The organism is Pedobacter namyangjuensis (assembly GCF_003313325.1).
GTDB classification, from domain to species: Bacteria; Bacteroidota; Bacteroidia; order Sphingobacteriales; family Sphingobacteriaceae; genus Pedobacter; species Pedobacter namyangjuensis.
This window is the reverse complement of record NZ_QMHQ01000001.1, coordinates 1,499,461-1,557,131: the sequence shown is the minus strand read 5'-3', so window position 1 is coordinate 1,557,131 and position 57,671 is coordinate 1,499,461. Positions and strand designations below refer to the sequence as shown.

General features: G+C 36.2%; 49 protein-coding genes (2 of these 49 only partly in view). 17 read left to right on the top strand and 32 right to left on the bottom strand.

What is annotated here, in order from left to right; translation table 11 throughout:
• The 7 genes from DUT69_RS07085 to DUT69_RS07055 form a co-directional block, all read left to right on the top strand.
• A protein-coding gene (locus DUT69_RS07085) for a M56 family metallopeptidase (protein ID WP_113652386.1) crosses the window boundary here: on the top strand, positions 1-468 show its final stretch. The gene continues 1,596 nt to the left of window position 1, outside the view; the window shows 468 of its 2,064 coding nt (coding positions 1,597-2,064); the start codon falls outside the window, past its left edge; the stop codon is at positions 466-468.
• 133 nt (positions 469-601) lie between these two features.
• Positions 602-2,254 (top strand): DNA repair protein RecN, encoded by a 1,653-nt coding sequence (gene recN, locus DUT69_RS07080; protein WP_113652385.1) that lies wholly within the window; start codon positions 602-604, stop codon positions 2,252-2,254.
• Between the two features lie 109 nt (positions 2,255-2,363).
• Positions 2,364-3,593 (top strand): carboxypeptidase-like regulatory domain-containing protein, encoded by a 1,230-nt coding sequence (locus DUT69_RS07075; protein ID WP_113652384.1) that lies wholly within the window; start codon positions 2,364-2,366, stop codon positions 3,591-3,593.
• 57 nt (positions 3,594-3,650) lie between these two features.
• On the top strand, positions 3,651-4,892 hold the full coding sequence (locus DUT69_RS07070; RefSeq protein WP_113652383.1) for a carboxypeptidase-like regulatory domain-containing protein: 1,242 nt from the start codon (positions 3,651-3,653) through the stop codon (positions 4,890-4,892).
• A gap of 71 nt (positions 4,893-4,963) precedes the next feature.
• A complete protein-coding gene (locus DUT69_RS07065) occupies positions 4,964-7,381 on the top strand; it encodes a TonB-dependent receptor (protein ID WP_113652382.1) in 2,418 nt (805 codons plus the stop codon).
• Positions 7,382-7,503: 122 nt separating this feature from the next.
• Positions 7,504-8,577: a PA0069 family radical SAM protein gene (locus tag DUT69_RS07060; RefSeq protein ID WP_113652381.1), complete on the top strand. Its 1,074-nt coding sequence runs from the start codon at positions 7,504-7,506 to the stop codon at positions 8,575-8,577.
• Between the two features lie 127 nt (positions 8,578-8,704).
• Positions 8,705-9,577, top strand: a complete 873-nt coding sequence (locus tag DUT69_RS07055; protein WP_113652380.1) for an ATP-grasp domain-containing protein — start codon at positions 8,705-8,707, stop codon at positions 9,575-9,577.
• 196 nt (positions 9,578-9,773) lie between these two features.
• Here the strand turns inward: DUT69_RS07055 and DUT69_RS07050 are convergent, their stop codons facing one another.
• A complete protein-coding gene (locus tag DUT69_RS07050) occupies positions 9,774-12,308 on the bottom strand; it encodes an ATP-dependent Clp protease ATP-binding subunit (RefSeq protein ID WP_113652379.1) in 2,535 nt (844 codons plus the stop codon).
• A 571-nt stretch (positions 12,309-12,879) separates the two neighbouring features.
• Between DUT69_RS07050 and DUT69_RS07045 the strand changes: the two genes are divergently transcribed.
• Both DUT69_RS07045 and ettA read left to right on the top strand, forming a co-directional pair.
• Entirely contained in the window at positions 12,880-15,249 is a 2,370-nt protein-coding gene (locus DUT69_RS07045; protein ID WP_113652378.1) for a tetratricopeptide repeat protein, read from the top strand.
• A 325-nt stretch (positions 15,250-15,574) separates the two neighbouring features.
• A complete protein-coding gene (gene ettA / locus DUT69_RS07040; RefSeq protein ID WP_113652377.1) occupies positions 15,575-17,254 on the top strand; it encodes an energy-dependent translational throttle protein EttA in 1,680 nt (559 codons plus the stop codon).
• A 276-nt stretch (positions 17,255-17,530) separates the two neighbouring features.
• On the opposite strand, the gene DUT69_RS07035 is transcribed toward ettA, so the two are convergent.
• The 4 genes from DUT69_RS07035 to DUT69_RS07020 form a co-directional block, all read right to left on the bottom strand.
• Positions 17,531-18,418 (bottom strand): TIGR01777 family oxidoreductase, encoded by an 888-nt coding sequence (locus DUT69_RS07035; RefSeq protein ID WP_113652553.1) that lies wholly within the window; start codon positions 18,416-18,418, stop codon positions 17,531-17,533.
• Between the two features lie 273 nt (positions 18,419-18,691).
• Complete coding sequence (locus DUT69_RS07030) at positions 18,692-19,090, bottom strand: hypothetical protein (RefSeq protein WP_113652376.1); 399 nt, start codon at positions 19,088-19,090, stop codon at positions 18,692-18,694.
• 12 nt (positions 19,091-19,102) lie between these two features.
• Positions 19,103-19,456, bottom strand: a complete 354-nt coding sequence (locus DUT69_RS07025) for a hypothetical protein (RefSeq protein ID WP_113652375.1) — start codon at positions 19,454-19,456, stop codon at positions 19,103-19,105.
• A 52-nt stretch (positions 19,457-19,508) separates the two neighbouring features.
• Complete coding sequence (locus DUT69_RS07020; protein ID WP_113652374.1) at positions 19,509-20,012, bottom strand: GbsR/MarR family transcriptional regulator; 504 nt, start codon at positions 20,010-20,012, stop codon at positions 19,509-19,511.
• Between the two features lie 564 nt (positions 20,013-20,576).
• Here DUT69_RS07020 and DUT69_RS07015 point away from each other — a divergent pair.
• The gene (locus tag DUT69_RS07015; RefSeq protein WP_113652373.1) at positions 20,577-20,960 is read left to right on the top strand and encodes a response regulator; all 384 of its coding nucleotides are present in this window, start codon (positions 20,577-20,579) and stop codon (positions 20,958-20,960) included.
• Positions 20,961-21,049: 89 nt separating this feature from the next.
• On the opposite strand, the gene DUT69_RS07010 is transcribed toward DUT69_RS07015, so the two are convergent.
• Together DUT69_RS07010 and DUT69_RS07005 are read right to left on the bottom strand one after the other, a co-directional pair.
• Positions 21,050-21,280 carry a DUF1456 family protein gene (locus tag DUT69_RS07010; RefSeq protein WP_113652372.1) on the bottom strand — a complete coding sequence of 77 codons (231 nt, stop codon included), beginning with the start codon at positions 21,278-21,280 and terminating at the stop codon, positions 21,050-21,052.
• A gap of 71 nt (positions 21,281-21,351) precedes the next feature.
• The gene (locus DUT69_RS07005) at positions 21,352-22,659 is read right to left on the bottom strand and encodes a DEAD/DEAH box helicase (RefSeq protein WP_113652371.1); all 1,308 of its coding nucleotides are present in this window, start codon (positions 22,657-22,659) and stop codon (positions 21,352-21,354) included.
• A 474-nt stretch (positions 22,660-23,133) separates the two neighbouring features.
• Between DUT69_RS07005 and DUT69_RS07000 the strand changes: the two genes are divergently transcribed.
• Positions 23,134-23,607, top strand: coding sequence for a ribonuclease H-like YkuK family protein (locus tag DUT69_RS07000; protein ID WP_113652370.1), 474 nt, complete (start codon positions 23,134-23,136; stop codon positions 23,605-23,607).
• Positions 23,608-23,672: 65 nt separating this feature from the next.
• On the opposite strand, the gene DUT69_RS06995 is transcribed toward DUT69_RS07000, so the two are convergent.
• Positions 23,673-25,031, bottom strand: a complete 1,359-nt coding sequence (locus tag DUT69_RS06995; protein WP_113652369.1) for an ammonium transporter — start codon at positions 25,029-25,031, stop codon at positions 23,673-23,675.
• A gap of 302 nt (positions 25,032-25,333) precedes the next feature.
• On the opposite strand from DUT69_RS06995, the gene DUT69_RS06990 reads away from it, so the two are divergent.
• On the top strand, positions 25,334-25,795 hold the full coding sequence (locus DUT69_RS06990) for an SRPBCC family protein (RefSeq protein WP_113652368.1): 462 nt from the start codon (positions 25,334-25,336) through the stop codon (positions 25,793-25,795).
• A 152-nt stretch (positions 25,796-25,947) separates the two neighbouring features.
• Here DUT69_RS06990 and DUT69_RS06985 read toward each other — a convergent pair whose 3' ends face one another.
• The 4 genes from DUT69_RS06985 to DUT69_RS06970 all read right to left on the bottom strand — a co-directional run bounded on the left by DUT69_RS06985 (position 25,948) and on the right by DUT69_RS06970 (position 30,429).
• The gene (locus DUT69_RS06985; RefSeq protein WP_113652367.1) at positions 25,948-26,898 is read right to left on the bottom strand and encodes a TIGR01212 family radical SAM protein; all 951 of its coding nucleotides are present in this window, start codon (positions 26,896-26,898) and stop codon (positions 25,948-25,950) included.
• Between the two features lie 218 nt (positions 26,899-27,116).
• On the bottom strand, positions 27,117-27,410 hold the full coding sequence (locus DUT69_RS06980; protein WP_162796208.1) for a hypothetical protein: 294 nt from the start codon (positions 27,408-27,410) through the stop codon (positions 27,117-27,119).
• The gene (locus DUT69_RS06975; RefSeq protein ID WP_113652365.1) at positions 27,410-28,438 is read right to left on the bottom strand and encodes a hypothetical protein; all 1,029 of its coding nucleotides are present in this window, start codon (positions 28,436-28,438) and stop codon (positions 27,410-27,412) included. Before DUT69_RS06975 ends, DUT69_RS06980 begins: the two co-directional genes overlap by 1 nt.
• 545 nt (positions 28,439-28,983) lie before the next feature.
• Positions 28,984-30,429 carry an APC family permease gene (locus tag DUT69_RS06970; RefSeq protein WP_113652364.1) on the bottom strand — a complete coding sequence of 482 codons (1,446 nt, stop codon included), beginning with the start codon at positions 30,427-30,429 and terminating at the stop codon, positions 28,984-28,986.
• Between the two features lie 267 nt (positions 30,430-30,696).
• Between DUT69_RS06970 and DUT69_RS06965 the strand changes: the two genes are divergently transcribed.
• From DUT69_RS06965 to DUT69_RS06950, 4 genes are all read left to right on the top strand, one after another.
• Positions 30,697-32,958: a sodium-translocating pyrophosphatase gene (locus tag DUT69_RS06965; RefSeq protein ID WP_113652363.1), complete on the top strand. Its 2,262-nt coding sequence runs from the start codon at positions 30,697-30,699 to the stop codon at positions 32,956-32,958.
• Positions 32,959-33,086: 128 nt separating this feature from the next.
• Complete coding sequence (locus DUT69_RS06960) at positions 33,087-34,544, top strand: amino acid permease (protein WP_113652362.1); 1,458 nt, start codon at positions 33,087-33,089, stop codon at positions 34,542-34,544.
• A gap of 115 nt (positions 34,545-34,659) precedes the next feature.
• Positions 34,660-35,979 (top strand): porin, encoded by a 1,320-nt coding sequence (locus DUT69_RS06955; RefSeq protein WP_113652361.1) that lies wholly within the window; start codon positions 34,660-34,662, stop codon positions 35,977-35,979.
• A gap of 69 nt (positions 35,980-36,048) precedes the next feature.
• A complete protein-coding gene (locus tag DUT69_RS06950; RefSeq protein WP_394341233.1) occupies positions 36,049-36,624 on the top strand; it encodes a MarC family protein in 576 nt (191 codons plus the stop codon).
• Positions 36,625-36,743: 119 nt separating this feature from the next.
• Here DUT69_RS06950 and DUT69_RS06945 read toward each other — a convergent pair whose 3' ends face one another.
• The 5 genes from DUT69_RS06945 to DUT69_RS06925 all read right to left on the bottom strand — a co-directional run bounded on the left by DUT69_RS06945 (position 36,744) and on the right by DUT69_RS06925 (position 43,166).
• Positions 36,744-37,934 (bottom strand): RsmB/NOP family class I SAM-dependent RNA methyltransferase, encoded by a 1,191-nt coding sequence (locus DUT69_RS06945; protein WP_113652360.1) that lies wholly within the window; start codon positions 37,932-37,934, stop codon positions 36,744-36,746.
• Between the two features lie 22 nt (positions 37,935-37,956).
• Positions 37,957-39,165 (bottom strand): ABC transporter substrate-binding protein, encoded by a 1,209-nt coding sequence (locus DUT69_RS06940; protein WP_113652359.1) that lies wholly within the window; start codon positions 39,163-39,165, stop codon positions 37,957-37,959.
• 99 nt (positions 39,166-39,264) lie between these two features.
• Complete coding sequence (gene guaA, locus DUT69_RS06935; RefSeq protein ID WP_113652358.1) at positions 39,265-40,791, bottom strand: glutamine-hydrolyzing GMP synthase; 1,527 nt, start codon at positions 40,789-40,791, stop codon at positions 39,265-39,267.
• Between the two features lie 418 nt (positions 40,792-41,209).
• Complete coding sequence (locus DUT69_RS06930; RefSeq protein ID WP_113652357.1) at positions 41,210-41,671, bottom strand: deoxycytidylate deaminase; 462 nt, start codon at positions 41,669-41,671, stop codon at positions 41,210-41,212.
• A 64-nt stretch (positions 41,672-41,735) separates the two neighbouring features.
• On the bottom strand, positions 41,736-43,166 hold the full coding sequence (locus DUT69_RS06925; RefSeq protein ID WP_113652356.1) for an MFS transporter: 1,431 nt from the start codon (positions 43,164-43,166) through the stop codon (positions 41,736-41,738).
• Positions 43,167-43,387: 221 nt separating this feature from the next.
• Between DUT69_RS06925 and DUT69_RS06920 the strand changes: the two genes are divergently transcribed.
• Positions 43,388-44,011 carry a LysE family translocator gene (locus DUT69_RS06920; RefSeq protein ID WP_113652355.1) on the top strand — a complete coding sequence of 208 codons (624 nt, stop codon included), beginning with the start codon at positions 43,388-43,390 and terminating at the stop codon, positions 44,009-44,011.
• A gap of 1 nt (position 44,012) precedes the next feature.
• Here the strand turns inward: DUT69_RS06920 and DUT69_RS06915 are convergent, their stop codons facing one another.
• The 15 genes from DUT69_RS06915 to porT form a co-directional block, all read right to left on the bottom strand.
• Complete coding sequence (locus tag DUT69_RS06915; protein ID WP_113652354.1) at positions 44,013-44,570, bottom strand: hypothetical protein; 558 nt, start codon at positions 44,568-44,570, stop codon at positions 44,013-44,015.
• Positions 44,571-44,842: 272 nt separating this feature from the next.
• Positions 44,843-46,744 (bottom strand): amidophosphoribosyltransferase, encoded by a 1,902-nt coding sequence (locus tag DUT69_RS06905; RefSeq protein ID WP_113652352.1) that lies wholly within the window; start codon positions 46,742-46,744, stop codon positions 44,843-44,845.
• A 106-nt stretch (positions 46,745-46,850) separates the two neighbouring features.
• Positions 46,851-47,300 (bottom strand): hypothetical protein, encoded by a 450-nt coding sequence (locus DUT69_RS06900; protein ID WP_113652351.1) that lies wholly within the window; start codon positions 47,298-47,300, stop codon positions 46,851-46,853.
• 2 nt (positions 47,301-47,302) lie between these two features.
• Positions 47,303-48,130 carry a glutamate racemase gene (gene murI / locus DUT69_RS06895; protein WP_113652350.1) on the bottom strand — a complete coding sequence of 276 codons (828 nt, stop codon included), beginning with the start codon at positions 48,128-48,130 and terminating at the stop codon, positions 47,303-47,305.
• Between the two features lie 62 nt (positions 48,131-48,192).
• Positions 48,193-48,765: an OmpH family outer membrane protein gene (locus DUT69_RS06890; protein ID WP_113652349.1), complete on the bottom strand. Its 573-nt coding sequence runs from the start codon at positions 48,763-48,765 to the stop codon at positions 48,193-48,195.
• 44 nt (positions 48,766-48,809) lie between these two features.
• Positions 48,810-49,340, bottom strand: a complete 531-nt coding sequence (locus DUT69_RS06885; protein WP_113652348.1) for an OmpH family outer membrane protein — start codon at positions 49,338-49,340, stop codon at positions 48,810-48,812.
• A 16-nt stretch (positions 49,341-49,356) separates the two neighbouring features.
• Positions 49,357-51,897 carry a BamA/OMP85 family outer membrane protein gene (locus DUT69_RS06880; RefSeq protein ID WP_394341232.1) on the bottom strand — a complete coding sequence of 847 codons (2,541 nt, stop codon included), beginning with the start codon at positions 51,895-51,897 and terminating at the stop codon, positions 49,357-49,359.
• Between the two features lie 63 nt (positions 51,898-51,960).
• Positions 51,961-52,701, bottom strand: a complete 741-nt coding sequence (locus DUT69_RS06875) for an isoprenyl transferase (protein WP_113652347.1) — start codon at positions 52,699-52,701, stop codon at positions 51,961-51,963.
• Positions 52,702-52,719: 18 nt separating this feature from the next.
• Positions 52,720-53,529, bottom strand: coding sequence for a type IX secretion system protein PorG (gene porG, locus DUT69_RS06870; protein ID WP_113652346.1), 810 nt, complete (start codon positions 53,527-53,529; stop codon positions 52,720-52,722).
• A gap of 1 nt (position 53,530) precedes the next feature.
• The gene (locus DUT69_RS06865) at positions 53,531-54,412 is read right to left on the bottom strand and encodes an NAD kinase (protein WP_113652345.1); all 882 of its coding nucleotides are present in this window, start codon (positions 54,410-54,412) and stop codon (positions 53,531-53,533) included.
• A 7-nt stretch (positions 54,413-54,419) separates the two neighbouring features.
• The gene (locus DUT69_RS06860) at positions 54,420-55,082 is read right to left on the bottom strand and encodes a CBS domain-containing protein (RefSeq protein ID WP_113652344.1); all 663 of its coding nucleotides are present in this window, start codon (positions 55,080-55,082) and stop codon (positions 54,420-54,422) included.
• Positions 55,083-55,847, bottom strand: a complete 765-nt coding sequence (locus DUT69_RS06855; protein WP_113652343.1) for an alpha/beta fold hydrolase — start codon at positions 55,845-55,847, stop codon at positions 55,083-55,085.
• Between the two features lie 109 nt (positions 55,848-55,956).
• Entirely contained in the window at positions 55,957-56,403 is a 447-nt protein-coding gene (locus DUT69_RS06850; protein WP_113652342.1) for a GatB/YqeY domain-containing protein, read from the bottom strand.
• Between the two features lie 81 nt (positions 56,404-56,484).
• Entirely contained in the window at positions 56,485-57,243 is a 759-nt protein-coding gene (locus DUT69_RS06845) for an SDR family NAD(P)-dependent oxidoreductase (RefSeq protein WP_113652341.1), read from the bottom strand.
• Between the two features lie 51 nt (positions 57,244-57,294).
• On the bottom strand, positions 57,295-57,671 hold the 3' portion of the coding sequence (gene porT, locus DUT69_RS06840; RefSeq protein WP_113652340.1) for a type IX secretion/gliding motility protein PorT/SprT. 379 nt of this gene lie beyond the right edge of the window; the window shows 377 of its 756 coding nt (coding positions 380-756); the start codon falls outside the window, past its right edge — the gene reads right to left on this strand; it ends in the stop codon at positions 57,295-57,297.

The following is a 57,671-nucleotide window of genomic DNA, read 5'->3' as shown; positions in this document are numbered from 1 at the left end:
GAATTCAATGCAAAGGAATTAGAAAAGAAATTCAATTCGAAGGAATGGAATGATCAAATGACAAAAATCGAATTTAATGCCAAAGAGATGGAGAAAAAGTTTAACTCGCCAGAATGGAAGCAAAAAATTGAAGAATATAAAAAGCTACACGATTCTCCAGAATACAAAGAGCTTCAACAAAAATTTGAAAAAGAAGTTAAAGAACTAAAAAAGCAAAAAGGAATTAAAGACGATAAAGCAGTTTTATTATTTGACGGCGGAAATTTAGATAACTTATTTACACCATTGGCTGGAGATTTAAAAAATGTTTTTGCATCAATAGCGCCACTACAGTTTAAATCATTAGAACTTAATTTAAAGGATTCTAAGTTAAATCTTGATGACTTAAAGTCTTTAGTAGAAAAATCGCCTAACAAAACACTGAAACTTAATAATATGCAGGTAAAATTAAAAACTCTGAAAAACTAAAAAGATAAACTGTATTAGGCTAACAGCTAATTAAAACCAAACACACTACGAAAGGCGGAATTTAAATTCCGCCTTTGTCATTTAATAAAATCGTTAAAAAGCAAATTCATTTTATGTAATTTAGCATTACATTATGCTACAAAAACTTTCTATACGTAATTACGCTTTAATAGACAGCCTAGATATTGAATTTGATAAAGGGTTGAATATAATAACTGGTGAAACTGGTGCTGGTAAATCGATAATTCTGGGCGCCTTGTCGCTAATTTTAGGTCAACGGGCAGAGAGCAAATATTTTTTTAATCAGGATAAAAAATGTGTAATTGAAGGCGGTTTTTTCTTGGCAGATGAACAACTAAAACCATTATTTGAAGGTAACGATTTAGATTTTCAGACAGAAACTCTGTTAAGACGTGAGATTGCTATTGATGGAAAGTCGAGAGCTTTTATTAACGACACACCCGTAAATTTAGCTACCTTAAAATTGGTGGGCGAACAACTTATTGCTATACACTCGCAACACGCTACGCAAGAAATCAGTAACCCAGATTTCCAATTGTTGATTTTGGATGCGTTGGCCAATCATCAGCCTCTGCTTAAAAATTATAGACAAGAATTTAAGCAACTGAAACTTGTAGAACAGCAACTTAAAACCTTGACACAACAAACCGAAGAGGCAAAAAATAAACAAGATTACGAGCAATTTTTGTTCAATGAATTAGAACTTGCCGGATTAAAAGAAGGCGAACAGGAAGAGTTGGAATTAGAACTTGAAAAACTTACGCATGCAGAAAGCATTAAACGCTCCCTACTTAATGCGTTGGGTTTGATTAGCGAAAACGAAACTGCGACCACTAATTTATTGAAAGAAGCAAGTTTGCAACTTAACGCGGTTGAAAAATTTGATTCGACTATTGCAACGCTAAACGAGAGACTAAAATCTACGTTAATTGAATTAAAGGATATAGCTGCAGAACTTAGTAATTTAGAAGAAAATACAGAACACAATGCCAATCGTTTAGAAATAATACAGGAGCGCTTAGATTTGTTCTATTCGTTACAGCAGAAACATCGTGTAAGCGATAACAACGCCTTGCTATCAATCCAAAATCAGCTTTCTGCTAATCTAAATGCTATTTTAAATAGCGATGAAAAGTTGGAAAAACTCCAAAAGAATATTGCTAAGCTGAATGAATCCTTATTAAAAAAAGCAAAAGAATTAAACGCTAACAGAAATAAAGCAGTTACGATTGCCGAAAAGGAAATTGGCAAATCGCTAAAGCAAATGAGTATGCCTAATGCTACGTTGAGTTTTAATTTAACTACGCAACCGCAGCTTGATGAAAATGGTATAAATGAAGTACAACTAATGTTTACAGCTAATGCTGGTCAAAAATTAGCGCCAGTGGGCAAAGTAGCATCTGGCGGTGAACTATCTCGATTAATGTTAGCCGTAAAAGCTTTATTAGCCAAACATACTGCATTACCAACCTTAATTTTTGATGAAATTGATACAGGTATTTCTGGAGAAACCGCACTTAGGGTTGGAGAAGTAATTGATGGCTTAGCAAATGATATGCAGATAATGGCTATTACGCATTTACCGCAAATTGCTGCAAAGGGTAAATCTCATTACTTTGTATTTAAGAGCGAAAAAGCCGATAAAACAACAACTGGAATTAAAAGACTTTCAGACGATGAGCGTATTAATGCTATTGCAGAAATGCTGAGTGGTAAAAATCCGGGCGCTTCAGCATTACAAAACGCGAAGGAGTTGTTGGGCTAGTCCGAAAATTTCGTTATCTGCAAAATGAGACACACAGTATAGAGGCAAAGTTTGCCAAGTAATTTAAATTTTAATTTCCATCACCTAATTTATTAGTTAAATTTACCAGATGACTAATAGATTTTTCGCGACCGTACTACTCGTTCTATCCAGTTTTTTTGCTTTTGCTCAAAACACCTATACCATTAGTGGAACCGTTAAAGATGCAAAAGAGACCTTGCCCGGCGCAGCAGTTTATTTAGGTGGATATAAAATTTCTACCGTTACAGATAACAACGGTAAGTTTAATCTTCCTAGGCTTGCTCCTGGCATTTACGAAGTTTTAGTGCAAATGATCGGCTACATCCCCTATTCTAAAAGCATAGAAATTTCAGATAAATCTGTAAGTATTGATGTATTGTTAAAGGAAAATACAACAATGCTGAAAGAAGTTGTTATAAAACCTGATCCCGATAGAGCTTATCATCTTGCCTTGTTCAAAGATTTTTTTATCGGAAAAACGCCCAATTCTGCACAATGTAAAATATTAAACACGCAAGTTTTAACTTTTAACGATGATAAGCAAACGCAAATGCTAACCACAAATGCTAGCGATTTTTTAATTATAGAAAATAAAGCACTTGGCTACAACATCAAATATCTCTTGTCATTTTTTGAGTACGATTACAGAACAAAAATATTCTACTATGGTGGTCATCCGCACTTTGAAGAGATGAAAGGTAGTAAAGCCAAACAAAAACAGTGGCAGAAAAATAGAGAGCTTGCATACAACGGTTCTATGCAACACTTTTACAAATCATTATATGCAAATAAAATTGATGAAGAAGGTTTTGTAATTAATAAGCTGAGTAAAATACCAAACAAAGATCGTGCTCCAGATAGCGTTATTAATGCAAATGTTAAGCGACTTACTACCGGACAAGCCGGATTAAATAATGTCATCACTTTTAACGGTAACGATTCGTTATCTCATTGGCTTAAAGAGCGAAAAAAACATAAAGAAATTTCAGTACTAAACCGGCAAAATGTATTGATTGACACTTTAGTTAAACCTTTTAACAGCGATTTAAAAATGATGAATTTCAAAGACGAACTTTATGTAATTTATAAAAATGAGCAAGAATCTGAAGCTTACGACCGCTCTGGCTTAAAACAAAACAGACCAATGGAATTGGCCAACTTTCAAATATCTGTAATTCAAATGATGGAGCCACCTGTAAGATTTTATGAAAATGGAGGTGTGTTCGATCCACGGAGCGTATTATACAAAGGTTTTTGGGCGTACGAAAAAGTAGCAGATATGGTACCAATGGATTACATTAGAGCGGAGATTAAATAATGTTAAAGTATGCGATATAATTCACTTTTAAATGCCTAATTGTTATTTTTAGACGATATGTTTAAAGCGCCCTTATTGTCTTTTTTTCTTTTTGCAACTATTCTTCAAGTTAATGCCCAAAGTACCTATTCAATTAGCGGTGTAGTTAGAGATCAAAAAGAAACTTTGCCTGGAGCAGCGGTTTACATCAGTGGTTACAAAATTTCTACAGTTACCAATAACGACGGACGTTTTACGTTACCAAACCTAAAACCTGGCAATTACGATATTTTGGTGCAAATGATTGGTTATTTGCCTTTCTCTAAAAACATTATCATCTCGGATAAATCTGTACAGGTAGATTTTTTAATAAAGGAAAGTACAACAACACTGAATGAAGTTGTAATTAGAGTAGACCCGAACCGACAGAAATACATTAATCAGTTTACCGAATATTTTATTGGCAGATCTCCAAATGCAAAGCTTTGCAAAATACTTAATCCACAGGTTTTAAGAGTAGATTTTGACATAACCAGAAGCACGTTAACCGTTAAAACGGATGAGTTTTTAATTGTAGAAAACAAAGCCTTGGGTTATCGTTTAAAATATATGTTAGATTACTTTGAATTTAATAGTCGTACAAATATTATCTATTATTCGGGCAAACCTTTTTTTGAGGAATTAAAAGCATCCGGTAGCAAAAAGAAAAAATTTATAGAGATGAGAGAAACTGCATATTATGGTTCTGCTCAACATTTTTTCAAATCGTTATACAAAGGAAATGTAAAAGACGAAGGATTTATCATTAATAAAATGGAAAAAGTCCCTAATCCATACCGACTGAATGAAATTATTATAAATCAGAATATTACCAAATTACGTACGCCACCTGAGAAAACGGGCATTCGAAAAAACGCTGGCATTGTAGATACTGCACAACTTGCCTTTTGGATTAAGCAACGAGACATGCCAAAATACATCGACAAATTAAATCAAGCGGATGTTCTTGTTGATACCTTGCTCCATTATTACAATAAAGATTTAAAGTATCTGAATTACGATAATTCGCTTTGCATCATCTACACGAAAGAAAGAGAATCGTTAGAATACGATAGATCTGGATCTTGGATAAGAAGGCCTTTAACAATACCTAACTACCAAATGTCTTTGGCGCAGCTTACCGAAGGGCCAGTACGTTTTTACGAAAATGGTGGCATTTTCGATTCTCGGTCTTTGCTTTACCAGGGTTTTTGGGCTTACGAAAAAGTTGCAGACATGGTGCCAATGGATTACATTCCAATTAATAAGCGATTGCCATAAAGCAAATACAGCATTATAGTTACAATTTACTGGTTGTATAAATTTAATTGCATTTTAGGTAAATTTTTTTGATGAACACCTTTAGATCTCTATTTCTGATACTGTTTTTTTTAACCACAAAAACCTTGTTTGCGCAAAGCTCGTCTTTTAAAATAAACGGTAAAATACTTAATGAATCCCAACAAGTAGTTTCCGATGCCACTATTTTACTCCTAAATCCTGATGATAAGGAAGTTGCAAAAACTGTTTCAAAAGCAGATGGAATGTTTGAATTGAGCTATCCCCTAAAAGGAAAATATCAACTCGTAGTTAAGCACACCGGCTATACAACCTTTAAAGTTTCCTTTGAGCTAAACGATAAAAATTTCGGCACAATTTATCTTGTAAGCAACTCGCAAACTCTAAATGAAGTTGTAGTTCAATCTAAGCAAAACTTAATAGAGGTAGATGCTAATAGCATTACCTACAATGTTGCTAAAAGTATAACTGCACAGGGTGGAAATGCGCTTGATGCTTTAAAAAATGCGCCAGGAATTTTCGTCGACAATAATAATTCCATCGCCTTAAATGGCAAACAAGGAGCCATGATCTTATTAGATGGCAAGCAAACCTATCTTACTAGCAAAGAAATAGTAGATTTATTAAGATCGATGCCCGCATCTGGCATTAAATCCATCGAAATTATTAACAGCCCTACAGCTAAATATGATGCTGCCGGCTCTTCGGGAATTATCAATATCAAGACTTTAAAATCGCAAATCCAAGGTTTTAACGGAACCACAACTGCAGGCATTTCTTACGGCGTTTATTTACGCCAAAACCAGGATTTGACATTTAATTACCGCAGTAATAAACTTAACGTTTATGGTAGCTATAATCACTTTTTTGGCTATTACTCTTACCTATATGGCTCAGATAGAATTCAAAATGGCAAAACTTACGATAGCTTTACCGACGATGTAGATAAGCGGAAAAAAATGGGGGCTCGGTTAGGTGCCGACTATAATATAAATGATAAAAACACAGTTGGACTTTTAGTAAATGGGAATTTCATTTTTGGCGGTGGGATCACAGACACAAAAACCGACATTGGCTTGCCAAACTCTTCGATTATAGATCAAACATTAAATGCTATTAACGACTATTACCATCAGAATACGGAACGTTACAACGTAAATTTAAACTATAAATATGAAGATACGCTTGGTAAAATAGTTAATATAGATGCAGATTACGGTTTTTATGAAAAAAGTGCTGGCAATTTCCAATCCAACATTTATACAGCCCAAAATACCACTACACAAGAGAGCTATTACAGAACGCTTAATGGCGCAAAAATTCATTTAAGAGCTATAAAGGCCGACTACAGCAATAACCTTTGGAGCGGAAAATTAGAAACTGGTGCAAAATATTCTTCCATTGAAACCAATAATAATTCAAGATTTTTTCAAGTATTTACTAATCAAGAAGTATTTGACGAACGCAGATCAAATACCTTTAAATTTGATGAGAAAATTGCAAGTGCATACGCAAATTATAAAAAAACAGTTGGAAAATGGGTTTTACAAGGTGGTTTACGTGTAGAAAATTCTTCATCCGAAGGTGAATTAGCTTATAAAATAAATAATAGCGACTCTCTAGAAAACATAAAAAGAAATTACACCAATTTATTTCCATCTTTTAGTGCCTCTGTTAAACCTTCTGCAAATCATAATTTTTCTTTCGGCTACTCAAGGAGAATAGATAGACCGGCATATAATGATTTAAACCCCTTTGTTTATTTATTAGATGAACTTTCGTTTTGGCAGGGAAACCCGTTTCTGAAACCTCAGTTAAGTCATCGTTTTACGTTGCAGTATGCTTATAAAAGCAATACCATTATTGGTTTAAACTTTGCCCATACCAACGATTTTAGCGCCAGCATTACCGATACAGTGGCAAATACAAGTATCGTGATGATACCTAGAAATTTGGGAACACAGCAAAATATTTCGCTTTCCGTAACCCAGCAATACGCACCAGCCACGTGGTGGGATATTAACTTTAACGGCACGCTTTACCATCTTCAAAATAAAGTATCATTTGATGAATACCGAAACTTAAATTTAAAACAGCTTGCCGGAAGATTGAATATTCAACAAAGGTTTAAACTACCTTACAATATTACCGGCGAAGTTTTAGGGTTTTTAAACTCGAAAAGATTAATTGGGGCTAACCAAGTTATGAAACCAACTAGCCAAATAGATTTAGGTTTGCAGCGAAACTTCTTAAATAATAATGCCACACTTAGGCTAGCGTTTACAGATATTTATAAAGGAAGCCAAGCTTACTCAACACAAAATTTTGAAGGGTTTTACATGAAAAATTACAGTTACTACGAAACCCGACAAGTTAAGCTCAACTTTACCTATAAATTTGCTGATAGTAAAGCGAAAGGTCCGAGAACCCGAAATTCGGCCTTAGAAAATGAAAATGGTCGTATAAAATAGTCAGTGGTATCCAGTAACTTTTTATATCAGTTTAATTTGGTACTGCTAGAGATTAAGAAATAACAAACAATTTGTTGAAAACACACCTTCAAAATTACTAAAAATATTAGTAATTTTAATCTATGAATGTGGCTGAAGAAAATTTTGATGATTACAAATATGGGCGTGGTGCACAACTAAACACAGCCAATAAATTCCTTAAAAATTCTTTAGCCAAAGAACATCCAGAAGGTATTGATGATTGGGAAGAAGCAAATCACAAAACTACTTACATCATGGGTTCATCAAAAACTATTGCTAACAAAGTTGATAGTCCTGATGTAGGTATGTGGTATTCTGTAAACCCGTACCAAGGTTGCGAACATGGTTGTATTTATTGTTATGCCCGCAACTCCCACGAATATTGGGGTTTTAGTGCAGGTTTAGATTTCGAGCAAAAAATAATTGTAAAGCAAGATGCGCCAGCATTATTCAAAAAGTTTTTAGCAAAAAAAGGCTGGGATGCCACTCCTATCTCATTATCGGGCAACACAGACTGTTATCAACCCGCAGAGCGGAAATTCAAACTTACCCGACAGCTTTTAGAAATTGCATTGGCCCATAAACAACCTATAGGGATGATTACCAAAAACTCGCTCATTTTACGAGATTTAGATATTTTACAAGAAATGGCCAAATACAATTTGGTAAGGGTTTTTGTATCTATTACAAGTTTAGATGAAAAATTAAGGCAAAAGCTTGAGCCAAGAACTACCACAGCCAAACAACGACTAAAAATATTAAACGATTTAAGTAAAGCAGGTTTACCTACCGGAGTAATGACTGCCCCTTTAATTCCGGGACTAAATGATTACGAGATGCCAGCAATTTTAAAACAAGCTGCCAATAACGGAACCAAAAGTGCTGGTTATACCGTTGTGAGATTAAACGGCGTAATTAACAAAATTTTCGAAGATTGGTTACGAAAAAACTTTCCCGATAGATTTGATAAAGTATGGCACCAGATACAAGACTGCCATAACGGAAACGTTAACGACAGCCGTTTTGGGACGAGAATGCGTGGCGAGGGTAATTTTGCAGAAATGATTCGAGATACCTTTAAACTTCATTGCAGGTTAAATAAATTAAACCTCGAAGAAGTAGAGCTAAACCGAAGTTTGTTTAAAGTTCCACAGGCTCAAATAAGTATGTTCTAATAAAATCTTCATTAAAAAAGAATTGCGAAGCGTTTCAATAAAGACTTTGCGACTAAAAATGTTTTATATTACCATTTTTTTCAAAGTTTGATGGTCATTCCCTACCTTAGAAATTCAATAAAAAAAGATGAACATAGCGCTAGTAACCTATAAAGAAAAGGGTTTATATACATCGCCTACGGCAGAAAACGAGGATGATACACTTTTAAAATTCTTAATAACAAAGGGTTTATCTATTGAAAAAGTAATTTGGAACGATTCGAGTGTAGATTGGAGCAATTATCAGTTGGCTATCCTTAAGTCTCCGTGGGATTATTTTGACTTGATTCACGATTTTTACGATTGGTTAGCAAAGATTGAACAAAAAAACATAAAGTTGCTAAACCCAGTTGATGTTGTTAAATGGAATGCCGATAAACATTATCTACAAGACATAAAAAACGCCGGCTTAAAAGTTACACCTAGCAGTTTTTTAACCAAAGGTGATGATGTTAATTTCGAAAAGTATTTTGAACAGTTTAATTCTGATAAACTAATTGTAAAACCAGCGGTTAGCGGTGGTTCTAAAAATACATTTAAAGTTGCCGCAACAAATACAGAAGAAATAATTGAGAAACTTACTCCTTTATTAGCATTAGAGGATTTTATAGTACAACCATTTTTAAATGAAATTGAAGAAAATGGAGAGTGGTCATTTTTATTTTTTGGAGGAAAATTTAGTCACTCATTACTAAAAAAAGCAAAGCCTGGAGATTTTAGAGTACAGCATAGTTTTGGAGGAACAATACATCCGCAAGAAGCACCTACTCATCTATTAACTGATGCTGAAAAATATGTTCATCAATTTGCAAAAGGTTGTTTGTACGCAAGAGTTGATGGGACTGTTATAAACAATGAATTTGTGTTAATGGAATTGGAACTTATTGAACCATTTTTATTTTTGAATGAAGATGAAAATGCACTTGACAATTATTATAGAGCTTTAACGGAGCTGATCTAAATTCTACCTTGATCAAGAACGAGATCTTCATCGCGGAGAAATCTCTAACATAGTAGCACAACTTTCACTCCGCAAATTTAAACAATAGATTTCTCCTCGCCGTATTTGCTCGAAATAACGAAAACAAAAAAAGACCTGCAATATTAATTACAGGTCTTTTTCACTTACTAGAAATCGCTTTTAAGAGATTTAGGAATTAAGCTCCCTCTTCTTTTTTCTTTTTCTTACCGTTGCTTTTGTTTACAACAACAATTTCTTCTTTCTCTTTATTGTAATCGATTTCCAAGATATCTCCTTCGTGGATGTCACCTTTCAAAATCTCCTCAGCAATTGGATCTTCCAAGTATTTCTGTATTGCACGTTTTAACGGACGAGCACCAAAAGCACTATCATAACCTTTATCGGCAATAAACTCTTTGGCAGTATCGGTTAACTTAACTTCGTAACCTAGGCTGTGTACTCTACCAAATAAAGCTTTTAACTCAATATCGATAATTTTAAAGATATCATCTTTTGCTAAACTGTTAAATACAACCACATCATCAACCCTGTTCAAAAACTCTGGTGCAAAAGCACGTTTTAAAGCATTTTCTATAACACCACGACTATGTGCGTCATTTTGGTTAACCTTTGCCGATGTAGAGAAACCCACACCTGCTCCGAAATCTTTCAATTGACGTGCACCAATATTAGATGTCATAATGATGATTGTATTTCTAAAATCAACTTTTCTACCTAAGCTATCGGTTAACTGACCTTCATCTAACACTTGTAATAAGATATTAAATACATCTGGATGCGCTTTTTCTATCTCATCCAACAAAATTACCGCATAAGGTTTTCTTCTAACTTTTTCCGTCAGCTGTCCACCTTCTTCATAACCCACATATCCTGGAGGCGCACCTACTAAACGAGATACCGCAAATTTCTCCATATACTCACTCATGTCAATTTGAATCAACGAATCATCGCTATCAAACATAAAACGAGCAAGCTCTTTAGCCAATTCTGTTTTACCAACACCTGTAGGGCCTAAGAAAATAAATGAACCAATTGGTTTTTTAGGATCTTTCAATCCAGCTCTGGTACGTTGTATAGCTTTGGTTAATTTCTTAATAGCATCATCCTGACCGATAATTTTCTCATTAACCTTGTCGTACATATTTAAAAGCTTGGTGCTATCTGCTTGTCCAACACGTTGCAACGGAATACCAGTCATCATAGAAACTACCTCTGCAACATTATCTTCAGAAACTTCATAACGTTTAGTTTTAGTTTCTGCTTCCCATTCTGCTTTGGCACGCTCTAATTCCTCTAAAAGATTCTTTTCAGTATCTCTCAATTTTGCTGCCTCTTCGTATTTTTGGCTCTTAACAACTTTGTTCTTCTCAACCTTAATATCTTCTATTTTACTTTCAATAGTGATGATATTTTCTGGCACGTGAATATTTGTTAAATGCACTCTAGAGCCTGCTTCGTCTAAGGCATCAATAGCTTTATCCGGCAAGAAACGATCTGTAATATATCTAGATGTTAAAGCCACGCAAGCATTAATTGCTTCGTCTGTGTAGGTTACACCGTGATGCTCTTCATACTTTTCTTTAATACGATTTAAGATTTCGATGGTTTCATCAGGCGTAGCTGGCTCAATCATTACTTTTTGGAAACGACGATCTAAAGCACCATCTTTTTCAATGTACTGACGGTACTCATCTAAAGTAGTTGCGCCAATGCATTGAATCTCGCCTCTGGCTAAAGCCGGTTTAAACATGTTCGATGCATCCAAAGAACCAGATGCGCCACCTGCACCAACAATCGTATGAATTTCGTCGATAAACAAAATCACATCTGTTGATTTTTCAAGCTCGTTCATAACCGCTTTCATACGCTCTTCGAACTGGCCGCGGTACTTAGTACCTGCAACCAACGAGGCTAAATCTAGCGTAACCACTCGTTTGTTAAACAAAACTCTAGAAACCTTACGCTGTACAATTCTCAAAGCTAAACCTTCGGCAATGGCACTCTTACCAACACCAGGCTCACCAATTAAAATTGGGTTATTTTTCTTTCTACGCGATAAAATCTGCGAAACACGCTCAATTTCTTTTTCTCTACCTACAATCGGATCTAAACGACCTTCCTCGGCAGCACGTGTTAAGTCGCGGCCAAAATTATCCAGAACAGGTGTTTTAGATTTAATGTCCGAAACCTTTTTAGGCGCTGTAAAGCTTTCTTCTTCTTGGTAATCGTCATCGCCACCGGCAGTACCACCGCCTTGAGCTTCATCTCTAAAACCGTTTTTGTTTACCTCAACCTCTTGCTTAAACACTTCGTAAGTAATACTGTATTGCAATAAAATTTGCGATGCAATATTATCATCATCTCTTAAAATAGACAATAACAAATGCTCGGTTCCAATTAAATCGCTTTTAAATATTTTAGCTTCTAAGTAAGTAATCTTTAAAACCTTTTCGGCCTGTTTAGTTAAGGGAATATTGCCTAAATTAACAGTAACGCTAGAAGTACCACGAACGGCATCTTCAATTGAACGGCGCAATTTCGACGTATCAACCCCTAATGATCTTAAAATCTTAATGGCCATACCATCGCCTTCGCGTATAAGGCCCAATAGCAAATGCTCTGCGCCTATATAATCGTGTCCTAATCTCAGGGCTTCTTCCCTGCTAAAAGAAATCACGTCTTTTACTTGTGGAGAAAATTTCGCTTCCATAATATGTGTGTTATTGGGGATGACACTAAACTATAAAAATGTTTTATAAACTAGCTTCCCAATTTTTATATTTTATCAACAATTACGCCATTTTGCTTATTAGGCGCAACAGTTATTACTCTAATTAACAAAATTTTTAGACTAATTAAAAACAATAATAGTTTAATGCATTTACGTAAACAAAATGCTTTCAGGTTTTTAGTATATAAAAACGACTATTCACAGCAAAAACAACGATTGTCGTTCTATTGTAAGGTTTTATTCATTATTAAAGCAACTGACAATTTGCGCATGATACTTTGAAATAGTAGAAATTTTGACAGACAATTTATCCATTTACCCAACTCTGTGAATTAGCCTATTTTTTTTAAGAGCAGGTTTGCCATTTCGATTGAAGTTAGCCCTGCCATCAATTACAGTTCCCGATGATAATTGGGTTTATAAAAAAACATGTAATAAAACCAATTGTCGCGATCCTCATTTAACATTAGTAAACCAGTATAACTTTATAAGCTAAAAATTTTGTAATTAATTTTTAATTTACTCTTTTGCATCACCTATACTAACATGCATGGATAAATTTGCTAACGAACTCGATCAGATAGTTGTACTATATCATACACTAGATTTTTCTAACGATAATAACCTTCTATCTGAAATTACGAATAAAAATACTTGCGAAAACATTTTAGCGATTGTGCAATCTATTCTAAAAATAGAGCCAACTCATGCTATAGCATTATTATGGAAAGTACAAATTAACGGCACGCCTATTTATGAGAATACCTCATCTATACAAGAAGATTGCAACTTGATCATAAACACATCATCTGATACAACTAGCAAATTAAAAGCTTACGATTGGTTAGTTTACATCTACGAAGAAAAGCTTTCGTTAACAGAACTTGCGATTGAGACTTTACAAAATAAATTAATAGATGTTGCAAATATTAAAGACGATCGCTCATTACAAGATCAGGTGTTTGGCGACACCTACCATAGACTAGCTCATATTTACAAGGCAAAAGGCGAAGAAAATCAAGCTATTGATTACTACCTAAAATCATTTAATTACGCACCAAAAATACTAGCTAGAAATTACGACGGCGGTTTACTTTTGTTAGAACATGAAAGATTTGACGAAGCTGCAAAACTGCTTGCCGAACATTTTGAGCTAGCCGAACCCATACAATCTAAAGTATATGCAAAAGAAATAGAAACGCTATTTACCGATGGGAAACTAGGCAAACATTGGGAATTATTCAGTTTGTTTTATCCAACAGCATTTGACATTCCTGTAGAGTTTGGCTACAAAAACCGACAAGAATTTGTTGCCAAATACCTTCCTGTTATTATTAAAGAAACAGAAACCAACCCTACTAATGCTACAGCTTGGCGAATGCTGGGCAACAACTACTTGTACTTTGATAAAAACGCAAAAAAAGCTTTCGAAAACTTAACGAAATATTACGAAATAACTAAATCTGTCGACAATTTATCGATAGAACGTTATTATGATGTAGCCGAAGCTTTAAATATTGATTTGAGAAGCATCGACTTTGCCATCCACACAAACGGTGCAGATAGTTATCATATCTTGACAACGTATTTAGAAAAAGGCAATAATGCGCAAGACAGAGACGATCATTTTTCGGCGCAAATGTATTATGAAACAGCTAAAAAATATGGCTTACATGGCTACCAGGTATTCGACGATTATTTTAGTAAAAAAGTTGGCTTAACTATAAATAACGAACCGCATACGTTCGCTATGCTTTGCAATAATTTAGGCATCATAATTAAACAGGTTTCTTGGTATCAGCATAACAATTACCTTAATCACGAATGTAAATTCGCTTCAGATGCGCATTGGCAAGGCTATCAAATTTCTCCATTTTGGGAAAATCTAGATAACGGAATGGAAATTTCTTGGCGAAATGAAAATGGCGAAAATTTAGAGAAATTCGCTTTAGAGGTAATTGCTAAATTCGATTACTTTCACGAGGTAGTTGCAATAGAAAAATGGTACCAAACTATGTTCTACCTCATTACAGCTTACAGAAAACTAGAAAAATATGAAGATGCTAAAGAGGTTTACCTTAAAACTGTAAACAAATTTGAAGAAAGTGGCGATGAAAATAAAACTATAGTAAGCTTTGTTTTGGAGGTTGCAATAGTTTATTTTAACTTTTTATTAGCTAGAGGCATGCATAACCAAAGCATTAGCTATGTAAATGATTTGTTTGATAATCCGGTTTACAAAAAGATGCAACCCGAAAAAGCAGATGGTTTTAATTACTACTTTTTGGCAAAAGCATATCTTGGTCTAAACGACAAAACTGAAGCGCAAAGGTATTTCAAACTAATTACAACTAATTTTGCAACTTCAGAATTACATTACATAAAGGACTTAGTAAACGATGCAAAAACCAATTTAAACATTATAGATGCAGGAGAAAACTTCGACGAGAAAATTGTATCACTTTATAAAACTATCCCGAGCCGCTTATTCGAATATCCTCTAAAAGCGAAAGAAGAAAATATCAAGTACTTGAAAACGCTTTTAGCTTTGGTAACCAATAGCAAAATGCCAGCATCTTCTGCTTGGGTAGAGAAAAATATGTACATCAGTTTTGAGCTTAGAGAAAAAAGAGATACTATCGACGAAATCTACGATTCTTTTTTTTACATCTATTTAAAAGATGAAGATTTAGGCATAAGATACGAGCTTGTAGAGTGGCAGGAAATGGTAAGTGGTTTTTTAGGTTTAACCAAAAAACTAACCCATCGAAACGCTTTTTATATATGTTTTTATACCAACTATAACGTTAATGGATCTGATACGAGAACAGAGTTTGAGATGGCATCAGAAAACCTGCAGGTAAAAGCGCAATATTTATGGAAAGAATGGATGAATAAACTTTATTTTTATACAGCCTAATGCAGTTTTTTTTTTGAAAAGCTAACTGTATAATATCGGATAATTCAGCCCTGCTATACACTACAATTCCCGATGAAAAATCGGGAGATTTACGTTGCTATCAGGTTTAGAATGAAAATATTCTGCAACTAACTTAAGTTGCAGGGTTCCTTAATCAACATGCTGCGCTAGGGATTGAAGCGGCATCCCCCGATTTTTCATCGGGGATACAGCGGAAAGCCCGCTCGAGCGCCCCAATAATTGAAAATTTAATTCTTCCCAACTTTTAACCTTAAACTTTCAACTCTCTTTCCTTTTCAGCATCTTTGCACAAATACTAATTATTATGTCAGACGAAAAAATAATTTTTTCAATGGCTGGAGTGAGTAAAATCTATCCACCACAGAAACAAGTTTTAAAAAATATCTACCTATCATTTTTTTACGGGGCTAAAATCGGCGTTGTTGGTTTAAACGGTTCAGGTAAATCATCTTTATTAAAAATTATTGCTGGTTTAGATAAATCTTTTCAAGGCGAAGTAGTTTTTAATGCAGGTTATAGCGTTGGTTATTTAGCACAAGAGCCAATTTTAGATGAAACTAAAACCGTTCGTGAAGTTGTAGAAGAAGGGGTTGCAGAGGTTACCGCTATTCTTAAGGAATACGAAGAAGTTAACGAAGCTTTCGGTTTAGAAGAAAATTATTCTGACCCGGATAAAATGGATAAATTGATGGCTCGCCAAGGTGAGTTGCAAGATAAAATTGATGCTGTTAATGCTTGGGAATTAGACACCAAATTAGAAAGAGCGATGGATGCTTTGCGTTGTGCAGATCCTGATACTTTGATCGGTGTACTTTCTGGAGGTGAACGCCGTAGGGTTGCATTGTGCCGTTTATTGCTTCAAGAGCCAGATGTTTTATTGTTAGATGAACCTACCAACCACTTGGATGCAGAGAGTATCGATTGGTTAGAGCAGTTTTTACAAAACTATAAAGGAACGGTTATCGCGGTTACCCACGATAGGTATTTCTTAGATAATGTTGCAGGTTGGATTTTAGAATTAGACAGAGGCGAAGGTATTCCTTGGAAAGGAAATTACTCTACTTGGTTAGACCAAAAAGCGAAACGTTTAGCACAAGAGGATAAAACGGAAGGCAAGCGCCAGAAAGCGTTAGAGCGTGAGTTGGAGTGGGTACGTATGGCACCGAAAGCTCGTCATGCAAAATCTAAAGCTCGTTTGGCCAATTACGATAAATTGGCTTCTGAAGATGGAAAAGAGCGTGAAGATAAATTGGAATTATTTATTCCGGCTGGACCGCGTTTAGGTAATGTAGTTATCGAAGCTACTGGCGTAACCAAAGCTTACGGCGACAAAATTTTATTCGAGAACTTAAACTTCTCTTTACCTCCTGCCGGAATTGTTGGTATTATTGGGCCAAACGGTGCGGGTAAAACTACTCTATTCCGTTTAATTACTGGGCAAGAAACGCCAGATAAAGGAACTTTTAGAGTTGGTGAAACGGTAAAACTGGGTTATGTAGATCAAATGCACAATGATTTAGATCCTGAAAAAACAGTTTACGAAAACATTACCGATGGTTTAGATAATATGCTTTTAGGCAACAAACAGGTAAACTCAAGAGCCTACGTTTCTAAATTTAACTTTAACGGTGGCGATCAGCAGAAGAAAGTTGGTGTGCTTTCTGGTGGTGAGCGTAATCGTGTTCACTTAGCCATAACTTTAAAAGAAGGCGCCAACGTTTTGTTACTGGATGAGCCTACGAATGATATCGACGTAAATACCTTACGTGCTTTGGAAGAAGCTTTAGAAAACTTTGGTGGCTGTGCAGTGGTGATTAGTCACGATAGGTGGTTTTTAGATAGAATTTGTACACACATTTTAGCTTTTGAGGGTAACTCTGAAGTTTACTCTTTCGAAGGTAACTATTCTGATTACGAAGAAAACCGCAAGAAAAGATTAGGTGATGTGGGACCTAAGAGAATTAAGTACAAGAAAATAGTGTAATAGTTTACCTTCATTTCGAGTGAGTAAAGCGACGAGAAATCTGTATTGAGGATATGCAGAGGCTGTATTAGTCCTAATAATTAGAGCTCTCCTCGATGAAAAATCTCGTTCGAAACGACGGTCTATTTTCTGTTTGTATTCCAAATATAGCTTTGACAAAGTTTTAGCAGATTGCGAAGAACTTTGTCAAAGCTTTTTTTTTGTAGTCATGTCATTCTGAGCCTGTCGAAGACCTTTGTTAGATGCTTCAACAAGCTCAGCATAACAATCGATTTTTTAACCTAAAATATCCTCTAAAGCTTCATTAATAGTTGGAAACTTAAACTGATAACCTGCATTTTCTAGCTTGTCGGGTAAAACCCACCGGCTTTTTAAAATGAGTTCTGTCTCTGTACCAATTAACACCGCTCCCATTTTTAACATCCATTCTGGCGATGGCAAACCAATACTTACTTTCATAATTTTGCGTAGCGATTTCATCAAAGTAGCATTATCAACCGGATTTGGTGCAGAGCAGTTAAAAACTCCACTTAACTCTTTTTCCTGTTGCAAAAACAGAATGATGTTGAATAAATCTTCTACATGCAACCAACTGAACATTTGTTTTCCACTACCTTGCTTACCACCTAAACCAAAACGCACCAGATTAACAAAAGGTTTCATTACACCACCACCTTTACCTAAAATTATGGCCATTCGCAAAGCGATTTGTCTTGTTTTTGGTAACTGAAAATCGAAAAAAGCTTTTTCCCAATTGGTAGCTACATCAACAGAAAAACCAGTCCCAATTTCGCCTTCTTTCTCCGTCATCGGCTCATCCATAGCGTGCCTATAAATGGTGGCTGTACTAGAATTAATCCAGAGCGCTGGCGGATTTTCGCAGTTTAGAATTGCATCGCCTAAAATTTTGGTGGTTATTATTCTAGAACTTAAAATCTCGTCTTTGTTTTTTTGGTTGTACCTACAATTAACAGACTTTCCAGCTAAGTTAATGAGCATTTCAGCACAATTTAGCGCACTTTCAATTCTGTCTTTATCATCCCACTGAATGTGGGCTCTATTTCGTGAGATGATAATAACTTGATAACCTAACGTCTTAAACTTTTCGGCAAGGTATTTACCGATAAAGCCTGTACCACCTGCAATTACTATTTTCTTTTCCATTTTTGTTTTGTTTAAACTTGCCGTTGTATCATAAACCCGTATTGCAGTGAAAATACTTTTTTGCAAACCTCGTACGTTTAAAAAAACCCACGAGGTTTGAAAACAAAAAAGATTGTAACGGAAAGCGGGACTAAAGTTGCCATGAAACACTGCCATTGTTTTTCAAAATTCAATTTCTTACTCAATTCGTCATGCTGAATTTATTTCAGCATGTTTTGCATTTCAGACCCTGAACTAAATTCAGGGTGACGGGACAGGGTGACGACCTAGAAGTTACTGCCCTACAAATGTTGGTGGCGTAGGTAAAGGTCTTGGTCCTTGGTTGGCTTTTCTTTTCCCTCTAAAAAAGAAGTAGAGATTTATGAATAACATGATACCTAAATATATGGCAAATCCACCGATTTTATAGCTCAACGCTTCTACCAAACTTTGATAAGTTGTAATGTAAGGGTTCAATTTTAAAATCATTAATGCAAACCCCAAATTTAGCAAATAAAAGCCTGTTTCGAATAATTTATTGGTTGCTATCGCGATTTCATTTCTGCCTTTAAAAATATCGAGCATATAAATTTTACTGTTTTTGAAAAGTGTGCGAGACACGTAAAAAGTTAAGCCTAAAGCTATTGGAACATAAACTGCGTAACCGATTAAAATTTTTGTTGTTGCTTCCATGATTTCTAGATTTTATGTGGTTTTTATTAATTTTTGAATGCTTGTTGTTAAGATGAAAATGTTTAAATAGTGCAAAACAGAAAGAATACACACGATAACTGCTGTTTTAAAGGCGATAACCTCTACCAAACGAGCTAAGGAAATGATATGCTCCCAGCTGGCCAAAGTCATTGAAGCATAGCCGATGTTTACTAAATAATAGCCCACCAATAAGGTTTTATTAATCTGTTGGCAAAGCGCTAAATGATCTGGAATAAGCGATGCCACGAAAATATTTCCGTTTTTATAACAGATTTTGCCCACTACCACGATGATAAATACAATAATTAAAGTGAAGACGCCATAACCGATTAAATTGTAATTCATAACCTTGTATTTTAAACTTTCAGAAATTATTGAAACTTATAATTAAATTTTTTTACTTCATCATTTTTACAATCAACTTCGTTAGCCAATTGTCTTTGTATTCTGTTACTTTATCAATCATCGTATCTGTTTTTGCTACGAAATCATACAATTTTGTAGTCTGTTCTTTAAAGTGTTTTGCCTCCGCAGAAGAATTGTCACTTATTGAAGAAACCTCTTTTAAAACTTTTAGCGCAGGCTTTATCTCTCGTTTACTTCGTTCTTTGGCAATTTTAATAGCTAATTCGTCTAAATCTTTTTCGGCGGTAAAAAATTCTCTTCTCTCCCCTGCCTTAAATTCTTTGTAAACAATTCCCCAATCCATCAACGCTCGCAAATTCATACTTGCGTTGCCTCTGGAGATTTTTAGCTCTTCCATAACTTCTTCCATAGAAACAGCGGTAGAACTAACCATTAAAAATGCATGGATTTGAGCCATAGTTTTGTTTATACCCCATTGAGAGCCTAATGCGCCCCAGGTTTGTACAAATTTATCTCTTGCTTCCTTAAAATCCATAGTCAAATGTACAACATGTTTTTAAACTTTCAAAAATAATTGAAACTTTATTTAAATTATTTTTTGATTTATGTTGTGAGTTTGTAGATGAGCACTAAACCCAATACAAGTAATAAAAAGAAAATCAGCAAAAATCCTAGCCTAAAATTGTATTGTTTAAAACCGTTAGTCTTCATCCTCAAAACAAAGCTAACTAGCAAGAGGGACAAGCCAGCAATGGTTAAATACGGCGTGTAAGGCTGTAAAAATGCTGTCTGAGACCTAAAAAACTGCACTAATAGAACTGGGCATAACAGGATTAAACCTAAAAGCTGTAAGGTGTAGTGTTTCATTTTATGGATATGAATGAAATAAATTTGGAAATTAATCTACCAAACAATAGTGATTCAGGTTGTAAGCTGTAAAAGTACGAAACTTAACCTACGCTCGAAATTTGAATTGATTTTATTCCCAAAGCCTTGTTACGAGTGGCCGAACATATTAAAAAATAACTTTGAAACTAAAATAAACTGTTATGAATTTCCATTGTTATATATTTATATTACAATCTTATATATTTGCCCTATGAAGAAGATACTTGTTGTTGACGATGACGATGATGTTTTAGAAACCATTCAACTGATTTTAGAAATTGGCGGTTACGATGTAGAGCCGCTAAACGACGCGGAGCTTATTTTTGATAGTATAGATGAATTTAAGCCCGATTTAATTTTATTGGATGTTGTTTTAGGCAAGATTGACGGGCGTGTGGTATGTTCGCAATTAAAATCTCACGACGATACCAAATACATTCCTATTTTAATGATGTCTGGTTTGTACGACCTTAAGGAAGTTCAGGACATGGAATGTGCTCCAGACGATTTTATGTCTAAACCTTTCAAGATGGACATACTTTTAGAAAAGATCGAAAAATTGCTTAACAAAGTACATCGATACAATATTAATTAATACAAAACCGTAATTCCAGTAATAAGTGAAGCGAAAAATCTGTTGTTAATTCCTGAAATAGATTCTTCGCTTCGCTCTGAATGACAAATTTATTTTTTCTCTTCTCTTGGTCCGCGTTTGTAGATAACCAGCCCATTTAAAAAATTACGTAAAATCTGGTCGCCGCATTTTTTAAAGTTGGGATGTTCGTCATTTCTAAAGATATCACCCAACTCGCTTTTAGTTACCGTAAAGCCAACTAGTTTACAGATTTCTATTATTTGATCGCTATTTAAGGATAGTGCTACCCTTAGTTTTTTCATTATATCGTTATTGCTCATTCTTAGTATTTAGTAGTTAGTAAAAAGTATTTAGACTAATCAAGCTTTATGCTTTCGCCTTTCAGCTCAAGCTACATTGCCGTTTCTATCTTAACTTTTTTATTCTTTATTTTTTCGTTGGCTAATGCTTTTATCACCTGCGATGCAAGTTTTCTCTTAACGGCTACGTACGATGCCTGGTCTTTTACCTCAATTAAACCAACATCTTCTTTTTGCAAACCACCTTTTTTAAGTAGCAAACCAACAATATCAATTTTATTAACCTTGTCTTTTTTTCCTGCGCTAATATACAAAGTCTGCCATTCGCTATCTTTTGGCAGTTGATACTTTCCTTGCAACTCCTCAACCTCAATATTCTCCTTTAAAAACGGATATTTCTCCTCATCGGCCAAAATCAAATAGGCAGTACCTTTAGCATTCATTCGAGCTGTACGTCCGTTGCGGTGTAAAAACGCATCTTCTGTGTAAGGTAATTGATAATGAATTATATACTCCACTTCTGGTATATCCAATCCTCTGGCCGCTAAATCTGTAGTAATTAAAATTTTAATGCTACCGTTTCTAAATTTTAATAAGGCACGTTCACGCTCATCTTGCTCCATTCCACCATGAAAAATGTCGTGCGCCAAATCCTGGTCTATCAACAGATCGCTTATCCTATCAACCGTTTCTCTATGGTTACAAAAAATCAATGTAGTCTTACTGCCAATCTTACAAATCAGCTTAAACAAAGTTGATAATTTATCTTCGGCTGTAGTATGAACTTTTTTGAGCTTCAAATCTGGTGCAACCTTTATATCCTGCAAAAAGTTTATTTCTTTTTGATTTTTGAGACCAGTAAAATCAGGTATCTCTGGCATTTGAGTGGCCGAAGTTAAAATACGTTGCTTTACCGAAAGTAGCGCTCTGATGATGTAAGACATGTCTTCCTGAAAACCGAATTCCAATGCTTTGTCAAATTCGTCAAGTACTAAAGTAGTGGCAAAAGATTCATCAAAATTTTCGTGACGGAGGTGGTAAGCAATTCGGCCGGGTGTACCTATTAATACAGCTGGCGGTTGCTCCAAATTATTTCTTTCGGTTTTTATCGGGTGACCGCCGTAACAGCAGTTGACTTTAAAACCGGTGCCCATTTGTTTAAAAACCTGCTCTATTTGCAAGGCCAACTCTCTGGATGGCACCAAAATTAAACATTGAACTCCTTTGATGTTTGGCTTTAGATTATTTAAAACAGGCAGCAAAAAGGCCAACGTTTTACCAGATCCGGTAGGTGCAAGCACAACCACATCATCGCCATTTTTTGTGGCTTTTAACGTTTGTTCCTGCATTTCATTTAAAGCAGCAATCTTTAAGTTGTCTAATATGGGCTGTAGCGTCATAGCGCAAAGGTAGATATAAGTTTTGAGTTGGCAGTGCAATGCTGGAAGTTGTAAGTTATGATTAGTAAATTTTAAGTTATTACCCACCGAACAACAGTAAATTGCGATGAAATAAATCTAAAGTGTATTAAGTGCCTTAGGTGGTTTTTATATTTGGTATTGTAGATTTTTTACGCCGCTACTCGACATATAACACTAAAAGGATGTTCGTTATTATCGGGTTTAAGTAAGGTGTTGCGCTAGGGATTGGAGCAGCATCTCCCGATCTTTCATCGGGAATACAGCGGAAAGCCCGCTCAAGCGCCCAAATAAAACCTAGGATTTAAAAGAATTACTTTAAGACAAATAATCGTATCTTGTTGATAACCAAAAGAATGTTGACAAATAAACAATCGCAAATTAACTATTATTTAATGTTTAGCTTTTATTTTTAGGAAACCTGATTACGGGTTGTTAACCTTAACACCATTACGTATGACTTGGAAGAAATTTAGTGGCGAATTGATCCATTTGCCAATCTTAGAAGAAGTAGAGCGTGCAATTATTCGCGAAACTGAAAATGGCTACAAATTAAAAGTGTGCATAGGCACAGATTCTCAAGTAAAAGGAGCGCTAACTGATTTTGCAACCGTAATTGTTTTGCTTAGAGAGCAGCATGGCGGATTTATGTACATCGCCCAAGAAAGATCATCGTTAAAAATGGGCATTAAAGAACGTATGCTTGTAGAAGTGCAAAAATCTATTGAAACTGCTTATTCTATTTGCGATTTACTGGATTTGTATGATGTTGACCTGGAAGTTCATGCAGATATCAATACTAATCCAATGTTTAAAAGCAACAAAGCACTTAATGAGGCAATGGGTTACATTTTAAGCATGGGTTTTATTTTTAAAGCTAAACCAGAAGCTTTTGCAAGTAGCACCTGTGCAGATAAAATGGTACACTGAGTGCTCATGATTATTTCTGGAAGCTTAAAAAAAGCGGTTTAAATGTTAACTTAAACCGCTTTTTTTTATTTGTTTTCTACTTCCTGACCTGCAACTATCAGTGTGCCCTGAGAGTATTTCTCATTATGTTGCGAAGCATCTAGTCCTTCTTCCTCCTCTTCTGCAGTTACGCGAATTGGTTGGAACAAATTGATGAGTTTGAAGATTAAATAAGAAACCACAAAACTAAAGACGATTACAAGCACCGCTCCTTTTAATTGATTAATAAAAAATTCTGTGCCACCATACAGCAAACCGTCGGTTCCAAGTGGGTTTACGGTTTTAGTGGAAAAGACGCCCGTTAACAACATACCCACTATGCCCCCAACACCGTGACAAGGAAACACGTCCAACGTATCGTCAAGACTGGTTTTTTGTTTCCAAGAAACAGCTAAATTAGAAACTACGGCTGCAAAGGCACCAATAAAAATACTAGAAGGAATACTAACAAAACCCGCACCTGGTGTAATAGCCACCAAACCTACAACCGCACCTATGCAAAAGCCCAAAACCGATGGCTTTTTACCTCTCGCCACATCAAAAAACATCCAAGATAAACCCGCAGCACCTGCGGCAGTATTTGTAGTTAAAAATGCCGAAACTGCCAAACTGTTTGCACCTAAGGCCGAACCAGCGTTAAAACCAAACCAACCAAACCATAACAAACCGGTGCCAATTAATACATAAGGGATGTTAGCCGGCGGAACTTCTTTATGCTCTAAGTGAGATTTTCTTCGCTTTAATACCAATGCACCAGCCAAAGCGGCCATACCCGCAGAAATATGAACTACTGTACCACCAGCAAAATCTATTACACCCATTTTTAATAATATTCCTTCTGGCGACCAAGTCATGTGGGCTAATGGAGAATACACAAAAATGGCAAACAGCACGATAAACAAAATGTAAGATGTGAATTTTATACGTTCTGCCACCGCACCTACCACCAAACCTGGCGTAATAATGGCAAACATTAATTGAAATACCGCAAATAAGGAAAGTGGAATAGTGCCCCAAGCCGGACCAGAGTTTACGCCTTGAAAAAACAGAAATGTTCTCGGATCGCCAATAAATCCGTTCCAGCTTTCGCCAAAAGCTAAACTGAAACCTACAACAATCCATAAAACAGTAATTACCCCAGCTGCAACCACACTTTTGATCATTGTTGATAATACGTTTTTACGGTGCACCATACCACCATAAAAAAACGCAAGTCCTGGAGTCATTAAGAATACCAACGCAGTAGCAATTAAAATAAATGCGATATCGGCGGCATTATAGTTTCCATTATCGAAGTTAGCAGATAAAGGAACAAATAATGCAGTAATTGCAACTGTCATTAAAACCGCAAATGGACCCCACTGTTTGAATAAAACTTTTGCCATATTTTCTTTTGTATGTTATTTTATCTAAATAATCCGCCAAAACTATGAATTATTTTCAATAATTATAAAAACAACACTGTAAAAACTTTAATTAGAAACAATAAAACATAAAAAAAATAAATAAAACTTAGAAAAACACAGTCAATTTCGAATTTTAAACTAAAAAATATTAAAAACAGAAGAAAATAAGATAAAGATTACAGATATTTTCTCAAGAACACAAGAATACAACATTAAGCAAACTCAAAAACATTCAGATTTACTTAAAAAACTGATATCAAAACAAACTCGTATATTATGCCATGAAATCATATCAGCTCCTATTCAAGCAAAATCTACCAATATCATTAGTTGAGGCATGGGACTTTTTTTCTTCTCCATTAAACTTGGAAGAAATTACACCCGATGAAATGGCGTTTATAGTTACCTCGAAATTAGATAAGAACACTAAAATGTATCCTGGTATGATTATCACCTATAAGGTATCGCCAATATTTGGAATAAAATTAAACTGGATGACTGAAATTACACAAGTTGAGGAAGGTAAATATTTTATAGACGAACAACGATTCGGTCCATTTAGCTTTTGGCACCATCAACATCACTTTAAGGCTACTGATGGCGGTGTAGAAATGACAGATATATTAACCTACGGCTTACCGCTCGGCTTTCTTGGCACCATTGCCCATAAACTACTGGTAGGCAAAAAAATAAAATCGATATTTAAGTTTAGAGAGGAAAAAGTGAAGGAGTTTTTTGGATAGTTGTTTTATTGTTGCGTTGCTTAATTGAACTATTGTTTACTGCATAGCCAACTTATTAATAAGTCATCACTAAAAACAGAAAAACTGCTCATTATACTTTATACGGAAGACTTTAGTTTAGAACTTTCGCTTCGAGACTAGGACTTTTGACGCTATACTTGCAAATAAGCCGAACCCTGCACCACGCCCCTGCGTTCAATTTCCTTGTCCATGTAAGTTTGAATAGCAGATTTATTTAGCCCCCAGTTTGGCGCAATAAGCAAATCCCAGTCAGAAATACCAAACAAACGCTGTATTACGATATCAGGTCGCAACATCGGAATCAATTCGCACAGCAAATCCGTGTATTCTTCTAAAGTGAACAGATGAAACGGGTTCTTTTTATACTTCACCCCCATTATAGATCCTTCCACTATGTGCAAGTGATGGAATTTTACAAATTTAATTTGCGGAAAACGGTTAATTTCATGAATATAGCCATGCATCATTTCCCTTGTTTCCCAAGGAAAGCCGAAAATGGTATGCACGCACAAATCCAATTTGCTGTTTTCTAAAAGTTGCACCGCCTCTACAAATTCAGCATGGCTACAACCTCTATTAATTTGATTCAAGGTTTCATCGTAGATAGACTCCATTCCCATTTCCAAATCCACATCATACCTATCGGTGTAACTTTCCAATAGCGCAACTTTCTCCGCATCAATACAATCTGGTCTGGTGCCCACAGAAAAACCTACCACATCTTCGGTATTTACCGAAAGTGCTTCATCGTACATCATTTTCAAATAATGCGTTGGCGCATAGGTATTTGTATTTGGCTGAAAATAAACAATAAATTTATCGGCTTTGTACGAAGTCCGTGCCCTGCGCATGCCCTCGTCTAACTGTTCTTTAATGGTCGGCAATTTTCTAGAAGGCTCTGGCGTAAAAGAATCTACGTTGCAATAAGTACAACCACCATAACCTTTACTTCCATCTCTATTAGGGCAGGTAAAACCACCATCTACAATCGTTTTAAATACACGTTGTCCATTGTATTTTTCACGCAGATATATACCGTAACTTCTGTACCCTTTAATCCCCGAATCTATTGCTGTTCCCATTGCTGGCAAAAATACAAATAAGTATTGGAGTTTAGGATGTTGCGCTTTATTTTGAAGATTTAATGATTTTTATGGTTTGCCATTTATTTGAAAAGCAAAACCCCAGCTACTATTAATGTTAGTCCCGCCATTTGCTCATACTCCTGCAGGCCTTAAGCGCAAATGCCGGTATCCGCGTCTGTCGGGTTTAATGAGCAAAGCCCTTACAAAACAACCAGCTAGTGCTCGCAATATCTACCAACGTTTCCTTTCAAATCTTTCACAAACAATCGCCTTTCTCCGTAATAACGCTCTATTTTATCTACTACACCTATTAGCGAGTCTGATTTTGCAAAAAACAAACTGTCATTTCTTTCATACAAACTTGTTTTATCGAAAATCAAAATATCCGAAACCGAGCCGCTATCGCCACAAAATTTCCATGTAGAATTTTCTAACTTATTTTGCTTTCCGCAAGCCGAAAACAAAAATATTGTTATATATAATAGTGCAAACAGAACGTTCCTATTCATTATTGTTTTAAGGAAATATTTTCAGAGATTAAATAATTGAAATTTAAGATTTTGTTCATCTCTTCTAAATTTGGGGCATTTTTCATTTGTGAGCGTGAAACATCAGCATAGATAAAAACATGCGAGTTTTCTACTTTATAATATTTTAAGCAAAAATAGGACTGCACGATCGCTTCGTCTTTTTCTCCATCGTAACCAACCTCGTACCCCACAACATCATTACCATCTCGTTTAAAAAGTTGCAAGTTGGGTTTATCGGCCAGGTATTTATCCATACTAAATGCTGATGAATCTGAAGAAATCCATATCGTTAACTGTTTTAATCCGTAGTCGTTTTCCTTATGATCTATATCGTAAATGATGGATTTGTCTTTGAGCGTACCGATTTTTATATCTCCAAATACTTCATTTTTTAAATCTCCAGATTCTCTTAATTCTATTTCTGTTGGAATGTTCAAGAAAATCTGCTCCCCCATATTATTCATTAACTCCGCCACTTTGGTTGGCATTTTTTTAATAGGGTTTAATTTTATTTCAGGTTGCTTTTTTAAACTGCTCTTCAGCGCACTTATCTTTTGATCAATTGCTTTCTGATGGTTAATAATCTCTCGAATATTTTTTAGGTATTCTTCTTTAGTAATCTTTTTAAATTCAATTACGGTATTTTTTGAATCGGAAAGCGTGGCATTATCCTTAAATTTTATTTTAAATGTACTACTACCCAAATCATGGCCATACATTTCGTAATAGTCTCTATTTGTAATATGTAGTTGGCGAAGACTTTTAAAGTTTTTAAGATCGACTTGAAACTTATCAGGCATATCAAAAAAGAGGCTGTCATTTTTTTTGATAAAATGAAAATCATGATCGAGAATCTCCTGCATGAACGCACCAGTTAAGCCAACAAATGGTTTTTTGTCTTCGCGATAAATGTCGTCGATTCTCCAATAGGTTTCTTTGTCTTGCGAACTGCAGCTTAAAAAAATTAAAGTAAGGAGTGTAAGGCTTGCTAATTTTATTGCGTTCATTGTTTCTGTTTCACTAATTGATAAACACCTAAAAATAGGCTAAACATATCATACAAATTTGGGTTTTTACAATTCGTTCGCTTTCGTTCGGTATTCGCTTTATTGCAGTTATTATTCGTTAAGTCGTGTACTTTCGCTAATCGCTTTGTCGTAAAGTATTTTGAGAAATCTGCCCGTCTTCAGCCTTCGTAATACCGCGATTTCGAACAAGGGACAAGGAAAGATCTGCTTATTAACTGTTTTTGCAACTATGCCTGTTCAATGACTCCAACTGAGTTGTCTAAACCCGATCGTAGCGGAAATACTTTTTATTGCATGGGTGTTCGAGTCCGCTAGAATGCAAAACATAAAGATTGCAGCAAAGAGCGGGGCTTTCGGATGTGATGTGCAGGAGTTTTGCTTTTCTAAAAGGATAATTATTAAAATCCGGATTCTGTGCTAAAGCAATAACCAACTTATAAAAAAACCTCGAAGATTTTGAAAACCTTCGAGGTTGTAATTTAGACTCTTTAAACGAGCCAACCTGCCTGAAAACCTAAACTAGTTTAAACGGTTAAATCCTTTTTTCTATTAATAAACAAATAAACCGGAACGCCTATTAAAACGATAATAAGACCAGGCCAAGTGTACTGCTGTTTGTACATTAACAATAAAATACAGAAGGCGGAGCCAATTAACAAATATAAAACGGGCGTTACGGGATATAACCACGCTTTGTAAGGTCTTTCTAAATTAGGTTGTTTAAACCTTAAGTAGATTACGCCAAAAACAGTAATCATATAAAATAATACGATAACAAACGAGATCATATCCAAGAGGTTACCATATTGTCCGCTTAAGCATAACACCGAAGCCCAAATCCCTTGCATCCACAGTGATTTTTCTGGAACACCGTTTTTATTGTTTGCGATAGCCGCTTTAAAAAACATCCCATCTTTTGCCATGGTTTGGAAAACCCTTGAGCCCGCCAGCACTAAGCCATTGATACAACCAAAGGTTGATATCATTACCAGCACCGCAATTACAATAGTACCGATACCGCTTCCAAAAATTTGCTCTGAAGCTACAACTGCAACCCTATCATTTAAGGCGAAAGCAATGCTATCTCTGTTTAAGGTGTTTAAGTAAACGAAGTTTACCAACAGATAAAGGATCATTACCGCCGAAGTTCCTAACACCATGGAGCGCACCACATTCTTCTTTGGATTATCCATCTCTCCTGAAATAAAAGTTACATTTTCCCAGGCTACGCTAGAAAAAACCGAGCCCACCATTGCGGCCGCGATGCCCCCCATTATGGTAATTCCTGTAATCGATTCCCATCCACCTTGTAAGAAATTTCCACTTGTATCGGTTTTGAGGTTATTGAAGGCATCCCAGCCAAAAGACATATTCTGACTCCAAAAACTACTTTTCACTAATAAAAAGCCCAAAATAATTAAGCCAATTAAAGCGATAATTTTAGATCCTGTAAATATGTTTTGTAATATTTTTCCGCTTTTTACGCCCTTCGTATTAATATAGGTTAGTAGTAAAATAACCGCAATGGCCAGAATTTGTATCCATGTAATTTTATATCCTCCACTCTGAAAAATTGGAGCAGCGTCATTTAACGCTGGTATAAGATAAGCGGTAAATTTCCCAAAAGCCACGCCAACGGCTGCAATAGTACCGGTTTGAATTACGGTAAACATGCCCCAACCGTAAAGAAAGCCCATCATTTTGCCAAAGATTTCTTTAAGGTATGTGTACTGCCCACCGGCTTTAGGGTACATAGACGACAGTTCGCCATAAGAAATAGCAGCTGCTACTGTCATTACTGCTGTTATTACCCAAACAACAATTAGCCAATATCCAGAACCTAAATTCCTCATAATATCAGCACTTACGATAAAAATACCGCTTCCAATCATTGAACCCATTACGAGCATTGTTCCATCGAACAGGCCGAGCTTTTTCTTAAAAGAACCTTCTTCTTGTTGGTTTTCCATTTTTAGTTTAGTTGTTTGGTTTTTTAGCTTTATATTGGACTAAGATATATTAAATATGAGTTAAAAAAAATAGCTTTAGGTTACAAGCGTTTGCTTTGTGCCTAGCTATTTTAAAAATATTGATAACCAGCGCTGTAAAAATTTGGTTATTAGCAGAACACGCTTATTTTTGTTTTAACTGTATCATTTTTATTTCGTCTGCCGATTATATATTTTTAAAGGTGATGGAAACAGGTTTCGCAACTAACAACCAAATATAAATTAAATATGAATTTTCTAGAAGACAACCTCATTTACTCGATTCCCATCCTGGGACTGATCGGCATTGTTGTGATGGCCGTAAAAAGTGCATGGATTAACAAACAAGATGCCGGCGATGCCAATATGAAAGAATTGGCTGGCTACATTGCAGACGGTGCTATGGCTTTTTTAAAGGCCGAATGGAGGGTACTAAGCATTTTTGCCGTATTTGCCGCCGGGCTATTAGCCTATTCGGGAACAATTACCGAAATTAACGGCCGACCGATTCACTCGAGTTGGATTATCTCCATCTCTTTTATCATTGGTGCCGTATTTTCTGCTTTCGCAGGGTACATAGGAATGAAAGTAGCTACAAAGGCCAACGTAAGAACCACACAAGCGGCCAGAACTAGTTTAAAACAAGCATTAAAAGTTAGTTTTACTGGCGGAACAGTTATGGGCCTGGGCGTTGCTGGCTTAGCCGTTTTAGGCTTAGGTGGCTTGTTTATCGTATTTCTATCGCTTTTTGATGTGATTGGCACAGATGGAGCAGTAAGTGTTATTAACATGAAAACTGCCATTGAAGTATTAACAGGATTTTCTCTTGGAGCAGAATCTATTGCGCTTTTTGCTCGTGTTGGCGGCGGTATTTATACCAAAGCAGCCGATGTTGGCGCCGATTTGGTTGGTAAGGTAGAGGCAGGTATCCCTGAAGATGATGTACGTAACCCGGCAACCATTGCAGATAACGTTGGCGATAACGTAGGTGATGTTGCCGGCATGGGCGCAGATTTATTTGGATCTTACGTGGCAACTATTTTAGCCACTATGGTATTAGGGCAGGAAATTTCTGTTCAGGATAACTTCGGAGGTATGTCTCCCATCCTTTTACCGATGGTAATTTGCGGACTAGGTATTATATTTTCTATTATCGGTACTTGGTTCGTTACCATCAAAAACGAAAAATCGAACGTGCAAAACGCGTTAAACTTAGGGAATTATTCTTCTATTGTTATAACTGCGGTTGCTTCGTTTTTTATTGTTAAATGGATGTTGCCAGAAGCGTTAAACCTAAGAGGTTACGCGTTTTCTAGCATTAACGTTTTTTATGCAATTATTACCGGGTTAGTAGTAGGTACTATTATGAGTATCGTTACCGAATATTACACAGCAATGGGTAAAGGCCCGGTTAACTCTATCATCCAACAATCTTCTACAGGCCACGCCACCAACATTATTGCGGGCCTTTCTGTAGGAATGAAATCAACCGTAATTCCAATTTTAGTATTAGCTGGCGGAATTATGGCTTCTTATTATTTTGCGGGATTGTACGGTGTTGCCATCGCGGCAGCGGGCATGATGGCAACCACAGCTATGCAATTAGCAATTGATGCCTTCGGTCCGATTGCTGATAACGCTGGTGGTATTGCAGAAATGAGCCAGTTGCCACCAGAAGTTAGAGAGCGTACCGATAATTTAGATGCGGTGGGTAATACAACCGCCGCCACGGGTAAAGGGTTTGCTATCGCTTCTGCGGCTTTAACCTCATTAGCTTTATTTGCGGCATTTGTAGGCATTGCAGGTATTTCGGCCATTGACATTTATAAAGCTCCGGTTTTAGCCGGCTTATTTGTAGGCGGAATGATTCCTTTCGTGTTTTCTGCACTTTGTATTCAAGCAGTAGGTAAGGCCGCAATGGATATGGTACAGGAAGTAAGAAGACAGTTTAAGGAAATTCCGGGTATTATGGAGTATAAAGCGAAGCCAGAATACGAGAAATGCGTGGCCATCTCTACAAAAGCATCAATTAGAGAGATGATGTTACCAGGAGCCATTGCGCTAATTACACCTGTTGTTGTTGGTTTTACCTTAGGCCCTGAGGTTTTAGGCGGATTATTAGCCGGCGTTACCGTTTCTGGTGTTTTGATGGGTATTTTCCAATCGAATGCGGGTGGTGCCTGGGACAACGCAAAAAAATCATTCGAAAAAGGAGTGGAAATTAATGGAGAAATGTACTATAAAAAATCTGAGCCCCATAAAGCATCAGTTACAGGAGATACGGTGGGCGATCCGTTTAAGGACACATCTGGTCCATCGATGAATATCTTAATTAAATTAATGTCTATCGTTTCCTTAGTAATTGCGCCATACATAGCAATCAGTGCCACAGGCGATGTTAATAATATGAGAGTAACTAATGAGTTGAGAATAGAAAAGAGAGTAGATTCTTTAGGTAACGAGCAGATAGATACCATTAAAAACGTAACCGACACTACAAATAATTTGTAGATAAATCACAATTGTTACTAAATAAAGGGGATTTCGAATAAAAATCCCCTTTATTATTAAATAATTTTTATTTAGGTTTGGAACTTGTATTAAATCAACAAACTAACTAGTAAACTAATTAACACATTATGAATTTGAAAAAGCCTATTGACATACTTTTGGCAGAAGCAGCTGAAAGTGGTGAAGGCACTTTAAAACGTACGCTAGGGAGCACCAGCCTTGTAGCTTTAGGTATTGGCGCAATTATAGGTGCGGGTTTATTTTCACTAACTGGTATTGCCGCTGCAGAAAATGCTGGCCCTGCTGTAACGCTATCTTTTGTACTTGCTGCTTTGGCCTGTGCTTTTGCCGGTCTTTGTTACGCCGAGTTTGCATCAATGATTCCGGTTGCAGGTAGTGCTTATACTTACTCTTATGCAACAATGGGCGAGTTTATGGCTTGGATCATCGGATGGGATTTAGTATTAGAGTATGCACTGGGTGCTGCTACTGTTGCGGTATCTTGGTCTAGATACCTATTAGAATTCTTACACAAGTATAACATTGACATTCCGCACAACTTAGTTGTTTCTCCGTTCGAGAGCTTAAAACTAGGCGACGGAACAGTTATTAATGCTGGAGACGGCCTTGTTAACCTTCCGGCAATTTTAATCGTTTGTTTATTATCATTTGTATTAATTAGAGGTACAAAAGAATCTGCAACTATGAATAACATTTTGGTAATTATTAAAATTACTGTTGTGTTGGTTTTCATTGCATTAGGTTGGTCGCACATTAACAGCGATAACCACGTTCCTTACATTCCTGAAAACACTGGCGTTTTTGGTGAATTCGGTTGGAGTGGTATTGCTAGAGGTGCAGCGGTTGTATTCTTCGCCTTTATAGGCTTCGATGCGGTTTCTACTGCAGCTCAAGAGGCTAAAAATCCTAAAAAAGGTATGCCTATCGGGATATTAGGTTCGTTAGTAATCTGTACTTTATTGTACGTTTTATTCTCTCACGTAATGACTGGTTTGGTTAACTATAAAGATTTTGCTGGTGATGCAAAACCTGCAGCAACTGCATTTGCGGTTACAGGTTATTCATTCTTACAAGATGGTTTAATCATCGCAATTTTAGCGGGTTATACTTCAGTAATGTTGGTAATGTTAATGGGTCAATCGAGGGTTTTCTATACCATGTCTAAAGATGGTTTGTTACCTAAATTCTTCAGCAACATCCACCCTAAGTTTAGTACTCCTTGGAAAACCAATGTTTTCTTCATGTTCTTCGTAAGTATTTTCGCGGGCTTTGTTCCCGTATCAGACTTAGGTCACATGGTTTCTATTGGTACATTGTTCGCATTCTCTCTAGTTTGTATCGGTGTATTGGTATTAAGAAAAACAGATCCAGACAGACCTCGTCCTTTCAGAACGCCGTTTGTACCAGTAGTACCAATTTTAGGTATTGTAACTTGCGTGGGTTTAATGGCAACATTACCTTTAGAAAGCTGGGAGCGTTTAGTAATTTGGATGGCACTTGGTGTGGCAATCTACTTCTTCTACGGAAAGAAAAACTCGGTTTTACGTAAAAGACTGGAAAAATAAAAAATATAAAAGCTTTGAAAAGCCACCATATAGGTGGCTTTTTTTATGAACTAATTTTTGGCCAAAGCATTAGAATTAAGCAAATAAGCTTTAGATTTGCCAAAAACCATCCGTAATGAAACTTTGCAAAGGCCTAACCTTATTTATTGTTCTTAATATCTTTTTAGTTAATGCCTTTGCACAAAGAAGTATAAATGATGTTTTAGATTCTACTACGGTAAACAATCAATTGTTTATTTCAAAAAAATACGGTTCTGTTTCTTTAAGTGGCTATTTGCAACCACAATTTCAATATGCCCAATCTAACGGTGCGCCAGCAGATTATCAAGGTGGTGCATTTGGCGAAAATGCGAATAACAGATTTAGACTTAGACGTGGTAGGTTAAGAGCTGATTATAGTTTAGTAAACAGCGATGGCACGCCGTCTACGTACTTTGTTTTTCAATTCGACGGTACCGAGCAGGGCGTAAATGTTCGGGATTTCTGGGGTAGGTATTACGAGAAAAACTGGCAGTTATTTTATTTTACTGCAGGTTTAGCAGGTCGACCATTTGGGCACGAACTTCAATTATCTTCTCAGTCTAGAGAAGCTCCAGAGCGTGGCAGGATGTCTCAAATTTTAATGAGAACTGAAAGGGATTTAGGTATAACGCTAACTTTTAGCCCCCGTAAAAAAGATGCAAAACTTAAAAACATCAAGTTTGATTTGGGAGTTTACAATGGCCAAGGTTTGTCTGGCCCACAAGAGTTTGATAATAGCAAAGATGTGGTAATGCGCTTAAGCCACAAAGCATATAAATTTAAAGCTATGCCAATTAGCATAGGTGGCGGGGTGAGTACTTTGTTGGGTGGCTTAAATCATCAATTACCTGTTAAATACGAAATGCAAAAGGTTAATAACGTTTGGGCAATGACTAAAGATTCTGCAACTTCTATTTTTAATCAGGTATCTCCAAGAAAATATTATGGCGTAGATGTTCAATTTGCAACGCAAAGCGAAAGCTGGAAATCAGAATTGAGAGCAGAATATATTACCGGTCTTCAGACAGGAACGGCATCGGCAAGTAACACACCCGGCACAGCCCCTACAGATAAAGAATCGGTTAAACAACCTTACTATATCAGAAACTTTGGCGGTGCCTACATTACTTTTATACAAACTTTATACAGCACAGATAACCAATTAATTCTAAAGTATGATTACTATGACCCTAACCTTAAAGTTAAGGGCAATGAAGTTGAAGCTGCAAAGGGCTTATCTGGTGGCGATGTAAGGTTTGATACTTTTGGCGTCGGTTTTATGCATCATTTTAATCCACATTTAAAAGCAGTAGTATATTACGATATGATCAAAAACGAAAAAACCAAGTTGAGCAAATTTCAACAGGATTTAGATGATAACGTATTAACAATTAGAACCCAATTCTACTTCTAACAAATTAATTAACACAGAATTAAAATAGATAAACTTAATTGATTTAACTTTGTAGCAAATTTTAAGCTCATGGAACACCTGCAATTCAATTTTAGTCAAATTTTATCTACCACAATGGTACTTTTTGCCATCATTGATATTTTAGGTTCTATTCCAATCATTATCGAATTAAGAAAAAAAGCAGGACATATCCAGTCAGAGAAAGCTGCGCTAGTTGCCGCTGCTTTAATGATTATTTTTCTCTTCGCTGGAAAATCCCTATTAAACGTTATCGGTGTTGATGTTGAATCATTTGCAATTGCAGGCTCTTTCGTAATCTTTGCATTGGCTATGGAAATGGTTTTAGGCTTAACCATTTTTAAAGAAGATGCTCCAGAAACGGTTTCCATTGTACCATTGGCATTTCCGCTTATTGCTGGTGCAGGAACCATGACAACCCTACTGTCGTTGAAAACCGAATATGCCACACAAAATATCATCGTAGGTATTATCTTAAACATTGTGTTTGTTTATTTTGTATTAAAAAACACAACCAGATTAGAAAGGCTTTTTGGTAAAACCGGACTTAATATTTTGCGTAAAGCATTTGGTATTATCCTTTTGGCTATTGCGATAAAATTATTTAGAACTAATACCGGACTGTAACAAATTTTGCGTAAATTGTTCTAACCAAAGAAAAGTGATGAACAGTTTCGAAAAATATACGGTAATCATTGGTGCACTAGCAATCATTTTTGAGGCCTTTAAACACCTCAAAGAAAAGCTTAAGCGTTCGCACCACCAAGAGTAGTTTCTTGCTTTATCAAACGAGCAACGAACATGCTATCGGCTTTCTTGTCGTAACCCTTTATCAATTCCATTTTCTCGAGTTTTAAATCAAAATTTTCTAAAAGGAAAGCAACTACGTCTTCGTTTTCTGCCTTAAATACGGAGCAAGTCATGTAAATTAATGGCTTTCCATCTTTTAAGTATTTAATAACATTGCTGGCTATCGCTTTTTGTAGTTTTGCGTAATTTTCTACTTTATGCTCCTGAAAAAAGCAAAGCATTTCTGGAGTTCGGCCCCAAGTGCCAGAACCAGAACAAGGTGCGTCGACTAAAATGCCATCAAAAGCGTAATCGTGCAAAATCTGATCATTGTTCTGCAACAAATCCATCGCTTTAAGCTGATATTTTTTTATCCCAGCTAGCTGGAAACGTTCTTGCAGGTTAAGCAAACTACTTTCGCGTAAATCGCTTACCAAAAGATTAATATTAGGCTCTAAACTATGCAATAGCAAAGATTTCCCGCCAGATGCGGCACAAGCATCCCACCAATAATCGTATTTATTAGGTTCGAAATAAGTCCCCGTATGTTGAGATGATAAATCCTGAATCTGATATAACCTTGGATCAGAAACTACTTGCTCTAACTTTGTACCGTTTGGCAAAGCGATTGTCTCATCTCCTATCTCTACATAAGAGATATTATTGGCTTGCAATTGATTAATAACCGCTTGAATATGCGTACCTCGAACCCGAATAAACAAATCTGGCTGAATAAAAAATGATTTATCAAATGCCACCTCATCGATACCATCAGATCGTAAAGCTTTAAAAGCAAATACTTCTTTGGGATTAAATAAAGGATATTTTTCTACAATCAGCTTCAACTTTGTTCCAAGATCAGCAGATATTTGCGATACCAATTCTGGCAAAAACTTTTCTACAATTAAGCTCGAAGTATTATTGCACAAAAAATCGGCAATGGCCAGACGCTCTAAAACAGCAAACTCAGCTAATGTTTTCCCTAACCTAAAATAACTATAAACGTATCTAGTAGCCCACCTCCTATCTGAAGATCCCATTTGTTTGTTCTGCTTAAAATAAGCAACCAAGTAACGATGTAGAGGCATTGCGCCATCGTATCCCTCAAAAACCTGCTCAAACGCTCTGATCTGGTGTTCTACTCTCATATATTTTCCGCCATTGGCGATGCTAATCTATTAAGTTTAAAGACATGTTTTTATACTGCAACAACTTTAGCGCAGTATTATAATATCCGGTTTGCGGATCGTTATCAAACTCCAACGAATTATGCAGGCCTTTGTATTTTTCTTTTGTTATAAAATCTCTGTAGGCTGCACCATGTTTAGCTAAAAGTTTTCCGAAATAAAAGCCTATATCAAACCCTTTAAACGAATATTCGCTAGGCTCATAACTAAACTCTTGTCGGTATTTTTTAATAAAATTGATAACTGCGCTACTTTTGTAATCGATATGGTAAGATGTAGAAATAACAGTTTTTAGATCTTGTAGCTGGGTTACATTATAGTTTTGTTTAACCCAATTCGGGTGACCAAAAAGAGCAATATCATACCCACCAGTTCTTAAATTCTTCAACTTGTAAACCTTGTCTAAACTAGGTTTTACAAACCCCATATCGTCAGAACATATTACCACAGCGTACCTTTTGCCTTTAATCATCTTGGTTTCAAATGCGTAGGTTGATGAATATTCTTGAACTATATAGGAAGAATAATTGGCCTTTAAAAAAGCTCTTATTGGCGCTGCAAACTGCTCATCAGCGGTTTTTTTAGGGTTAATGAGAACCACAATTGAATTACTGCTTTGATAATGCCTAGCTATGTAATCAGCTATTTTTGCGCTATGTTGAGAAATATCGTTAACAACAGAAACTAAATTTGGGTTATTAAAATCGCTGGGTTTAGAAGCTGCCAAAGGCGATACAATGGTTAGATCGTTAGCAATAGCGTAGTTTGTGATGTATTTTATCCCATCCGGAAAAACAGGACCAATTACAAGGTTACTATTTTTAAGTGCTTCTTTTTTAAAAAGGTTGGCCAATTGCGTATTGTCATCCTTCGTATCAAAAACATTTAGCTTAAAGTTTAAGCCTGTAGCCGCTGCAGAATCTATACCCAACTTAACGCCTTGATAAAAATCAATGGCCATATCTGTACGTTGGATTTGTGTTTTTGTAGCCGTTTTTAGATTGATCTGGTTTAGCTTAAACGGAACCAGTAAGGAAATATCGGCAGCAGTAAATTTTTTAGCAGCTTTATCAGTTTTTACAACCTTGTCTTCAACTTTTTCGGGCTTTTTTACCGTAGTATTAACTTTTGGAGAACAAGCTGCAAAAGTTAAAATAAGAAATGCCATTAGCAGTTTGTAGTATCTAGTCATTGTTTGTGATTAAATTTTATGTTTCAGAAACTGAATTAATCGAGAACCATCAACCGAAAACTGTGCCAAAGGCATTTCTTTTATATTTAAAATAAGAATTTATTCCCACTCAATGGTTGCAGGTGGTTTAGAGCTAATGTCATAAACTACCCTGTTAATACCTCTTACTTTGTTAATAATCTCGTTAGAAATTTTTGCTAATACGTTGTAAGGCAAATGGCACCAGTCTGCGGTCATCCCGTCTACAGATTCTACAGCTCTTAAACAAATAACATTCTCATAAGTTCTCTCATCGCCCATTACTCCTACCGATTGTACTGGTAAAAAGATTGCGCCAGCTTGCCAAACTTTATCGTATAAGCCAGCTTCTTTTAGGTTATTGATATAAATTGCATCAGCTTCTTGCAAAATGGCAACCTTCTCAGCAGTTACATCACCTAAAATTCTAATCGCTAAACCCGGACCAGGAAATGGGTGTCTGCCCAAAATAAAACCTTCAATACCTAAGCTTTTACCCACTCTTCTTACTTCATCTTTAAACAAAGTATTAAGTGGTTCAACTATTTTAAGTTTCATAAAATCTGGCAAACCGCCAACATTATGGTGAGATTTGATGGTAGCCGAAGGACCTTTTACCGATACAGATTCAATAATATCCGGGTAGATGGTTCCTTGCGCCAACCAAACTACGTCTTTAACATCATGCGCTGCATCATCAAAAACCTCAATAAACACGCGGCCAATGGCTTTACGTTTTAATTCTGGGTCTTTAACATCTTTAAGCTGACTTAAAAAACGATCCTTCGCATCTATACCGCGAATGTTTAAGCCCATATCTTTGTATTGCTCTAATACTTGCTCAAACTCATCTTTACGCAATAAACCGTTATCTACAAAAATACAATGCAAGTTAGTGCCAATTGCTTTATGCAATAAAATAGCTGCTACGCTACTATCTACACCGCCCGAAAGTCCTAAAACAACCTTGTCATTTCCTAACTTTTCTTTTAAAGCTGCAATCGTGGTTTCAACAAAAGCATCCGCTGTCCAGTCTTGAGAACATCCGCAAATGCCAACCAAAAAGTTCTGCAATAAAATTTTACCGTCGGTACTATGTGTAACCTCCGGGTGAAACTGTATGGCATAAGTATCTGTACCCGCAACTTGATAACCTGCTACCCTTACATCAGTAGTGCTGGCAATAATTTCAAAGTTATCAGGCACTTCTTTAATAGTATCGCCGTGGCTCATCCACACTTGCGAGTTTACATTAATGCCTTTAAAAAGCTTATTCTCTTGGTTCACAAAATCCAAATTTGCTCTTCCATATTCTCTCGTATTCGAAGCTTGCACATCGCCACCAGACTGCTGAGCAATAAACTGCGCACCATAACAAACCGCCAATAAGGGATAGGCTTTAAACAAAGAAAGGTCTACAAACGGTGCATCTTCTTGGCGCACAGAATACGGACTACCTGAAAAAATAACGCCCTTTACGGTCGAATCTAACTCAGGAATATGATTAAATGGGTGGATTTCGCAGTAAACATTAAGTTCGCGAACGCGACGAGCAATAAGCTGTGTAAACTGAGAACCAAAATCGAGAATGATGATTTTTTCTAGCATGCGCAAAGGTAACAATTAGATATGAGATGTAAGATGTGAGATGTGAGATTTACAGCTTATTTATAAAATATTTGAAGCGCAATGCCAATACTCATACTATCGGCAGTCCCGCTAAACGCTTTACTCACTACGCTCGTGCTCGCTAATATCGGGTCTATTTAACACAGGGTTGTGCAAAATGCAAAACCTTGGTACCGCACATTATAGTTGTCATGTTACTAGCCTCGCCAAATTCAGTCGAACATCGCAAGACGAAACGAAGTAATTAGCAGTTTTCATTATTTGCACTAGTTATTTGCGCTAGTCAAGATTTGCAATTGTGCTCCTCGGGATTTTCAATCCAATATTTTAACTAGCCGTTTGCCAAAAGATAGTTAGCATTGCCTATCGCTAACAGTATACGGCACACTAAAAACAACTAAACTGCCAGTGGGTGTTGTAGCACCTCTACACCAAAACGAACTAAAAAATCTACGCCCTCATCGCTAGCCAAACCTTTGTAAGCCGCATAAGAATCTTTAAAATAAACTCTTTTAATCCCTGAAGAAAGTATCAATCTTGCGCAAGCAATACAAGGAGAAAGCGTAGTATAAAGCGTAGAACCTGCTATTTTAGATCCATTTTTAACCGCGTATAAAATTGCATTTTCTTCTGCATGCAGCGCTAAAGAACAACTTCCTTTGCTATCTCTTGCACATCCGTGCTCTGGCCATTCTTCGTCGCAGTTGTGCGTGCCTGCTGGCGGGCCATTATAACCTATGGAGATTATTCTGGTATCTTTTGTTAAAACTGCACCAACGTGCGCCCGTACACAATGAGACCGAGTTGCCAAATCGGTCGCCAAATTCATAAATATATCGTTAAATGCTTGTTTAGCCATCGTGCAAAAATAAAAAAGCGCTTTGATAAATTATCAAAGCGCTTTAAATTATAACTATTCTTAATTAGTGACCGCCACTAATTTTCTCGTCGAAACGAATTCCTTGTGCTTTAAGAATGCTACTAGCTTTTAAAGCATAAAATGCCAAGTAAGCAAAACATAAAATACCTACAATGTAACTATACTGTATACCCGTAAATTCAGATACGTAACCTTGTAACCAAGAGATAATACCACCACCCATAATCATCATAATTAGGTAACTACTACCTTGACTGGTGTTTTTACCTAAACCGCTAACTGCTAATGTAAAAATACATGGCCACAAAGTACTGCAGAATAAGCCCACACTTGTAAATGCATAAACACTTGTCATTCCGGTCGTAAACATACCCACTAATAGAGCAAAAATACCTACACCCGAAAATATCAATAACATCCTGGCCGGATTACCTTTACTAGACATATCTGCCACAATTAATACAAGTATAATTGCCGCGTAAACATAAAACGGTGCCAAATCATGGTCAGCAATAGCGTTAACCAATAAAAATACACCAAATGCTAAGTAAGGCGCTACAAATCTTAAAACCTTTTGCAAACTAATATTATCTGTAAAAGCTTCAACCGCTCCAGTCCAACGACCAATCATCATACTCGCCCAATAAAGAGAAATATAGGGTGCAATATCCTTAATCGCAAAACCTAAATCTTTTTCCATGTAAGCGGGTAAATTACTAGCGGTAGAAACCTCGACACCTACATACACAAAAATAGCAATCATACCCAAAACCAATTGCGGATATTTTAAAGCAGAACTTTTTCCGCCTTGCTCTTCTGTTATCGACTCTGTTAAAGCTGGTTTATCTGGCAAAGCCGAAAGTTTCAAAAACAGCGCTACCAATAAAAATGCTGCACCTAAAATTAAATATGGCGTTTTTACACTTTCTATGCTAATATGGGTAACACCACTGGTAGCTGCGCCAAATATTGCGAAGTTTACAATTAACGGGCCTATTGTAGTACCAAAGTTATTTATACCACCTGCCAATGTTAAACGTTGCGAACCGGTTTTAATTGGCCCTAAGGCTATAGCCAGCGGATTTGCCACAGTTTGCTGTAGCGAGAAACCTAAAGCCACAATAAACAAGCCCGAAAGCATTAAAGGAAATGAACCCAAATTAGAGGCTGGATAAAACAAAAGCGTACCAATAGCTGAAATAACTAGACCAAGCGCTAAACTATTTTTATATCCAATTTTATTAATTAAATCTGTTTTTAACAATGCCGAAATACCTACGTAAATTATCGAACCTACTGTATAGGCGATATAAAATGCTAAAGAAACCAATTGACTTTCTGCTTGCGACAGCTTAAAAGCCTCTTTGAAAACCGGTATTAATATGTCGTTACTGGCAGCAACGAAGCCCCAAAAAAAGAATACAGTTACTAAAGGTATGAACTGTGCCCAATTGGTTTTTGAATTTTGTTCCATGCTTGGATTAAAAATTTAGTTTAAATTAATTTTAGTTCGCTAAACATAAATAAAAATTATCGCTTACTAAAGTGTATTCTTCATACAAAGTGAATTTTAATAACCGTCTATTTAACGCATAAAGAGCGATTTTGAGTCGAAAATTTAAAAAAATGTAATACCAAAAAGACTTATTTTTAGGTTTAAAAATTGCATATTAGCATAAATATATAGATAGGCTAATGTTCGAAGCGATTTTATTGGGTATGGGAGCTGGGCTAATTTCCTCATTCTTAACTGGTCCGGTATTTTTTGCCATGATTAAGACAAGTATAGAAAAAGGTTTCAAAGCGGGATTCTCATTAGCAGTCGGTGTAATTATAAGTGATGTTGTTCTAATTGGCTTGGTACTTTACGGAAGCCAGTTTTTAGTGTACCAAGAAAGTTTCGATAAGTACGTTGGCATTATCGGAGGTTTTTTTCTTTTGGCCGTTGGGGTGTACTATCTATATTCTAAAGTATCCATCAATTACCAAGATAAAGGCATTGTTAAAGTGAGCAAACGTGGCTACTTGCTAAAGGGTTTTTTGATGTGCATTTTAACACCATCAACCCTAATGTTTTGGATTATTGTTAGCGGTATTATCTCCGCAAAGCTCTCTTCGCTAGAAGAAAAACTGTTTTGCTTTTTTATAGCAATGGCTACCCAATTAACAATAGACGGCTTTAAAAGCTTTTACTCTAGCAAACTGCGCTACCGTATAAAGGAAGATGCGCTACGCAAATTGAACAAGATTGCTGGCGTTATTATAATTGGCTTTGCCATTTGGTTGATTTATAAAACTTACCATCAGTACTACGCTTAAACTATAAAACCTGATCAAGGTTATACAGATCAACATAATCCAACAATCTGCCACCCGCACAGTTTTCCATGTTTTGTAGACGATAGTAACTTCTATCTCCTTTTTTTGCAAAAACCTGTTTACCATTTTTTTCACAAGGCACACCACCATTATTACTTTTTACATAGGTTATAACAGTACCTTCAAAGGTAATGGTTAATTTATCTGTTCTTTTAATTTTACCGTTAATCTTAAGGTATTCATTATTATCGTTTTCCTGCTCGCCTTTGATTATAAACCAGCCATCATCTGATTTTGTTAAAGTTGCTTTTCCTTGTTTTTGGGTCTCAAAACTGATCCATTGCAAACTGATTGGAATGGTTTTTTCTATCTCAATTTTAACTTTTGGAATACTATTGGCAACATTCTCTTTGACTTTATTAAGCGTATCATTAAGCTTATTAAGCTTTGAATTTAAGCTATCGCCAGTTTTGTCAATTGCATTTTCTATTTTATTTTGTTTAGCTTCTGTACAAGCTAAGCCCAAGCAAATTGCTAAACCTAAAAAAATCTTTTTCATAATTGGTCATTTGTTTACATAACAAATTGCTGGTCGCAAAGTTCGTTAAGAACAGTAATTTGCCAGCAGTTTTCTGCATTGTTTTTGCGATTGCTAGGTTTTGCCATAAGCAGAAACTTTAATTTTAAACCTGATTGCAATGAAAAGCCCGCAACTGCCGACGGCGGGAGGACTTGTAATGGAAAGCAGGGCTGAAAAAACAAAAAGGGCAAAAACTTTCGTTTTCACCCTTAATTATCTTAAACCTGAGTTCCTTATAGGAAATTTGATGGTTAGTAAGCTCTTTGATTATTACCTTCTTTCCAGTTTACAAAGGCTTTATTTACTACTTTGTTACCACCTGGAGTTGGATAATTGCCTGAGAAATACCAATCGCCTTTATGGTCTGGACAAGCGATATGCAAATTATCTAAAGTTTGATAGATAACCTCAACCTCTGCAACAGTACCTTTTGGTGTTATAATTTCGGCAATTTTATCTGAGATCTCTTGTTGCTTAAACGGCTTATAAATTTCTTTAACGTAATTTACAATCTCTTCTTTAGGCAACAATAAAGATGCTTTACATTTTTGGTAAACATCTTCGATAATGTGTTCCATTTTGCGCTCCTTTAACAGTTGAATGGCCGCATCAAAGGCTACAAACTGACCCATTTTAGACATATCAATACCGTAACAATCTGGGTAGCGGATTTGCGGTGCAGATGAAACGATAATAATCTTTTTAGGGTGCAACCTATCGATAATTTTAATGATACTTTGTTTAAGCGTTGTACCGCGAACAATCGAATCATCAACTGCTACGAGTGTATCGGTGTGGTTTTTAATTACGCCGTACGTGGTATCATAAACGTGTGCCACCATCTCGCCTCTATCTGCATCTTGCGTAATAAAAGTACGAAGCTTCACATCTTTAATCGCCAATTTCTCTACTCTTGGCGCCATAGAAAGCAATGCTTCCAATTGTTCCTCGTTTAGGTTTTCCTTACGATTTAATAAAGTGTCTTTTTGAACGTTTCTCACATATTCATGTAAACCTTCAACCATCCCGTAAAAAGAAACTTCTGCAGTGTTTGGGATAAAAGAAAAAACCGTGTTTTTCAAATCTTCTTTTACTGCACCTAAAACTTGAGGGATTAACAAGTTTCCAAGTTGCTTACGTTCTTTATAAATATCGGCATCGCTACCGCGAGAAAAATAGATACGTTCGAAAGAACATGCTCTTTTCTCTAATGGTTCGCGATACATTTCTTGTGTAACTGTTCCGTCTTTTTTAACAATTAACGCATGCCCAGGTTCAATTTCTTTAACCTGTTTTATTTGTACGTTAAATGCCGTTTGAATTGCGGGCCTTTCTGAAGCTGCAACTACAATTTCGTCATCAGCATAATAAAATGCCGGACGAATACCTGCCGGATCTCTCATTACAAAAGCATCGCCATTGCCAACAATACCAGATATAGTGTAACCACCATCCCAGTTTTTTGCAGAACGACGAAGGATATTTGCCATGTTTAAGTTATTAGATATTTTATGCGTAATATCTACGTTGCTTAATCCTTCTTTTTTGTATTCATCAAACAATTCCTGATTTTCATCATCTAAGAAATGACCGATTTTTTCCAAAACAGTAACCGTGTCCGCTTTCTCTTTCGGGTGCTGACCAAGCTCGTAAAGTTGCTCTAAAAGCTCGTCTACGTTTGTCATGTTAAAATTACCGGCAATTACCAAGTTCCTGGTCATCCAGTTATTCTGGCGAAGAAATGGATGGCAGTTTTCAATGCTGTTTTTACCATGCGTACCGTAGCGTAAATGGCCTAAAAGCACCTCGCCAATAAAGCTCACATTCTGCTTTAACCATTCGGTATCTTTCATCAGTTCTGGTGTTTCATTTTGGATGTCTACAAACTTGCTTTGTACGTAACCAAAAATGTCTGCAACTGCATTTTGAGCCATAGAACGGTAGCGACTAATGTATCTGCTACCTGGTTTCATGTCTAATTTAATGGTTGCAATACCAGCTCCATCTTGCCCGCGGTTGTGCTGTTTTTCCATCAACAAATACAATTTGTTTAGGCCGTAAAGTGCAGTACCGTATTTTTCTTGGTAGTATGAGAGAGGTTTTAACAAGCGGATAAAGGCTATCCCGCATTCGTGTTTGATCTGATCGCTCATTGATTGGTGATTGAGCCGCAAATTTACCCTTTTAAAATACTACAACCTAATAGAAAATGTATTTTTAAACGCTATTTTGTCATCAGATTGAAAGATAACGTTTTAGCTATTCTAGATCGAATGGTCTCGGATGTTGGCGTAGATGAAAAGAGCCCTTACTATTTTGGTTTCTGTCTTGATAGTTAACTTCCTGCAAAAGATAAATTAAGCTTTCTTTGTTAAAAGGCATGTGAATTGCGCCACAATCCCATAAAATCCTAGGGCAGTTGGCCTCGTCTAAGCCTATACACTCATTTATGTTTAAGCACAAAATCGGCAAGGCCGAATTTATTACCTTTCGTAAATCGGCTACAAAAGAGCTGGCTAAAAATCGTGTGCTCTCTCCTACTATTACCATACAAATTTCGTTTTCATCTAAATCCAGGTTTTGGATTTGCTCCCTAGCGTTTATACGATAGCCGTAAAAATTAAATTGAGCATCAACATTGCTGTTTTTAAGCAAATCAATCTCTGCCAGATTATTCTCTTCATCGAAAAAAACAAGAACATTCTTCATTGCTAAGACAATTTAACCTGCGAGGCCAGCAGTTCTTGACCTAAAAACACGGACGCTTGCTTGTTGAATATGTTAACATCACCAGAGGTATAAAAACTTCTCTTCCGCTCTTTACCTAAACTGGTTTCGATTTCGGTATGCCTACTTAAATAGTCGACTAAGCTTTTTGCTACAATATCACCTTGGGAAAGCAATTTAATATGTGCTGGCAAAAAGGCTTTTAATTTTGGAACAAGTAACGGATAATGTGTACAGGCTAAAAGTATGCAGTCTATTTGCTCGCTTTGCTGAAGCAATTCGATAACATACTTATTCACAAAATAATCGGCACCGCCGGCCAAATGTTCATTGTTTTCTACCAAGGGCACCCACATTGGGCAAGCTTGTTGGTAAACTTTTACCTCAGGAAAAAAATGGCCGATCTCTATCGGGTAAGAGTTTGAATTTACAGTTCCACGCGTTCCCATAACACCAATCTTCTTATTCACAGAAAAATCTCCCACTACCTCTGCAGTTGGCCTTATCACGCCTAAAACCCTGTGGTTTGGATATTTTTTTGGCAAATCTAATTGTTGAATACTACGCAACGCCTTGGCGGATGCGGTATTGCAAGCTAAAATTACCAATTGGCAACCTTGCGCAAAAAGCCATTCTACACATTGTAATGTATATTGATAAACCGTTTCGAACGAGTGGTCTCCATAAGGCGATCTGGCATTATCGCCAAAATAAATATAATTGTATTGTGGCAATTGTTCGGCTATAGATTTAAAAACCGTTAAACCACCGTAACCAGAATCGAAAACTCCTATGGAAAATTTATTTTTCATGAAAAAAAAAGCGGAATTGGTAATTAAACCAATTCCGCTAAAGATATTAAATTAAAATCTAATTATTTTTTTGGTGCTGGAGCTGCAGTAGCTGAAATACCTAATTTAGTTTTAACCGCAGCAGTAATGTTCTCGCCACCATCAAAATAAACCAAGTTATTAAAACCTTGAGATACCGAAGTATCAAATACGTAAGCTAAACCTTTTTCTTTAGCAACTGCGCCCATAGCTGTAGCTACTTTAGTATTTATAGGCGGATATAATTCACCTTGTTTAGTTTGAATATCTGTAGAAGCTTTTGTACGTGCATCTTCAATTCTTTTTTGTAAATCTTGTAATTCAACACCAGCTGCTTGTAGTTCTTTACCAACAGTTTCTTTGTTAGCTTCACTTAAGGTTCTTTCTTTGTCCTGTGCTGCTTTCATTTTAGCTTGGTATTCAGTAATCATTTTATCAATCTCACCTTGCTTAGTTTTAGCTAAACTTTCTAATGTTGCTTGTGCTGCTTTAGCCTCTGGCATAGCTGCGTAAATCTCCTCAGAGTTAATGTGTCCAAATTTTTGTTGTGCATTTGCAACGTTTGCAGTTAAGATTAAGCCTGCCGCTACAAATAATACGTTAATTAACTTTCTCATCTTTTCTATTTACTTAATAATTGTTTTATAATTTGTGTGTTTGTCTACTTTACTACTGTTCCGGGTTTGTAACCTAACCTTAGGATTACATCATTGCTAATATCATAACTGCTGCTTGCGTAAATCATCATAGTAGATTCGCTACTTTTATCGAATACGAAATCTATGAATTTATTTTTTGCGGTTTCCGCTATTACTGTAGAAACTTTGTCCTGAATTGGTTTTATCAACTTTGTTCTAGTTTGGAAAAGTTCTCCCTCTGGACCAAATTTTTGTCTTTGAGCTTCTTTGGCTTTCTTCTCACGTTCAATAATTTCATTTTCTCTACGCTTACGCATATCGTCGGTTAGTAAAACCTGATCTGCTTGGTATGCTCTGTACATCCTGTCGATTTCTACAAAGCTATCATCAACCTGTTTTTGAAACTGGTTAGATAAGCCTTCTAACTGACTTTGTGCAGATTTGTACTCTGGCAAATGTTTTAGGATGTACTCCGTATCTACATAAGCAAATTTTTGTGCCGAAGCTCCTAATCCAATCAGGAGCAAAAAGCTAGCTAATATATATTTTTTCATATCTGATAGGTGCAAATTAATTAAATCCTCCCAATTGTTGCGCAATACTAAAGTGGAATTGTCCTTTGTTGGCATCAGGAATACCTTGAATTTTGTCAAATCCGTAACCGTAATCAATACCCAATAAACCAAATATCGGTAAAAATATTTTAGCGCCAATACCAACCGAACGTCTTACGTTAAACGGATTAAAATCGCTAAACTTATTCCAAGTATTACCACCTTCTGCAAATGCCGTAACAAACGCCGTAGCTGATTGACTTGCAATAACTGGGTACCTTAACTCCATTACGTATTTATTGAAGATTGGACTACCAGAACTTTGTGCAATTGTTGGGTTAGCGCCTACCGGGATAACCGAGTTGTTAGAGTAACCACGCATAGCGATTAGCTCCGAACCTTGCAAAAAGTCAAACCCTTGCATACCATCTCCACCTAATTTAAAACGCTCAAATGCTGATTCTCCAACCGCACTATTATAAGTACCTAAGAAACCAAACTGTGCCTGAGCTTTAAATACCAACTTGCCAACTACGTTTGTAAACCATTGCGATTCAAATTTCCACTTGTGGTACTCTGTAAATTTATAACGTGTTTTATCTGATGCTGTTGCATAGTTAACGTTATTTATTAAAGAATATGGTGGCGTAGCCTGTACCGTAAATCTGATGTATGCCCCACCCGTTGGAAAAATATTGTGATTTCTTGAATCTCTGGCAATTTCTTGCGTTAAGTTTAAGTTGTATGAAGTACCTGTGCTAAATAAATAACCTGGGTAATTATTTAAAATATATTGGTTTAAGTTAACAGAGTGAACCAAAGAGAACCAGTTATCTGGCCATTTTAGTTTTCTACCCAAACTGATCGAAACACCATTTAAACGAATTTTAGTTAAACCTGCATCTTCTGTTCTTAATCCGTTAGATTGTAATGAAGTAAATGCACTTAAACCAAAACTTACTGGTTTTTTACCTCCAAACCAAGGCTCAGAGAAAGAGAAACTGTAAGATTGGTAGAACTTGCCATTCGTTTGTCCACGTAAACTTAACTTTTGGCCATCTCCTTTTGGAAGCGGCCTGTAAGCTTCGCCATTAAAAAGGTTTTTTAGCGAGAAGTTATTAAACGTTAAACCTAAAGTACCAATTACACGGCCACCACCAAAACCACCTGATAACTCTATTTGATCTGAAGGTTTTTCTTCCACATGGTATTCGATATCTACCGTACCATCTGAAGGATTTGGTTTTGGAATTGGATTAGTTTTTGATTCATCAAAGTTACCTAAAGCCCCAATTTCACGTACTGTTCTTACTAAAAGTTCTTTCGAGAATTTATCACCTGGTTTGGTACGAATCTCACGCAATACAACTCTATCGTTTGTAATGGTGTTACCCACAACAGTAATTTTGTTATTGGTGTACTGCGGACCTTCATAAATACGCATTTCAACATCAACCGTATCGCCATAAATTTTGGTTTGTACCGGATCTATGTTAAACGTTAAATAACCATCATTTAGGTAAACACTAGAAACGTCATCGCCATTGGCACTACCACGTAATTTTTTTTCTAATTTTTCTTCGCTAAAAAGTTCGCCTTTTTCAATTCCGAAAACACGCTCTAAATATTCTGTTGAATATTTTGCGTTACCTACCCAACTAACGTTACCAAAGTAATATTTCGGACCTTCGTAAACATCTATCTTAATACCAACAGTTTTATCATTGTACTTATAAATGCTGTCTTTTAAAATAGTTGCGTCTCTATATCCTCTCTCTTGCATTTTTGCAACAAGAGCCAATTTATCTTCTTCGTACTTTTCTTTGTTGAATTTACCACTACCAAAAACTTTGTAAAAGGCACGTTGCTTAGTTTTCTTCAAGAACTTTCTAAGTTTAGCAGATTTAAATTCTTTGTTGCCGGTAAAATCAATTCGCTGAACTTTTACTCTTTTTCCTTTATCAACATTAACCTGTAAAATAACACTGTTCTCTTGGCTTGCGTCTTTTTTAGAAGTAAAATCGATTGTGGTGTAGAAATACCCCTTTTCTAACATGTATTTACTAATGATAGATCTGGTTGTATTGTACAGATTGTCGTTTATAATGGTTTTACCAGCTTTATCTGCCAGTTTTTCATTAATATCCGTTTTTTGGGATTTACTTAAACCTATAAATTCGAAAGACGTTAACCTTGGCCTTTCTACTACTTCGATATCAAAATAAACCGTATCAGATTCAATTTTTGTGATAGAAAGTTGAATATCGTCAAACAATCCTTGCACCCAAAGGTTTTTAATAGCATTAGCAGTTGCTTCGCCAGGCAAAACAATGCTTTCGCCTTTGGTAAGTTTAGACAAAATGATGATGGTTGCAGTATCTAAATATTTTGCTCCAGTTAAAGTTGTTCCACCAATAATATATTCCTTCGGACTGAAGTAATCTATGTTTAGGCCTTTAACTTTTAAGGATGGAGTTGCGGGTGCTGCGCTTCGGATTTGGGCCATTGTTGGCAAGCCAATCAAAAGCAAAAATATTAGTTGGTATATTCTTTTCATTTACATTCTAAAAAACGTTGCTAAGTTAGTTTAAACACATGTTAAAAAGTGTTAAAAGTAAAATTAGTTCAATTGTTCACTAATTTTTCCGAAGCGTCGTTCGCGTTTTTGATAATCTACAATGGCTTCAAAAAGGTCTTCTCTTCTAAAGTCTGGCCAAAGGGTTTCTGTAAAATATAATTCGGTATAGGCCATCTGCCAAAGTAAAAAATTACTCACCCGGTGTTCTCCACTGGTGCGTATCATTAATTCTGGATCAGGAATATTTGTGGTAGTTAAATGTGATGCAAATTTCTCTTCATCAATATCTTCTATGCTTAATTCTGCATCTTTAACTTGTTGCGCAAGTTTTTTAGCTGCTTCTAAAATTTCCCATTTTGCGCTATAGCTTAAAGCCAAGGTTAAAGTACATTTTGTGTTTTTGCCAGTTTTTTCCATTACACTAGCCAAATCATCAATACATTTTTGTGGCAGCGATTTTAGATCGCCTATGGCATTTAAACGTACGTTGTTTTTATTAAGGGTATCTGCTTGTTCGTTAATGGTAGAAATAAGCAATTCCATCAAGGCATTTACTTCTTCAATCGGGCGATTCCAATTCTCTGTAGAGAAGGCATAAACAGTTAAATATTTTATACCGATATCTACACAGCCTTCTACAATATCTTTTACAGATAAGACACCGCTTTCGTGTCCAAAAACTCGAAATTTACCCTGATTTTTCGCCCATCTGCCATTACCATCCATGATGATAGCGATGTGTTCTGGTAGGCGATTAATATCTATTTGTTCTTTAAAACCCATTTCTGCCGCGTAAACGCCCTAAAACGTAAAACATTTTGAGCTCACAAAGGTATAAGTAATACCAATACCTACAAACATGTAAGTATCTCTTTTTCTAAAATCTCCTCTTTGCATGCCTGGTTCTCCAATATAAATACCGGTTTGTTCGCCCGATCGATCAGACAAAGGCTTGCCTATTCCGCCAGTTCCCGTATTATCCCAAGCGTTTGCATTTGGGTAAACGCCACTAACATCATCCAGATAATCAGTAAAAGCAGTTCTATATCCAATTTGCGAGAAAACTGTCCACTGCTCTCTTAATTTGTACCTGATACCCACCCCATAAGGAATAGTGATAGCATATTTTTTGTAATTTTCTGCCTGGCCTTCGGTATTATACAAACGCATTTTGTATTCCTCGCCTTGATATTGTGTTTTTGGCTCGAAAATCACTATACCTCCACCTAAAAATATATAAGGTGAAAACTTTTGGCGACCGTTATTGGCGTACATATCAAGAAGATTAAAATCTACCAATAGGCTAGCTTCATTTAGCGAAGTCGAAAAATTTAGGTTTCGCTCTCTAAGTTGTTCGTATTTTGAATCTGCATCGTTTGCCTTGATTTTACCGTAATTGTAATGCAAACCTACACCCCAATGCGGGTCGAAATTTAATTTAACGAATGCGCCTGCGTTCAATCCGCTTATTTTTACTGGATTATACTGATTTAAATCGCCCAGATAACCTGAACCGCCAGCATTTATACCGACTTCAAACCTTTGGGAAAAAGCCGAAGTGCTTAACAATAAAGAAATTACAATAAAAACAGCAAGTTTTATGTTACGCATCTTAATAGTTACGAGTATCTATACCCCAAAGTAATTTATTCCTTAACGTAGTTAAATAGGTTTCATTATTTAACCGAATTAAATTTATATGAAATTTAGCTTTCGTGATACTAATTTTCACAGATTTATCTACCGTTTCGGTTTTTGAATCGGCCGAAAGCAAAAATTTAGTGCTTCTGGCTTCAATCTCAAAAGTTAGTTCTACATCATCAGGCACAATAATTGGCCTAACCGTTAAATTATGAGGTGCAATTGGTGTAATTACAAAACTCTGTGCATTTGGCAAAATAATTGGCCCGCCACAACTTAAAGAATAAGCTGTAGAACCTGTTGGTGTAGCGATGATCAATCCATCTGCCCAGTAAGAGTTTACAAACTCGCCATTCATGTAAGCATGAATAATCATCATGGCAGAATTATCTCTACGATGAATGGTAATGTCGTTAAGCGCAAAATTCTCATCGCCAAAAAGTTCGCTCTGCGATTCTACGTGCAAAAGGCCTCTCCTATCAAGTGTGTATTCTCCTTTAACCAATGCAGCAATTGCCGTTTTAATTTCGTTTTTATTGATGCTGGCCAAAAAACCCAATCGGCCGAAATTAATACCAATAACAGGGATTTCAGAATCTCGAACTAAAGAAAGCGTATCAAGCAAAGTGCCATCACCACCTAAACTTAACAATACATCAACTTTGTTTACAAGATCTTTATTGTTGGTAAAGGTTTTATAATGCTCCGGAAGGTTTACTTTATGTTTAAGGAAATTATTAAACTTTTGGTATACCACAATCTCGATGTTATGCGCAGTTAATGCATCAAAAACTTCTTGTACAAATGGTAAAACACTATCGTTGAAATCTCTTCCGTAAAGGGCTATTTTCATGCAGGAATTATACGTTTAAATAGTTCATTAGAGAATTAAATCTATCTGTAGAACTATCATCGTTTTGAGTATTGTTATATACAGCTTTTATCTGGTAATCATATCGCTCAAAAGACGCAATAATACCAGACAACTCTGTTTTATTAATTTTAAGGGTAACTTCTAACTCCGTTGAATCTGGCACCGAGTTAACACAAGAAGAAAGAATTTGGGCGTTATCGGCCTCTACAATTTGCGACATGTGAGCTAGCGAATTGTTTCTGTTGCTGATAGAAAGTACAATAATGCCTCCAGGTTCTTTTACAGCGTAGCTATCAGCTGTAAAGTTTACTAAGCTGTTTATGGATACTACGCCAATGTAATTTCTATTTAAATCTAAGATTGGAACTATTGAAAGTTTAAGTTGACTAAAAAGCCTTATCACATCATAAACATGTGCATTTTCGAAAACGAATGGATTTAAAATAGTTAGCGACAAGCTACCTATTGGCGCTTCTACATCACGAACCTCGATTAATTCGTCTTCAGAAACCAAACCTAAAAACTGGCTTTCGTTAACAATGGGCAAATGATAAATTTTGAACTCAGTCATCCTATCTAAAGCCTTCTGAACAGTGTCTGAAGTTTTTAGTGCAGGTATAATGTCTGATATGAGTTCGGCAGTTATCATTTATTTAAGTAAAATCCGATTTAAAAACGTTTGCAAATATTCGTTAAATATATCCGGGCGCTCCATCATAGGTGCGTGTCCGCATTTATCTACCCAGTTCAACTCAGAGTTCGGCAACAATTCGTGGAACTCAACCGCCACTTCTGGAGGCGTAATTTTATCTTGCTTACCCCAAATTAACGAAACAGGGATAGTAATTTTTTGCAAATCTTTAGACATGTTGTGTCTAATTGCCGATTTAGCCAAAGCTAAAATTCTGATTACCCTAGAGCGATCGTTAACAGATTTAAAAACCTCGTCCACTAATTCCTCGGTAGCTGTTGCCGGATCGTAAAATGTGTACTCTACCTTCTCTCTAATATAATCTCTGCTTTCTCTTTTAGGAAATGAACCACCAAAAGCGTTTTCATACAAACCAGAACTACCGGTTAAAACTAAGGCTTTAACAAACTCCTGATGTGCAACTGTAAAAACCAAACCTACATGGCCGCCTAGAGAATTACCTATCAGCACCACTTGACTGAGCTTTTTAAATTTCAAAAACCGGTGTACATATTTAGATAAACTTTTAACTCCTAAGGTTAAAAGTGGCAATTCGTAAATTGGCAAAATAGGCACAATAACGCGGTATTTGGCTTTAAAATGATTTAAAACCGGCTCCCAATTACTAAGCTCGCCCATTAACCCATGAAGTAATACTAAAGGTTCGCCTTCGCCTGCCTCAATGTACTTAAAACCCTCTTGTTCAATTACTTCGTATTCCATATATAGTAAAGTGCTGTTTGGTATGTGTTACTAAGTTAATAGAGTAAAATTAAATTACAGTAATTAATCTGAATATTTGTTAACCTGCAATTAAAAAAACGCCTATTTATTAAGCTAATTGAGCTTTTACAATCTCGCCAATTAATTTTCCATCGGCCTTGCCAGCCATCTCCTTATTGGCTAAGCCCATTACTTTTCCCATATCTTTTATAGAGGTAGCGCCGGTTTCTGCTAAAATTCTTTTTACAATGGCAGTAATAGCTTCTTCATCTAATTGTTGCGGTAAAAACTGACTGATTACATCAATTTCTTCTTGTTCTACCAAAAGCAAATCTTCTCTGCCTTGTTCTTTATAAATGTTTGCAGACTCTTTTCTTTGTTTTACCAAACGTTGCAAAATTTTAATTTCCGCGTCAGCATCAATTTCTTCAGCACCACCTTTTTCGGTTTTAGCTAATAATATTGCAGCTTTTATAGCTCTTAAACCTCTTAATTTTGCTTGATCTTTTGCAAGCATTGCTTGCTTTATTTCTTGGTCTATTGTTGTTGAAATCATATCCCTTTTTCCCCCTAAAGGGGAATTAAATTATAAATTTATTATTTGAACCCTCCATTCCTCCCTTTGGAGTTAGCGGCTTTAATCTCTTTTTAAAATTGTTCCACTGGCCTGTGCTGTAGGCATAATCAGCATATCATTAATGTTTACGTGTGCTGGCCTGCTTACTGCAAACCAAATTGCCTCAGCAATATCTTGCGCAACTAAGGGATCAAATCCATCGTAAACCTTTTTTGCTCTACCTTCATCTCCCTTAAACCGAACCAATGAAAATTCTGTCTCCACCGCTCCAGGATGAATACCTGTAACTTTTATGCCATGAGGTAGTAAATCTATACGCATTGCCTTATTTAAAGCATCTACCGCATGTTTAGTAGCACAATAAACATTCCCGTTTGGGTAAACTTCTTTACCAGCAATAGAACCAATGTTAATAATATGCCCTTTTTTCTGCCCGACCATCCAGTTAGAAACTACTTTGGTAACATATAGTAAACCTTTTATGTTTGTATCAATCATAGTGTCCCAATCGTCGGTATCGCCTTTCTCAATGGGGTCTAACCCCTGGCTCAAACCAGCGTTGTTTACTAAAACATCCACGTTTTTCCAGCTTTGCGGTAAGGTTTCTAAAACATAGTTGATATTCTCTTTATCCCTTACATCAGCTTGAATTTTTTTAACTTCTATAGCATATTTGTCCGCCAAATGGTGTGCAAGTTTTTCTAAAAGCTCAGTTCTTCTTGCCAAAAGGATTAAGTGATAACCTTGCTGTGCAAATGTGTGCGCACAAGCTTCGCCAATACCTGAAGTAGCACCTGTAATTAATGCAATTTTAGCCATTTTAACTTTGTTGTTTAACCCTGCAAAGGTATAAAATTTTAGGCTGGCGGACTATTCGAAAAATAAGCTGAACGTAAAATGTCTAAGTTTAGCTTTTTCTATCGGACTAGCATACGGATTTATGTCGTGTTTTAGAATATCATTAAATGAATAGGATACTTTAACTTCTGGTGACATTTTGAAATATTCGAAATAAATATCAAAGCCTAAGCCAGCTTCGTAAGATAAAAAACCCTTTTTGTTTTTTAAAAGTTTATCAATTGAAGAGGCGTTAACATCGTTTGTTTTTTTACTCGAAGCTAAATCAACCGAATATTTTAAACCGCCTAACATATACGCTCTAAAATTCATCAACCTATCAGATTTTACCTTAAAACCTACCGGAAAATCTACCATCGTTGCCTGAACCTTTTTTTCTACAGTACGTT

What these genes read in the sequence shown, in the direction of transcription:
- recN (WP_113652385.1), top strand. Translation starts at nt 602, where the DNA reads ATGCTACAAAAACTTTCTATACGTAATTACGCTTTAATAGACAGCCTA.
- DUT69_RS07075 (WP_113652384.1), top strand. Translation starts at nt 2,364, where the DNA reads ATGACTAATAGATTTTTCGCGACCGTACTACTCGTTCTATCCAGTTTT.
- DUT69_RS07070 (WP_113652383.1), top strand. Translation starts at nt 3,651, where the DNA reads ATGTTTAAAGCGCCCTTATTGTCTTTTTTTCTTTTTGCAACTATTCTT.
- DUT69_RS07065 (WP_113652382.1), top strand. Translation starts at nt 4,964, where the DNA reads ATGAACACCTTTAGATCTCTATTTCTGATACTGTTTTTTTTAACCACA.
- DUT69_RS07060 (WP_113652381.1), top strand. Translation starts at nt 7,504, where the DNA reads ATGAATGTGGCTGAAGAAAATTTTGATGATTACAAATATGGGCGTGGT.
- DUT69_RS07055 (WP_113652380.1), top strand. Translation starts at nt 8,705, where the DNA reads ATGAACATAGCGCTAGTAACCTATAAAGAAAAGGGTTTATATACATCG.
- DUT69_RS07050 (WP_113652379.1), bottom strand. Translation starts at nt 12,308, where the DNA reads ATGGAAGCGAAATTTTCTCCACAAGTAAAAGACGTGATTTCTTTTAGC.
- DUT69_RS07045 (WP_113652378.1), top strand. Translation starts at nt 12,880, where the DNA reads ATGGATAAATTTGCTAACGAACTCGATCAGATAGTTGTACTATATCAT.
- ettA (WP_113652377.1), top strand. Translation starts at nt 15,575, where the DNA reads ATGTCAGACGAAAAAATAATTTTTTCAATGGCTGGAGTGAGTAAAATC.
- DUT69_RS07035 (WP_113652553.1), bottom strand. Translation starts at nt 18,418, where the DNA reads ATGGAAAAGAAAATAGTAATTGCAGGTGGTACAGGCTTTATCGGTAAA.
- DUT69_RS07030 (WP_113652376.1), bottom strand. Translation starts at nt 19,090, where the DNA reads ATGGAAGCAACAACAAAAATTTTAATCGGTTACGCAGTTTATGTTCCA.
- DUT69_RS07025 (WP_113652375.1), bottom strand. Translation starts at nt 19,456, where the DNA reads ATGAATTACAATTTAATCGGTTATGGCGTCTTCACTTTAATTATTGTA.
- DUT69_RS07020 (WP_113652374.1), bottom strand. Translation starts at nt 20,012, where the DNA reads ATGGATTTTAAGGAAGCAAGAGATAAATTTGTACAAACCTGGGGCGCA.
- DUT69_RS07015 (WP_113652373.1), top strand. Translation starts at nt 20,577, where the DNA reads ATGAAGAAGATACTTGTTGTTGACGATGACGATGATGTTTTAGAAACC.
- DUT69_RS07010 (WP_113652372.1), bottom strand. Translation starts at nt 21,280, where the DNA reads ATGAGCAATAACGATATAATGAAAAAACTAAGGGTAGCACTATCCTTA.
- DUT69_RS07005 (WP_113652371.1), bottom strand. Translation starts at nt 22,659, where the DNA reads ATGACGCTACAGCCCATATTAGACAACTTAAAGATTGCTGCTTTAAAT.
- DUT69_RS07000 (WP_113652370.1), top strand. Translation starts at nt 23,134, where the DNA reads ATGACTTGGAAGAAATTTAGTGGCGAATTGATCCATTTGCCAATCTTA.
- DUT69_RS06995 (WP_113652369.1), bottom strand. Translation starts at nt 25,031, where the DNA reads ATGGCAAAAGTTTTATTCAAACAGTGGGGTCCATTTGCGGTTTTAATG.
- DUT69_RS06990 (WP_113652368.1), top strand. Translation starts at nt 25,334, where the DNA reads ATGAAATCATATCAGCTCCTATTCAAGCAAAATCTACCAATATCATTA.
- DUT69_RS06985 (WP_113652367.1), bottom strand. Translation starts at nt 26,898, where the DNA reads ATGGGAACAGCAATAGATTCGGGGATTAAAGGGTACAGAAGTTACGGT.
- DUT69_RS06980 (WP_162796208.1), bottom strand. Translation starts at nt 27,410, where the DNA reads ATGAATAGGAACGTTCTGTTTGCACTATTATATATAACAATATTTTTG.
- DUT69_RS06975 (WP_113652365.1), bottom strand. Translation starts at nt 28,438, where the DNA reads ATGAACGCAATAAAATTAGCAAGCCTTACACTCCTTACTTTAATTTTT.
- DUT69_RS06970 (WP_113652364.1), bottom strand. Translation starts at nt 30,429, where the DNA reads ATGGAAAACCAACAAGAAGAAGGTTCTTTTAAGAAAAAGCTCGGCCTG.
- DUT69_RS06965 (WP_113652363.1), top strand. Translation starts at nt 30,697, where the DNA reads ATGAATTTTCTAGAAGACAACCTCATTTACTCGATTCCCATCCTGGGA.
- DUT69_RS06960 (WP_113652362.1), top strand. Translation starts at nt 33,087, where the DNA reads ATGAATTTGAAAAAGCCTATTGACATACTTTTGGCAGAAGCAGCTGAA.
- DUT69_RS06955 (WP_113652361.1), top strand. Translation starts at nt 34,660, where the DNA reads ATGAAACTTTGCAAAGGCCTAACCTTATTTATTGTTCTTAATATCTTT.
- DUT69_RS06950 (WP_394341233.1), top strand. Translation starts at nt 36,049, where the DNA reads ATGGAACACCTGCAATTCAATTTTAGTCAAATTTTATCTACCACAATG.
- DUT69_RS06945 (WP_113652360.1), bottom strand. Translation starts at nt 37,934, where the DNA reads ATGAGAGTAGAACACCAGATCAGAGCGTTTGAGCAGGTTTTTGAGGGA.
- DUT69_RS06940 (WP_113652359.1), bottom strand. Translation starts at nt 39,165, where the DNA reads ATGACTAGATACTACAAACTGCTAATGGCATTTCTTATTTTAACTTTT.
- guaA (WP_113652358.1), bottom strand. Translation starts at nt 40,791, where the DNA reads ATGCTAGAAAAAATCATCATTCTCGATTTTGGTTCTCAGTTTACACAG.
- DUT69_RS06930 (WP_113652357.1), bottom strand. Translation starts at nt 41,671, where the DNA reads ATGGCTAAACAAGCATTTAACGATATATTTATGAATTTGGCGACCGAT.
- DUT69_RS06925 (WP_113652356.1), bottom strand. Translation starts at nt 43,166, where the DNA reads ATGGAACAAAATTCAAAAACCAATTGGGCACAGTTCATACCTTTAGTA.
- DUT69_RS06920 (WP_113652355.1), top strand. Translation starts at nt 43,388, where the DNA reads ATGTTCGAAGCGATTTTATTGGGTATGGGAGCTGGGCTAATTTCCTCA.
- DUT69_RS06915 (WP_113652354.1), bottom strand. Translation starts at nt 44,570, where the DNA reads ATGAAAAAGATTTTTTTAGGTTTAGCAATTTGCTTGGGCTTAGCTTGT.
- DUT69_RS06905 (WP_113652352.1), bottom strand. Translation starts at nt 46,744, where the DNA reads ATGAGCGATCAGATCAAACACGAATGCGGGATAGCCTTTATCCGCTTG.
- DUT69_RS06900 (WP_113652351.1), bottom strand. Translation starts at nt 47,300, where the DNA reads ATGAAGAATGTTCTTGTTTTTTTCGATGAAGAGAATAATCTGGCAGAG.
- murI (WP_113652350.1), bottom strand. Translation starts at nt 48,130, where the DNA reads ATGAAAAATAAATTTTCCATAGGAGTTTTCGATTCTGGTTACGGTGGT.
- DUT69_RS06890 (WP_113652349.1), bottom strand. Translation starts at nt 48,765, where the DNA reads ATGAGAAAGTTAATTAACGTATTATTTGTAGCGGCAGGCTTAATCTTA.
- DUT69_RS06885 (WP_113652348.1), bottom strand. Translation starts at nt 49,340, where the DNA reads ATGAAAAAATATATATTAGCTAGCTTTTTGCTCCTGATTGGATTAGGA.
- DUT69_RS06880 (WP_394341232.1), bottom strand. Translation starts at nt 51,897, where the DNA reads ATGAAAAGAATATACCAACTAATATTTTTGCTTTTGATTGGCTTGCCA.
- DUT69_RS06875 (WP_113652347.1), bottom strand. Translation starts at nt 52,701, where the DNA reads ATGGGTTTTAAAGAACAAATAGATATTAATCGCCTACCAGAACACATC.
- porG (WP_113652346.1), bottom strand. Translation starts at nt 53,529, where the DNA reads ATGCGTAACATAAAACTTGCTGTTTTTATTGTAATTTCTTTATTGTTA.
- DUT69_RS06865 (WP_113652345.1), bottom strand. Translation starts at nt 54,412, where the DNA reads ATGAAAATAGCCCTTTACGGAAGAGATTTCAACGATAGTGTTTTACCA.
- DUT69_RS06860 (WP_113652344.1), bottom strand. Translation starts at nt 55,082, where the DNA reads ATGATAACTGCCGAACTCATATCAGACATTATACCTGCACTAAAAACT.
- DUT69_RS06855 (WP_113652343.1), bottom strand. Translation starts at nt 55,847, where the DNA reads ATGGAATACGAAGTAATTGAACAAGAGGGTTTTAAGTACATTGAGGCA.
- DUT69_RS06850 (WP_113652342.1), bottom strand. Translation starts at nt 56,403, where the DNA reads ATGATTTCAACAACAATAGACCAAGAAATAAAGCAAGCAATGCTTGCA.
- DUT69_RS06845 (WP_113652341.1), bottom strand. Translation starts at nt 57,243, where the DNA reads ATGGCTAAAATTGCATTAATTACAGGTGCTACTTCAGGTATTGGCGAA.